Here is a 57,671-nt window from a genome sequence, read left to right as displayed (position 1 = left end):
GCGCTGCGGCGTGCGGTCGGCGACCGTGTGGTCCTGGCATGAGGCGGATTCTGGCTGTCCTGGCCACACTGGCATTCGCTCCCACCGTGCGGGCGGCCTCGGTCCAGGACCTGGTGCGGGCCTATCCCGACAGGTTGGCCGGGTTCGATGGATCGTCGCTGATCTGGCGGGACGGAACCCGGATGCCGGTCGGTGACGGGCAGCCGGACAAGTCCGAGGAAGCAGTGCTCCGCCATGGCTCGATCGAGGACCAGATGCGGGAAACCTATCCGGCGGGTACGCCGGTCGGCACCGTGCCGGTCGGTGATCCGGGACGGGTACGAAACAAGGTCTTCTTCGACAAAATGTATGGCGATTGTCACGCGGGCGAGGTGGCGCCGAAGCTGGTGCATGTGCCCTGGCTGCCGAAGACGCTGGGGAAGACGGTCAGCATCACCTCGGTGAACGGCGTCGACCGCGCGCTGGCTGCCGTGTCGCGGGACCTGGATGACCTGCCCCCCGACTTCGCCCGCTATCTCTGGCCGATCGGCGGCACATACAAGTGTCGTGGCGTCGCGGATACCGGGCAGGCCAGCATGCATGGCTGGGGCGCCGCTATCGATATCAATACAAAATATTCGGACTACTGGCTATGGCGGCGCGGCGCGGGCTATGAGAACCGCATTCCGTCTGAAATCGTCACGATCTTCGAGAGGCACGGCTTCATCTGGGGCGGCCGCTGGTCGCATTTCGATACGATGCACTTCGAATACAGGCCGGAGCTGACGGGCTATATGCCGAAGACCGAGGAATAGAACACTGGTGACGAAAAGCCTTTTCCAAAGCTTTTTCCGCGATGCGTGACCCGGGCGTGACCCGGCGGCTCGCCGGGTCACGATCCTGCCCTACTGGGCTGCCTGCGCGGCTTCCATCGCCTGGTACGGGAAGCGCTTCACCTTGGACATGTTGATGCCCTCGATCCGCAGCAGCCTTGTATCCGTCTTGCGCTCCGGCGAGTGCAGGATGCCCACGTCGTACAGATACGCATCGCCTGGCTTCATGACGTAATCGCGGATGCGCGTGCATTTGCCGGGCGAGCCCTCGGTCGGGCGGGCGATGCATTTCCAGTCGGTCATGATCGTCTCGCCCGAAGCCTGGCCATAGATCGCCCAGGACGGGCCGTGATCGTGCGGCGCGCTGCCCTTCGCGCCGACATAGCCATGCGCCAGGATGGTGAAGCCCAACTCGGGATCCTCATACAGGACCTTCCGTTCCGGCGTCCCCTCGGGGATGTTCGCGGCGACGAAATCCGGATCCGCCAGCGCCTGCTTCACCAGGTCGCGCACCCTCTCCCGGCCCGGCGTGCCCGGCTGCGCCTTCAGCGCGGCGCGGCAATCCGCGGCAAGTTTTTCCAATGTGACGGCCATGGATGGGTCCTTTCTTGATTTATGCTCATCGACGATACGGATAACAGCTCGCACGGTCGAGTGTCAGGCCGAAATGCCTGCCCAGGGCGGCGATCGCCGCCGCGTAATCGGGGTAGGGATCGGCGTTGCCGGGACCGACGATGATGCAGCCGCCGCCACCCTGGCCGCCGGGTGGCAGCATGGCGGTTACCAGCGCCGCGCCATTCTCATCCCGCAAGGTCAGGAACAGCGGCATCGCCCGCTTGATGTAGGCTTCCTTGTTGATGTCCTGCTCGATGAACGTCACCGCCGCCGAGGGCTGGAAGCTCTCCGCCGCCCGTTCCCGTTCCCGCCGGAAATGCTTTTCCACCGCGTGACGCATATCCGCGGACTCGGCCGCGGCCTCGCCCTCGCTCACCAGGCGGAACCAGGTCAGGTTGTCGGGTGCGTCGCAGACATATTCCATTGCGCGTCTCCGCCCTGGCTTGGACTGCTTTCCTGGCCAAGCCTAGTATGAAAGCAGCCGGCGGGCAAACGCCGCCGGACGGAATGAACCGGCATGTGATGAACCGGTGTGACCAAAGGCGGGGACCTGATGCAGGCGGATGGGGATTCGTTCGACTATGTGATCGTCGGCAGCGGCGCCGCCGGATCAGTATTGTGCAGGCGTCTGACCGAGGATCCGGGCACCACCGTCTGCGTCCTGGAATGCGGGCCGCCGGACCGGCATCCGTTCATCCATATCCCGGCCGGCTTCATCAAGATGCTGTTCAATCCCACCTACACCTGGCAGTTCCAGACCGAGCCGGGTGCCGGCATCGGCGGACGCCGCATTCCCACCACGCAAGGACGCACGCTGGGCGGCTCCAGCTCCATCAACGGCATGGTCTACAACCGCGGCCAGCGCGAGGACTTCGACCATTGGGCGCAGCGCGGCAATCGCGGCTGGGGCTATGTCGACATCCTGCCCTATTTCAAGCGCACGGAACGCCGGATCGGCATCGCCGACGACCGGATTCATGGCCGTCACGGCAGCTTGCCGGTTACCGACAATGACTGGATTCATCCGGTGAACGAGGCGTTCATCGCCGGTGCGCAGGAGCTGGGGATTCCGCGCTGCGCTGACTACAACAGCGGCGACGCCCAGGCGGGGGTCGGCTACTTCCAGCGGGCGATCAACCGCGGCTTCCGGCATTCGGCGGCGCGGGTCTTCCTGCACCCCGCCAAGGCCACCGGCCGGCTGGATGTGCGCACCGGCGCTCGGGCCGCGAAGATCCTGTTCGACGGCACGCGCGCGGTGGGCGTCGAATACGTCAACGACCGGGACCGCGGGAGCCGCGCCCGCGTCTTCGCCAAAAAGGAGGTCATCGTCTCCTCCGGTACCGCCAACACGGCGAAGCTGCTGCAGATCTCCGGCGTCGGCCCGGCCTGGCTGTTGCGGCAGCTTGGCGTGCCGGTCCTCGCCGACCTGCCGGTGGGGGAGAATTTCCGCGACCACTATTCCACCCGTATCGTCGCGCGCGTTAAAAATATCAAAACGATCAATGAGATGTCGCACGGCATCGGCCTGGCCGGCCAGATCGCCCGCTGGATGGCCGGCAAGCCGAACATCCTGGCCCTGTGCCCCAGCATCGTGCACTGGTTCTGGCGGACCGAGGACACGATGCGTCAGCCGGACCTGCAAGGCGTGTTCAGCCCGGCCAGCTACAAGCAGGGCTTTGTCGGCCTGCTGGACGACTATCCCGGCATGACATGCGGCGTCTGGCAGCACCGGCCGGAGAGCATCGGCCATGTGCGCGCCCGCTCGACCGACCCGTTTGAGGATCCGGTCATCCAGCCGAACTACCTGACCGACCCGATGGACCAGCGCGTGCTGGTGAAGGGCATGCGGCTGGCGCGGAGCCTGCTGCACACCAGGGCGCTGGAACGGTTCTTCGACCGCGATGAGTTGCCCGCGCGGGACGTCCGCTCCGACGACGAATGGCTGGACTACGCGCGGCGGTTCGGGTCCACCGCCTATCACCTGATCGGCACCGCGCGGATGGGGCCGGCAACCGACAAGACCGCGGTGGTGGACGATACGCTGCGTGTGCACGGGCTGCGGGGGCTGCGCGTCGTGGATGCCTCCATCATGCCGAACATGCCCTCGGCGAACACCTACAGCGCGACGATGATGATCGCCGAGAAGGCGTCCGACATGATCCGCGGCCGAGCGCCGCCGGAACCGGTGGAAGGGATCGCGGCATGAGCGCGGATACGTCCTGGCGCGCGCGCTCGCCCAGCGCCTTCACCTGCGAAAAGCACCCCGCCACCGGACGGCGCGGCATGGTGATCACCAACCACCCGCTGGCCTCGGCGGCGGGGGCCGAGATGCTGGCGGCCGGCGGCAACGCCGTCGACGCGGCGGTGGCGGCGCTGTTCGCGCTGACGGTGGTGGAGCCGATGATGGTCGGCATCCTGGGCGGCGGCATGGCGCATATCCGCCTGGCCGATGGCACCCATACCGTGATCGACGGCCAGAGCACGGCGCCCGCCGCGACCGGCCCGACGACCTACACCCCCGACCCGACCGCCCCGCCGGGCGTGATGGACACGGTCGGCCGCAGGAACGCCGTCGGTCCGACCGCTGTCGCCGTGCCCGGCAACCTGATGGGCTGGTGCGAGGCGCTGGACCGGTTCGGCACCTTCTCCCGCGCCGACGTGATGGAGCCGGCGATCCGCCATGCCTCCCGCGGGTTCCGGGTGACGCCGTATCTGCATGAATGCGTCTCCGACTGCGCCGCCGACATGGCGCGCGATGCCGCGATCGCGAAGCTCTACCTGCCCGGGGGCGCACCGATTGCGGCTGGCGCGCGCCTGGTGACCGGCGAGTACGCCGAGACGTTGCGCAGCGTCGCCCGGGACGGCCCGGCGCTGCTTTACACCGGTTCGCTCGGCCGGCTTTACGCGGATCACATGGAACGGACCGGCGGCTACATCACCCGGGCCGACCTGTCGGGCTACCGCACGGTGACGCGGGAGCCGGTGCGCGGCACCTATCGCGGGCATGAGATCGTCGGACCGCCGCCGCCGACTTCCGGCCCGCTGCATATCATCCAGATGCTGAACATTCTGGAAGGGTTCGATATCGGCGGCCTGGGATTCGGCACCGTGGAGACGGTGCACCTGCTGGCCGAGGTGCTGAAGATCGCGTTTGCCGACCGGGCCGCGGCCACGGCCGATCCTGCCTTCATAAAAGTGCCGGTGGAGGCGCTGCTGTCGAAGGATTATGCGGCGCGGCGGCGGGCCGCGATCGATCCGTCGCGCGCCCAGGCCTGGTCCGCGGAAGTGGCGCCCGAGGGCTCTGCCTATACCACCCACATCACCGTTGCCGACGCCTACGGAAACGTCGTCGCCAGCACACAGACCATCAACAGCCTGTTCGGTGCCCGCTACATGGTGCCCGGCACCGGCATGATCCCGAACAACTACATGTTCGTGTTCGATCCCCGGCCGGGCAAGGCGTCGTCGGTCCAGCCCGGCAAGCGCGTGACCTCTTCCATGGCGCCGGTCATCGTGCTGAGGGACGCCAAGCCGGTCTACGCGCTGGGCCTGCCGGGCGGGCTGCGCATCTTCCCGTCCGTGATGCAGGCACTGTCCAACCTGATCGACCACGGCATGTCGGTGCAGGAGGCGGTGGAGGCCCCGCGCGTCTGGACCCAGGGCTACGGGCTGGAACTGGAAGGCGGCATTGCGGAAGACGTGGCCGCCGGCCTGGCGGCGATGGGCCATGACGTGCTGCGCGTCGGCAATGTCGCGGGCGGCATGAGCGCGCTTCGCTTCCATCCGGATGGCACGATGGAAGGCGCGTCCTGCTGGCGGGCCGATGGCACGCCGGTGGCGCTGGGCGGCGGCCTGGCCCGCGCCGGGGTGCGGTTCCGGCCGGAGGCGGTCCGCGGGCAGCGGTAGAGCGTGATGGCGGCATCGTTTGGCGGCGGCGTCCCGTGGCGGGGCAATCCCGTGGCGGCGTCCCCCGGCGGCGTCCCCCCTGGCGGCGTCCCCCCTGGCGGCGTCCGGCGTTGTCGTGGGCGCCCGCGGTGCCTGCTCAAGCCGAACGGCGCCCCGGTCCCGTAACGATAGCCGCGCTCACGCCCTTGCGTTCAGGCCCTGGGGCGTCCCAACCGCTCGATCCCCCACCGGCCCGTACTCCGCCAGTTCCGGCCGCATCGCCTCGATCACGAAATCCACGAAGGCGTCCGGCGCATCCAGGAAGAACTCCCGATCGGAGTAGCTGCCGACCGAGGCATCCATCCCATGCGCCCGCGCCCAGGCGGCCAGCGCCTCCAGGTCCGCCCGCGGCGTCTCACTGAGGAAGGAGACCTGCGACCGCCGCTTGTCGCCATCGCGGCTGGTCGTGTCACTCAGGCTGAGTTGCAGGTCGATGGTGGCGCCGGGCTGGCGCAGCCAGATCGATCGTTCGGTCCGCCGCAATTCCACGAATCGCAGCCTGTCCTTCAGCAGGGCGACGACGGTCTCGAAGTAGCGGCGATCGACCCGGTTGGCGACGTGGTTGAACCGCATCGTCACGGCCGCGCCTCAATGCCGGATTCGCGGCGCGATGTCCCGCATGAACAGTTTCAGGGCGCGCGTGGAAAAATCCGCCGGCATCGGCCCGGTGCGGAAGCGGACGATCACGCCGCCGATCCCGGTTTTCGCCAGGCTGGTGAAATCGTCCATCATGCTGTCGGGCGATCCGCACAGCACCGGCAGGCGGCCCGATGCGTTGGCCTTCGCCACCTGCGCCTCGAACGCGGAGCTTTGGGCCGCGCGGTAAGTCTGCATCTGCTGGAAATAGGGCAGGCCGACATCCCGTGCCTCGGCGTCGGTCGGTGCCAGCACGACGGTGCGCGCCACCCAGCACTGGCTGATCGCCTCATCGATCGCGTCGTCGTGCAACCCGGCCTCGCGCGCGGCATTTCGATAGATCTGGATGTTGCGCGCCGCGCCGGGAGCGGTTGCCGCCGCCATCAGCACCGGCCGGCCCAGCCGAGCCTGCGCGGCCAGGGACGCCTCGGAGGCGACGCTGCGCAGGGTTTGCGGATACGGCTTGGTGTATGGCCGTGGCCGCAGCATCGGAATCTCGAAATTCCAGTATTTGCCGGCATGCGCGACCTTCTCCTGGGTCCAGCATTTCAGCAGGATGTCCTCGATCTCCTCGAACCGCTCCTGCGCGGTGTCGGGATCGATCTGGTAGCCAGCATATTCGTGCAGATTGACCAGGCTGCCGCGCCCCAGTCCGACGATCAGCCGTCCCTTGCTGAGATTGTCGATCAGCGCGATCTGCTCCGCCATGCGCAGCGGGTGATACAATGAGGTCTGCAGCACCGCGAAGCCGATCTTGATCCGGCTGGTCGCCATGGCCATGGCGGCGGCGAAGGTGGGCGGGTCGACATAGGCGCAATTGCCGTCAAAATGGTGCTCGACCAGGAAGACCGCGTCCATGCCCTCGGCCTCGGCCAGCCGGGCCTCCTGCACCGCTTCGTCGATGACCTGAGCGTCCGCCGACGGGTAGCGGGATTCGTGAAACAGAAAAAGGCCGACCCTCATCCAATGCTCCTGAGGCTGTGTCTACGGCATTCAATGCAAACAGGATGCCGCGCGCGATATACACTTGTATATCGCAACCCGCTTTCTGGCCATCCCGGCGGAACTTTCCGCATCCGGCCGCGCCGGCCGCCGCTGATGGTGGTGCTTGCCCTTCCGCGCCAATCCCCCGACAATCGGCCGATCAGCGGAAGGACCCGACAGCGTGGCTGCATTCAAGAGCACCGAGAAATATATCGCGACCCGCGACCTGGAAGTGGCGGTCAACGCCGCCGTGACGCTGCAGCGCCCGCTGCTGGTGAAGGGCGAACCGGGCACCGGCAAGACCGTCCTGGCGCATGAGGTCGCCGCCGCGCTGAACAAGCCGCTGATCGAGTGGCACGTGAAATCCACCACGAAGGCCCAGCAGGGCCTGTACGAATACGACGCCGTTTCCCGCCTGCGTGACGGCCAGCTTGGCGATCCCCGCGTGCACGATATCGGCAACTATATCGTTCGCGGCAAGCTGTGGGACGCGTTCGAGGCCGATGAACAGTCCGTCGTGCTGATCGATGAGGTCGACAAGGCCGATATCGAGTTCCCGAACGACCTGCTGCTGGAACTCGACCGGATGCAGTTCTTCGTCTATGAGACGCGTCAGACGGTGAAGGCTCGGCAGCGCCCGATCGTCATCATCACCTCCAACAACGAGAAGGAACTGCCGGACGCGTTCCTGCGCCGCTGCTTCTTCCACTATATCCGCTTCCCGGACCGTGAGACGATGGAGCGGATCGTCCAGGCGCACTACCCGGACATCCGCAAGGATCTCGCGCGGGAGGCGCTGAATGTCTTCTTCCAGGTGCGCGATGTGCCGGGCCTGAAGAAGAAGCCCGCGACGTCGGAATTGCTGGACTGGCTGAAGCTGCTGATGGTGGAGGACATGCCGGTCGAAGCCCTGCGCAGCAATGAGAAGCAGACGATCATTCCGCCGCTGTACGGCGCCCTGCTGAAGAATGAGCAGGATGTGCACCTGTTCGAGCGGCTGGCCTTCCTGTCCCGCCGGGGTGCCTGATGTTCGCGCATCTCGTCCTCGGCCTCCGCTCCGCCGGGCTGCCGGCCTCGATCACCGAGTGGCTCACGCTGATGGCGGCGATGAAGGAGGGCGTGGCCGGATACAGCATCGACGACTTCTACTACCTGGCGCGCGCCACGCTGGTGAAGGATGAGCGGCACCTGGACAAGTTCGACCGGGTGTTCGCCCAGTGCTTCAAAGGGATCGAGCCGCCCGAGGGCGTGAATGTCGAGGCATTGCCCGAGGAATGGCTGCGCAAGCTGGCGGAGAAGCTGCTGACGCCGGAGGAGATGGAGAAGATCCAGGCGCTGGGCGGGCTGGACGCGCTGATGCAGCGGTTGAAGGCGTTGCTGGCGGAACAGAAGGGCCGGCACCAGGGCGGATCGAAATGGATCGGCACCGCCGGCACCTCACCCTTCGGCGCCTATGGCTATAATCCGGAAGGCGTGCGCATCGGCCAGGACGAGTCCCGCCACCGCCGCGCGGTGAAGGTGTGGGACAAGCGTGAATACAAGGACCTGGACGATACCGTGGAGCTGGGCACGCGCGGCATGAAGCTGGCGTTGCGCAGGCTGCGTCGCTTCGCCCGGCAGGGTGCGGCCACGGAGCTGGATATTCACGACACGATCCAGTCCACCGCCAACAATGCCGGCCATCTTGAACTGAAGATGGTGCCGGAACGGCATAACGCGGTGAAGGTGCTGCTGCTGCTGGATGTCGGCGGGTCGATGGACGACCACATCAAGCTGACCGAAGAATTGTTTTCCGCCGCGCGCAGCGAGTTCAAGCACCTGGAATATTATTACTTCCACAATTTTGTTTACGAAAAGGTCTGGAAGAACAACCGCCGCCGGCATGAGCAGGTGATCCCGACCTGGCAGATGCTGCGCACCTACGGTCCCGACTACAAGCTGATCCTCGTCGGCGACGCCGCCATGAGCCCGTATGAGATCACCATGCAGGGCGGGTCGGTCGAGCACTACAATGACGAGGCCGGGGTGGTGTGGCTGGAACGGCTGGTCGGGCATTTCCGCCGCTCCGCCTGGCTGAACCCGACGCCGCGGCAAAGCTGGGGCCATGTTCGTTCGATCACCATGGTGAACGACCTGATGGAGGGACGGATGTATCCGCTGACCGTCCACGGCATCGACGACATGACACGGGAACTTAGCCGTTAGCGGGATTGCCGGCCGGTTCCAGCCCCGATGCGCGCAGCGCGGCCGCCGCCTTGGGCCCGGCCAGGAAACGCAGCAGCGCCGCCGCCTCCGGGCGGTCCGTCAGCAGCCCGGCCGAGAACGTGGCGACGGTCTGCACCTCCCGCGGCAGTGGCCCGATCACCTCGATCCCCGGCACGACCATCAGCTCGCTGACCTGCTGCACGGCGAGGTCCGCCTCGCCGCTGACCAGCCGTTCGGCGGTGAAGCCGGACGGGACCACCAGCGCCCTGGCGTTGACCGCGTCGGCAATGCCAAGGCGTTGCAGCAGCGCCGCGAAATACAGCCCGCTGGCGCCGATCCGCGAATACGCCACGCAACGCGCCGCCAGCAGGCTGTCCGTCAGCTCGGCGACCGACCGTATCGGCGGCCTCGGCGCGCCGGCCTTCACCGCCAGCCCGACGAAGGACAGGGCGACGTCCATACGGCTGCCAGGACGCAGGACGCCCTCCGCGATCAGCTCCTCGACGCCCTGCGCCGTCAGGATCGCGGCATCGGCGGTTTCTCCGGCCCGCAACCGCTCCAGCAGCGCCACGGTGGGCGAGAAATCGGCCTGGATCGCCGCCCCGGTCTCGGCCTCGAACCGCCGCGCCAGGTCGCGCATCGCGCCCATCACGGCCAGGGTGGATAACAGCTTGATCGCGCTCATGATGCCTCATATACGGACAGGGCCGTGCCTACCAGCCTGTCTGGCGCCGCGCCGCTGACGAGGAGTCCGCATTGACGACTGGCCCTGAGACCATTCGCCTCGCCATCGACATCGGCGGCACCTTCACCGATCTGGCGCTGGAGCAGGGCAGCAAGCGCACCACGGCAAAGGTCCTGACGACGCCGGACGCGCCGGAACGTGGCGTGATGCAAGGGCTGCACGTGATCACCCGGACGGCCGGGGTCGCGCCGGGCGACATCGCGCTGATCATCCACGGCACCACCCTGGCGACAAACGCGATCATCGAGCGCAAGGGCGCGCGCACCGCGCTGATCACGACCGAGGGTTTCCGTGACGTCATCGCGATGGGCAATGAAAGCCGTTACGATCAATACGACCTGAACATTGTGCTGCCGGAACCGTTGGTGCCGCGCCATCTGCGCCTGCCGGTGCCGGAACGGCTGGACAATACCGGCAAGGTGCTGCGTCCGCTGGATGAGGACGCGGTGCGCGCGCTGGTGCCGGTGCTGAAGAAGGAAGCGGTGGAGGCGATCGCGATCGGCCTGCTGCACGCCTTCGTCAATCCGGTGCATGAGCAGCGGATTGCCGCGATCCTGGCCGCCGAGCTGCCGGACGTGCCGATCTCCCTGTCCTCCGACGTGTCGCCCGAGATGCGGGAGTGGGAGCGGTTTTCCACCACCGTCGCCAATGCCTATGTGCAGCCGATGATGGCGCGCTATCTGCGGCGGCTGGAAGCCGATCTGCACGCGGCGGGTGCCACGGCGCCGCTGTTCCTGATGATGTCCGGCGGCGGGCTGACGACGATCGATACCGCCTGCCGCTTTCCGATCCGGCTGGTGGAAAGCGGTCCCGCGGGTGGCGCCATCTTCTCGGCTCATATCGCGCGGGAATGCAGCCTGGACACCGTGCTGTCCTTCGACATGGGCGGCACCACGGCAAAAATCTGCCTGATCGACGACTTCAAGCCGCAGACCGCCCGCACGTTCGAGGTCGCGCGTGTCGGCCGTTTCCGCAAGGGATCGGGGCTGCCGCTGCGCATTCCGGTGATCGAGATGGTGGAGATCGGGGCCGGCGGCGGCTCATTGGCGCATGTCGACACGATGGGCCGTATCGCGGTCGGCCCGGAGAGCGCCGGGGCGTTTCCTGGCCCGGCCTGCTACGGCCGCGGCGGCACGCATCCGGCGGTGACGGACGCCAACCTGGCGCTGGGGCGCTATGACCCGGCGCGCTTCGCCGGCGGCTCCATCCGGCTGGACGTGGCGGCGGCGCACCAGACGTTACGCCGGGAGGTGGGGGCGTCCCTGAACCTGACCGCCGAGATGGCGGCGCTGGGCGTGGTTGAGATGGTCGATGAGAACATGTCGAATGCCGCGCGCGTGCACGCTATCGAATCCGGGAAGACGTATGAGGGCCGCACCCTGATCGCTTTCGGCGGCGGCGGACCGGTGCATGCCTGCCGGGTGGCCGAGAAGGTCGGGATCACGCGCGTGCTGGTGCCCTCAGGCGCGGGCGTCGGCAGCGCCATCGGGTTCCTGCGCGCGCCGGTCGGCTATGAGGTCGTGCGCAGCCTGTATCAGCGGTTTTCCACCTTCGACGTGATGGCGGTGAACAACCTGCTGGACGATATGCGGCTGGAGGCCGAGGCCGCCGTCGCCAAGGGCAGCTTCGGCGCCGCCACGGTGGAAACCCGCATCGCGTATATGCGCTATGTCGGGCAAGGGCACGAAATCCCCGTTCCGCTGCCGAACCGGCCGCTGGGCGAGGAGGACATCGCCGCGATCCGCGCCGCCTATGACATTGAATACGCCCGCTTCTTCGACCGCCCGGTCCCCGGATCGGATGTCGAGATTCTCAGCTACGCGGTCGTGGTCGCCACCGCTGCGCCGGACCTGCCCGACCATCCGCGGAATGAGTCGCTGTTCACGGCGGAAGCAACGCCGGTTCGCACCCAGCAGGTTCGCGATACGGCGACGGGCGCCGTGTCGGATTGGGCCGTGTACGACCGTTCCGTCCTGGCGTCGAACGCGGTGATCGCGGGACCGGCGATCGTCGCCGAGGATGAGACCTCCACGCTGATCGGCCCCGGCTGGCGCGCGGTGGTCAACGGCCTTGGTTACCTGGAACTGACCCGGTGATCGACTCCGCCTCGGGTTCCGAATAACCCAGCTCCGCCAGCACCGCATGGGTGTGTTCGCCCAGTGCCGCGCCGCCATGACGGATCGTCGCCGGCGTGGCGGAGAAGCGGGCCGCCGGCCGCGCCTGGCGCAATCGCCCGGCATGCGGGTGGTCCGTCTCGACGATGATGCCGTTGGCGACGACCTGCGGGTTGGACAGCATCGCGGTCCTGGTCAGCACCGGCGCGCAGGGCACCCCCTCGACGGTCAGCCGCTCCAGCCATTCCTCCGCCGGACGCGTCTTCAGGACGGCCTGCGTCATGCTCAGCCGGTCATTGATGTGGCGCTGGCGCAAGGCCGGGGTGAGGAAACGCGGGTCCCGCGACCAGTCGGGCTGGTCCAGCGCACGGGTCAGCGCCTGCCATTCCTTGTCGGTCTGCACCGCGACGCTGATCGCGGTGCTCGCGGTTTCATAGATCAGGTCGATGAAGCTGGCGGCTTCCTGCTGCGGGATGTCCTCGCCGACGAAGGTCTGGCTGCCCATGTCGGAGGCCCAAAGGAACGCGATCACCGCGTCCAGCATCGACAGCCGCACATGCTGGCCGCGGCCGGTCCGTTCCCGCGCCAGCAGCGCCGCGGTGATCGCCTGCGCCGCCGAGACGGCGGTCAGCTTGTCCGGCACGATCGTCCGCACCAGGCGCGGCCGTTCCGTATCCGATCCGGCTTGGATGGTCGCGAGGCCCGAGACCGCCTGGATCAGCGGGTCGTAGACGGGCTTCCCCGCATAGGGGCCGGTCTCTCCGAAGCCGCTGATGGACACGTAGATGATCTCCGGCGCCGCCGCGCGCACCGTGTCCTCGCCCAGTCCCATCCGCTCCGCCACGCCCGGCCGGAAATTCTGGATGAACACGTCGGCGGTGGCGATCAGCCGCAGCAGCGCCTGCCTCGCCGCCGGCCGCTTCAGGTCCAGCGCGACCGACCGTTTGTTGCGGTTGTTATTGAGGAAGGAGGCCGAAAATCCCCCGCGCCGGTTGTTGGCGGCCCGGGTGTGGTCACCGCCATCGGGGTTTTCCACCTTGATCACGTCGGCGCCCTGATCGGCCAGGATCATGGTCGCATGGGGGCCGGAGATCATCGAGGTCAGGTCGACGATCCGATAGCCGTGCAGGGGACCGGGCATGGCGTTTCCTTCGGCGGTTCACGCCGCAGGATAGGGGCGCGGCGACGGCCGGCGCAAACCGGCGGTCAGAAGTGGATCGCCCGGCTGTACGCGTCCAGCACCGCCTCGTGCATCGTTTCGCTGATGGTGGGGTGCGGGAATACGGTGTGCATCAGGTCCGCCTCCGTCGTCTCCAGGGTGCGGGCGATGGTGTAGCCCTGGATCATTTCGGTGACCTCGGCACCGACCATGTGCGCACCCAGCAACTCTCCCGTCCTGGCGTCGAATACGGTTTTCACCATGCCTTCCGGCTCGCCCATGGCGATCGCCTTGCCGTTGCCGATGAAGGGGAAGCGGCCGACCTTCACCTCGTGGCCGAGCGCCCTGGCCTTCGCCTCGGTCAGTCCGACCGAGGCGATCTGCGGCCGGCAATAGGTGCAGCCGGGGATGTTGGTGATATCCAGCGGATGCACGTCATTGAGGCCAGCGATGGTCTCGACGCAGATGACGCCTTCATGGCTGGCTTTGTGCGCCAGCCAGGGCGGTCCGGCCAGGTCGCCGATCGCGTAGATGCCGGGCTCGCCGGTGCGGCAATATTCGTCGATCACCACGTGCGTGCGATCGACCTTCACGCCGGTCCCTTCCAGCCCGATGTCTTCGACGTTGCCGACGATGCCGACCGCGGAGATGACACGATCAACCGTCAGGGTCTGGCTCTTGCCGCCGGCCTCCACCGTGACGGTCACGTTGTCGCTGCCCTTCTTCACGTCCTTGATGGCCGCGCCGGTCAGGATCTTCATGCCCTGTTTCTCGAACGCCTTATGGGCGAAGGCGGAGATCTCCTCATCTTCCACCGGCAGGATGCGCGGCAGCACCTCCACCACCGTCACCTGCGCGCCCATGTTCAGGTAGAAGCTGGCGAATTCGATGCCGATCGCGCCCGATCCGACCACCAGCAGCGACTTTGGGAACGCCGGCGGGACCATTGCGTGACGGTAGCTCCAGATCACCTTGCCGTCGGCCTCCAGGCCAGGCAATTGCCGAGCGCGGGCACCGGTGGCGAGGATGATGTGGGGGGCCTTCAGGGTGGCGACCGGCTTGCCATCCTTGGTCACCGCCAGCGTCTGCGGGCCGGCCAGCCTGCCCTCGCCGTCGAGTACCGTGACCTTGTTCTTGCGCAGCAGATGCGCGACGCCGGACGACAATTGCTTGGCCACGGCGCGTGACCGTTTCACCACCTTGTCGATATCGAAACGGGATTCCACCGCGGTGAAGCCGAAATCCGGCAGATGATGCAGCAGATGATTGATCTCGCTGGTGCGCAGCAGTGCCTTTGTCGGAATGCAGCCCCAGTTGAGGCAGATGCCGCCCAGATGCTCGCGCTCCACCACCGCCGTCTTCATCCCGAGCTGGGCCGCTCGGATGGCGGCGACATAGCCGCCGGGGCCGCCGCCCAGGACGATCAGGTCGAATTGCGTGTCAGCCATGGGGTGCTCCTTCCGCGAGCGATGCCAGGGCAGGCCCGCGCAGGCGGCGGGTGTGCCACTCGGTCATCCGTGTCGCACCGAGTTTTTCATAGAAGCCGATGGCGGGCTCATTCCAGTCGAGCACGCGCCATTCGATGATGGTGTAGCCGCGTTCGACCGCCAGCCGGGCGAGGGCGCGCAGCAGGGCGAGGCCGATGCCTTTGCCGCGAAAGACGGGATCGACGAACAGGTCTTCCAGGAACAGGCCGATCTGGCCCCGGAACGTGCCGATGGTGCGGAAATACAGCGCGATCCCGACCGGCGTGCCATCGACCTCGGCCAGCAGCCCGTCGGCGACATGATCGGGATCGAACAGAAGCCGTTGGAAATCCGTTGCGGTGGCGGTGAACTCGTGCAGCAGCTTTTCGTACTCCGCCAGGCCGCGCGCCAGCCGAACGATATGCGGCAGATCGGCGGTGGTGGCGGAACGGATCAGACAGTTCATCGGTGAATCCCCGCGCGGCTCCCGGATCGGCGGATGGCGGAGCGAGGCTCCGCCACGCCCTACAGCATCAGGCTCAACGGATCTTCCAGGATCGCCTTGAATTCCTTCAGCCAGCGCGCGCCCAGGGCGCCGTCGATCACGCGGTGATCGACCGACAATGTGCAGGTCATGACCGTCGCCACCGCCAGCGCCCCGTTCTTCACCACGGGCCGTTTCGCACCCGTGGCGACGGCCAGGATGGCTGCCTGCGGCGGGTTGATGATCGCGGCGAACTCGCTGACGCCGAACATCCCCATGTTGGAGATGGAGAAGCCGCCGCCCTGGAACTCCTCGGGCTTCAGCCTGCCGGCGCGGGCGCGGGCCGCGAGGTCGCGCATTTCCCGGCTGATGGTCAGCAGGCCTTTCTGGTCCGCCTTGCGGATGATCGGCGTGATCAGGCCATCGGGGATGGCGACGGCGACGCTGATGTCGACATCGTCGTAGAAGACCATCCCATCATCGGTCCAGCTTGCATTCACCTCCGGCACGCGGCGCAAGGCGGCGGCGGTGGCCTTAATGACCACGTCGTTGATGGTGATGAAATAGGCGCCGGGCTGGTCCTTCGCCGGCGCGCGCGCGTTCAACTGTTCCTGGATCGCGATCATCGCGTCCAGCTCGATGTCCATCGAGACGTAGAAATGCGGAATGGTCGACTTCGCCTCGGCCAGCCGGCGGGCGATGACCTTCCGCATGGAGCTGTGCGGCACCAGCTTGTGCGGCGCGGTGATGGCGGGCGCCGGCCCCCTGGCGGCGGGCGCGGGTGCCAGCGCCGGAGCGGGCGCCGCGGATGGTGCCGCGGGTGGTGCCGCCCCGGGCGCGCGGGCGGCGGCACCGCCTTTCTGCGCTGCTTCCACGTCGGCGCGCACGATCCGTCCGTTCGGCCCTGTCCCCCTGATCATGCCCAGGTCGATACCCGCCTGTTTCGCCATCCGCCGCGCCAGCGGCGAGGCGAAGACCCGCTCGGAATCATGGCCATTCGCTACCGGGGTGGCCGCCGGCCCTGATGCCGGCCCTGATGCCGGCACTGACACCGGCCCTGGCGCCGGTGACGGGGCGGGAACCGGCGAAGCCGCCGCCGGCGCGGGAGACGGCGCCGCTGCGGGCGCGGGGGAAGCGGCCGGCGCGCCGGCGGGCACCGCCTCGCCGGCTTCCACCAGCACGGCGATCGGCGCATTCACCGCGACATTGGCGGTGCCGTCCGGCACCAGGATCTTCCCCAGGACGCCTTCGTCGACCGCCTCGACTTCCATCGTGGCCTTGTCGGTTTCGATCTCGGCAATGACGTCGCCTGCCTTGATCGGATCGCCTTCCTTCTTCAACCAGCGGGCCAGGGTGCCCTCGGTCATCGTCGGCGACAGCGCCGGCATCAGGATGTTCGTGGCCATGGGATGACGGTTCCCTCAGACGATCTTCTTGACGGCGTCGATAACCCATTCGGGTTGCGGCAACGCCAGCTTTTCCAGGTTCGCGGCATAGGGCAGCGGCACGTCGACACCGTGGACTCGCACCGGCGGCGCGTCCAGCCAATCGAAGGCATTCTCGATGATCTGCATCGCAACCTCGGCACCGATGCCGGCAAAGGGCCAGCCTTCCTCGACGGTGACCAGGCGGTTCGTCTTCTTGACGCTGGCGACGATGGCGGCGGTGTCCAGCGGCCGCAGGCTGCGCAGGTTGATGACCTCGGCGTCGATGCCCTCTTCCGCCAGAGCCTCGGCGGCCTTCATCGCCACGCCGACCATGATGCTGAACGCCACGATGGTGACCCGGCTGCCGGGGCGCTCGATCTTCGCCCGGCCCAGCGGCAGGACGAAATCCTCATCCGTCGGGCAGTCGAAATGCTGGCCGTAGAGGATTTCGTTCTCCAGCACGATCACCGGGTTCGGATCGCGGATCGCCGCGCGCAGCAGCCCCTTGGCATCCGCCGCCGACCAGGGCGCGACGACCTTGAGGCCGGGAACGTGCGCATACCAGCTGGCGTAGCACTGGGAGTGCTGGGCCGCGACGCGGGATGCCGCGCCGTTCGGGCCGCGGAACACGATCGGGCACCCCATCTGTCCACCGGACATGTACAGCGTCTTCGCCGCCGAGTTGATGATCTGGTCCATCGCCTGCATGGCGAAGTTGAAGGTCATGAACTCGACGATTGGCCGCAGCCCGTTCAGCGCCGCGCCGACCGCCATGCCGGTGAAGCCGTGTTCGGTGATCGGCGTGTCGATCACGCGGTTGGCGCCGAACTCCTCCAGCAGGCCCTGGGAGATCTTGTAGGCACCCTGGTACTGGGCGACTTCCTCGCCCAGCAGGAACACGTTCGGGTCGCGCCGCATTTCCAGCGCCATGGCGTCGCGCAGCGCCTCGCGCACGGTGATGGAGGCGGTCGGGCCCCAGTCTTTCTCCGGGGCGGCCTCGACCACGGCGGCCGGCGCTGCAGCCGGCCTCGCCGCGGGAGCTTCGGCGGCCGGCGCCGGCGCCGCTGCGGGGGCGGGTGCCGGGGCAGCGGCGACGCTCACATCCTCGCCGTTCGCGCCCAGCACGGCGATGGGGGTGTTCACGGCCACGCCCTCGGTGCCTTCGGGTACCAGGATCTGAGCCAGCTTGCCCTCATCGACCGCCTCGACTTCCATCGTCGCCTTGTCGGTCTCGATCTCGGCGATCACGTCGCCGGCCTTCACCTCGTCGCCGACATTCTTCAGCCACTTCGCCAGCTTGCCCTCGGTCATGGTGGGCGACAGGGCCGGCATCAAAATCTGAGTCGCCACCGCTCAACCCTCCCGGATGACGTCGGTATAGAGTTCGGCCGGCTCCGGCTCCGGGCTGCTCTGGGCGAAATCGGCGGCGTCCTGCACGATCGCCTTGATCTCATCATCCACGGCCTTGAAGGCTTTTTCCTCCATGCCCAGCGCCTCCAGCTTGTGGCGGGCGCTCTCGATGCAGTCGTGCTGGGTGCGCATCATCTGCACCTCCTCACGCGTGCGATACTTCGCAGGGTCGGACATGGAGTGGCCGCGATACCGGTAGGTCTTCACCTCCAGCAGGTACGGCCCGTTGCCGGCGCGGCAGGCCGCCACCGCTTCCTCGGCGCCGGCCTTCACCGCCAGCACGTCCATCCCGTCCACTTGCTTGCCGGTGATCCCCCAGGGCGCGCCGTTTTTCGACAGGTCATGGCTGGCCGAAGCGCGCTCCACCGACGTGCCCATGCCATATTTGTTGTTCTCGATCACGTAGACCACCGGCAGCTTCATCAGTGCCGCCAGGTTGAAGCTTTCGTAGACCTGGCCCTGGTTCGACGCGCCTTCCCCGAAAAAGGTCAGGCTGACCCGGTCATTGCCGCGATACTTGTTGCTGAACGCCAGGCCGGTGCCCAGACTCACCTGCGCGCCGACGATGCCGTGGCCGCCGAAGAAGTTCTTTTCGCGGCTGAACATGTGCATGGAGCCGCCCTTGCCGTGGGAGTAGCCGCCGGCCCGGCCGGTCAGCTCCGCCATCACGCCGCGAGCTTCCATCCCGCAGGCGAGCATATGGCCATGATCGCGGTAGGAGGTGATGATCTGGTCGCCATCCTCGACCGCCATCCGCATGCCGACGACCACGGCTTCCTGGCCGATATACAGGTGACAGAAGCCGCCGATCAGGCCCATGCCGTAGAGTTGGCCGGCCTTCTCCTCGAAGCGGCGGATCAGCAGCATGGTCTTGTAGGCTTGGAACAGCATGTCGCGGTCGACGGCCGGTTCCTTCGCCTTGCCGCGTTTGCGCGTTTCGGTCGCTACTGCCATGGCGCCACCCTTTGCGTTTGTCCCCGGTCGCCTTTTACGGCAGTCCCGGACGGATTCTCCCCACACCGTGCGCGGCCGAGGCCGTGCCCGTCCGAGAGCGAAGCATGCCGCGCTGTAGCTTGCAAGCCGCCATTCCGGCAAGCGTCGCGGTCTGAAAAAACCCTGCTTGTGCAATGCGATAGTCATATTAACCGAATTATGGTTAAATACTTGACGGAGCGAGGATCGTTGCGACACCAACCGGGCTTGGTTACGGATGTCGGCATTGTCGCGAAAGATTATTGCGATCATGGCCGTCATTCCGCAGCGACATTGCGAACCTGGCGAACGCGCCTCTGCTGCCCCCAAGTCGATCGGGAATCCCGTGGTGGCCCTCGACGGCCGGAGAGGGGCGGCCGGCAGGCGGAGAAGGCGGACGGGCGGCGGACAGGTGGCACACGCGAGCGGGCAGTACAGCGCCTGGCGTCCCGCGCGCGCCAATGCGCCGGTGTCGCCAGGCGCTGTTGCATGATCGTGAAACGCGGATCGCCTTGCCTCGGCGCGGCGCGGTCTGTACCTCGGAAGCCGCGTTTCCGCCCGGCCGGCGAGTCGGCCCCGGCGGCGTCCGTGTCCACCCAGCCCAGGGGCCGCACCCAGGATGTTTGCCGACCTGACGCTGCACGATCCCGCCGAGGTGCTGCGCCAGGTTTTCGGGTTTCCCGGCTTCCGTGGTCAGCAGGAGCCGGCGGTGCGCCACGTGATCGCCGGCGGCGATGCGCTCGTGCTGATGCCGACCGGCGGCGGCAAGAGCATCTGCTACCAGATCCCGGCCCTGGTGCGCCCCGGGACCGCGGTGATCGTATCGCCGCTGATCGCCTTGATGAACGACCAGGTCGCCGCCATGCGGCAGGTCGGTGTCAGCGCTGGCGCGCTGCACTCGGACCTGGATCCGGGGGAAGCCTATGCGGTGACCCGCGACCTGGTCGAGGCGAGGCTGGACCTGCTGTATGTGTCGCCGGAGCGCCTGCTGACCAACGGAACCGCCGACCGGCTGTCGCGTCTGCAGCTCGCGTTGGTCGCGATCGATGAGGCGCATTGCGTCTCCCAATGGGGTCATGAATTCCGGCCTGAATTCCGCGAGCTGGCGCGCCTGCCGGACATGTTTCCCGGCGTGCCGCGGATCGCCCTGACCGCCACCGCCGATGAGCGTACCCGCGCCGATATCCTGACCGCGCTGCGGATGCGGGACGCGGCTGTGTTCCTGTCCAGCTTCCACCGGCCCAACCTGCGCATCGCCGCCGAGGCCAAGGTCGGGGAATCCGCCCAGCTTCTGTCGTTCCTGCAGTCCCATGAGGGCGAGTGTGGGATCGTCTATTGCGGCAGCCGCGCCAAGACCGAGCGGGTCGCCGCCAGGCTGGTGGAGAAGGGCTATCCGGCGCTGCCGTTTCATGCCGGGCTCGACCCCGAGGTCAAGCGGGACTCGCTGCTGCGTTTCCGGTCCGGCGAGCCGCTGGTCGTGGTGGCGACCATCGCCTTCGGCATGGGGATCGACCGTCCCGACGTGCGGTTCGTCGTGCACCTGGACATGCCGGACAGTCCGGAAGCGTACTACCAGCAGATCGGACGCGCGGGACGCGACGGCGAACCGTCCGACACGCTGCTGCTGTTCGGCGGCCAGGACGTCGCCCAGGCTCGGCACTGGCTGGCCCAGTCGTCCGCCCCGGACGAACGCAAGCGGGTGATGCGCGCCAAGCTGGAGGACATGATCGCGCTGACCGAGGCGGTGACCTGCCGGACGCAGTCGCTGCTGACCTGTTTCGGGGAAGCGCTGGAGCAACCCTGCGGCCATTGCGACAATTGCGAGACCCCGCCGGTCACCGCCGATGCGACCACCGAGGCGCAGATGGCATTATCGGCCGTCTACCGGACCGATCAGATTTTCGGCGCGCTGCACGTCATCGCCGTGCTGCGCGGAGAGCGGACCGAGGCGGTTCAGCGGCATGGCCACGACAGGCTGAAAGTATTCGGTCTGGGGGAAAGCCACGGTCCGGCCTATTGGCGCGGCCTCATCCGGCAGTTGATCGCCATGCGGGCGCTGGATGTGGACACCGAGGGCCATGGCGGCCTGTTCCTGGTGGAGGATGTGGCGCGTCCGATCCTGCGTGGCGAACGGCGGGTGATCCTGCGGCAGGACGGGCCTCGGCCGCGGTCCGCCGCCCGGCCGTCGCGCGGCCGTGGCCAGCCCGCGCCGGCGGTATCCGGGCCGGTCGACGCCGAGCTGTATGAAGCGCTGCGCCTCTGGCGCCTGGCCGAGGCGAGGGGGCAGGGGATACCGCCCTATGTCATCTTCCACGACAGCGTGCTGCGCGACATCGCCGCGTTGCGGCCGGCAACGCCGGAAGAACTGGGTCAGATCAAGGGCGTCGGCGCGTCGAAGCTGGAGCGGTACGGCGCGATGGTTCTGGGCGTGCTGTCATCGCATCTCCCCGGGAAGGTCGCGGCGCGGGCGTGAGAAGGATTGCGGGCCGCCACGCGCGGCCGCCGGCCCGTCTCCGTCTTAATGGCGGTTGGCGCCAGTCCGCGACCTGGGGCCAAATGCTGCCTCAGTCTCAGCCCCCTCAGTCTCGGGTCCTGATCGGCGTCAATCGCTGACGAGAAGCGCGTTGATCAACCGCGCCCGCCCATCCCGCATCGCGCGCTGCATGTTCTGCATCTTCTGGCGGAAGAAGGTGCCGACGATGAGGTGGATACCCAGCAGCGGCGGACCCGCCGGCCCGCCGCCAGCAGCGATCCGAGCGCGCTCGGCGGCGATCTCGTCCAAGGCCGCTTCGGTGTTGTCGAGCCAGGTCAGCACCTTGAACCCCGCCGCCTCCAGCAACGACCGGGTCTCCGCCTGCGTGCGCAGGAAGCTGATTTCCGGCCGGTCCGCCCACATCACCGGATAATCCAGTGGCGCGCCGGTTCCGGCGGCGACATCCTGGATGGCCAGCCGGCCGCCGGCCCGCAGCACGCGATGCAGCTCCGCATAGAAGCGCGGGCGGTCGGCGATGTTCATCGCGACATTCTGGGTCCAGGCGCAGTCGAAGGCGCCGTCGCCGAACGGCAGGTCTAGTGCGGAACCGACTCGGAAATCCACCCGGCAGGACAGGCCCGTCCGGGCGGTCAGGTCGGTGGCGGCGGCGACGAAATCCGCGGTCAGGTCGACACCGGTGACGCGGCAGCCATAGACGGCGGCCAGATAGCGTGCCGGGCCGCCAAGTCCGGATCCCACGTCCAGGACGTGGTCCGACGCGGCGGGCGCCAGCATCGCCGCAAGCTCCTCGGTGGCGGCGCGCCGGCGGGAGTGGAATTCGTCCACCGGCGCCAGATCGTCGATCGTCAGCGCCTCGATATCCTTGCCGGCTTCGCGAAGCGCACCCAGCACCCGGTCGAGGATGCCGGCGCTGGCGTAGTGCGTGGCTACATCGTCCGTCATCGGTCCCTCCTGGCCTGGCTCTCGCACCGGGCCGCGCGCCGCCGGCGTGCCCATGCGTCGGTACAGTCCGGCTCTGTCGGCCTTCCGCAAGGAAATCAGGAGTTGCCGCCAGCGACAAGCGGCGGGCGCCGGCGACGATCGAGGTTGAAACGGCCGGCGGCGCGTGACGCATGGCATGGCCGCCCAGCCGAACCAGGAAACGCGGTGGCGGGACCGCCGGATCGTGGGCCGGGTGATCGCCCGGGTCAGGAGGATTTTAGAGCACGACAGGGTCGGGTTGGTCCTGTCATGCTCTATCAACTCTTTGATTCAAGAGTGCGATTCACGCCCTCTCACCATCGGCTTCAGGTGATCGCGGTTCAGGAAGTCCGCCACCGCGGGATTACGCTTCATAGCCGCCAGCTCCTCCTCCGTCGGCAATTGCGGGCGGTCCCGCTGGACATTCACCATGCACAGGAAGCCCATCTTCTCGCCGGCATTGGCCCGGAACTGGTGCCATGTCCAGGCCGGGATGGTCACCAGATCATGCGGCTTCACCGCACGGATTTCATCGCCCAGCAGGCACGCGCCGTGGCCGCGCAGGATCATCACGGCGTGCATGTGCTCGTGTCGCTCCAGCGTCGAATAACCGGCCGCGTCCATCTCGAAATAGCGCAGTTCGCAACCCAGGCTGTCCTCGTGGAACAGCACCTGGCGGGAGATGTCCTTGAACGGAGCCGTACCATCCTGCTTGTACGGCATATGCGCGATGCCGTCCCAACGGAAGTCCTCCAGAGCAGCGCGGAACAGCGACGGCATCTCGATATCCATGAACCCGGTCCTATGTGTAACGATGGTCCGCGACGGCGCGGACAAAGGCCTCTGCCTCGGTGGCGATATGCTCGCGCGCCAGCAGCAGGTTGCCGCCGATCAGCAACATCGTGTCCGGACCATAGAAGTCAAGAATTTCGCCGGTGCGCGCCAGTGTCATGCCGCCGGCCGGCACGGGAAGGGCAGGGCGCGGGCCGGATCCCGTGGGGCCAGATCCCGCATGACCAGGTCCCGTGTAGCCAGAGCCAACGTGGCCGGCCACCTCCTGGCCCGTCAGGCCGCACCGCGCATGGAGGGCGAGGCGGCGGCAGGTCTCGGGGCTGTAGCCGAAGCGGCCGCCGAAGCTGGGAAAGATGACCGCGTCCGCGCCGATCAACGGGAACAGCTTGCCAATCAGCAGGTCGGGCGAAATCCGCAGTCCGCCCAGGCTCGGATGGGCAAAAAAGGCCAGGTCGGGGAATTCGGCCACCAGCGCCTGGACCGATGAGACACCGGACACCATCGGCGCGACCATCACGCAGTCGATACCCTCCTCGCGCGCGAGCGCGGCCTGGGCCCGCAACTGGTCCAGATTGCCGGTCAGGCTGGGGATGTAGCGGGTCGGGTGACCCGTGGCGCGCACGCCTTGCGCGATCCCGGCCGTCACGGCACGGATGCGGTCGGCGAACCGGCTGTAATGCTGATCCGCCAGCCCGTGATCATCCTTCACGAAATCCAGCCCGCCGCGGGCGAAACGTTCCGCCAGCAGTGCCAGGTCGCCTGGCGTCAGACCCTGCGGCTTCAGCGCCGATCCGGCGAAAGCGCGCTCATGCAGATGCAGTTTGCGGCGCAGTTCCGGAATGCCATGGCGTGGTCCGCCGAAGGCCTCGCGCAGCGTCTCCGGTACCGCCACATCGTGCAGGATCACATCCTCCTGCAACGACGTATTGCCGAACAGCATGTTCATGAACTGTCCGGCATCGGTGCCGACCGTGGCCGAGGCCAAGGCGATCCGCACCGCGAAGCGGCCATGTCCCTGGTCCTGGATCGCCTCCACCTCACCGACGATATCGGCCAGGACCCTCTCGTCGGTGACCGCCTCCAGCGGCATCTCGACGCTTTGCTCGACCGCGATGCCCTTGGCGCGCGCCTCGATCGAGGCGGCGTCGGACTCGACCAGATAGGTGACGGCGAACCTCATGCGGCGGGCACCACCAGGGCATCGACGGCCGTGGCGCCGCCGGCGCCCAGGATCACCGGATTGATGTCGATCGCCTGCAGCCGGTCGCCCAGCGCCAGGGCGGCGTTCTGCAGGCCCAGCAGCAGATCGATGAGCGCCTTGCCCGCGCCCGGATGCCGCCAGCGCGGACTGGCCACCACCCGGCCGAGGCTGCTGCCGGCAATGGCCGCCTCGACCGCCGCACGGCTGGATGGGATCGGCAGCGTCACAGTGTCGCGCAGCGCCTCGGCGAAGATGCCCCCCAACCCGGCGATCAGCACGAGGCCGACCCCATCGGACCGGGAGACGCCGGCGATCGCCTCCAGCTCGCCTCGGACCAGGGTCTGCACGACCACCCGGGCGCAGCCGGTTGCCGCATAGGCCCTTGCCACGGCGTCGGCGTCGCGCAGCCCGACATGGACCAGTCCCAGGTCGCTCTTGTGCGCAACCCCTTCAGCAACGCCCTTCAGCACCACCGGGAAGCCCAGCCTGCCGGCGGCGGTCATGGCTTCGGCCGCCGAGGCGCATTCCTGGGCGGGCACGACGGTCACGCCAAACCCGTACAACAGGCGCAGGCTCTCCGGTTCGGTCAGCGGCCGCGCCGGCAGGACCGGGGGCGTGATGTCGGATGCAGCCTCCGGCGCGTCGGGATCGGGCGTCATCAGCGCACCGATGCCTTCCAGCAGGATGTCCGTATCGGTGAACAGGTCGATGCCGAGACGCCGATAGGTCTCCTGCTCCGCCGCGGGCAGGCCGCCGGGAGTCACCAGCAGCAGCGGCACGCCGGAGGCTTCCCGCGCGGCGCCCATCGCGGCACGGTAGGGATCGCCCTGCCAGGGGTTCATCGAATGCACCAGCGCCAGCCCGACCGATACGTCCGGATCGGTCAACAGGTGCCTCGGCACGTCACCCGATTTGCGCATGCCGCCGAAGATGCCCAGGTCCAGCGGATTGCCGATGCGGGAGAAGACTTTCCGGGCATCGATCGCGGCATGCGTCCTCGGTGAAAGGGTTGCCAGGCGCACGCCCAGCGCCGCGCACCGGTCCGCGATCAGCGATGCGCCGGCACCCGAGGTGGACAGCGCGCCGAGGCCGCCGGGCCGGCGGCCATACCGATCCAGCAGCGCGGCCGCGGTCATCAGCCCCTCCAGCGTCTGCACCGTGGCGACGCCGCTGGCCCGGAACAAGGCGCGATAGGCGGCATCGTCGCCAGCGAGGCGCGAGGAGTGCGCGACCGCCGCCGCCGCCCCGGCCTCCGACCCGCCGATCTTCAGCGCGACCACCGGCTTGCCCAGGCGATGGGCTTCCAGCGCCAGGCGGCGGAAGCGGGCGCCGTCGTCCAGGCTGTCGATCAGCAGCGCGATGACCCGCGTCGGCGCATGGGTCAGCGCGTATTCCATGTAGTCCAGCACCGACAGATCGGCCTCGTTGCCCGCCGAGGCGAACAGCGACAAGCCGGCGCCAAGCATCGCCAGCCGCCCCGCCATCGCATCGAACAGCGCGCCGGAATGGGAGAAGATGGAGATGCCGCCCGGCGTCTGGCGTTTCGCGTGGGATGTATTGAAGCCCACCGAGATGGGGAAATGGGCGTTGTACATGCCGTTGCAGTTCGGGCCGACGATCCGGATGCCCTCCTCGGCAGCGATACGCTGCAACTCGCGCTGGCGTTCGGCGCCGCCGGCATCCAGGCTTTCGGCATAGCCGGCGGAGCCGACGATCACCGCCTTGAGGCCGGCGCGTGCGCAGTCGCGCACGGCCTGGACCGCCGCGTCGGCGGGGATGGCGAGAAACGCGGCATCGATCGGCTCCGGCGCCGATCCGATGTCGGGCAGGCAGGGAATGCCCTCGATCTCCGTCAGCCGCCGGCTGATGCCGTAGACGCCGCCGGTGAACCCGGTCGCCCGGATGTTCGTCAGCACGATGTAGCCGTGCTTGGTGGTGTCATCCGACGCACCGATCACCGCCACGGCCCGCGGGTGGAACAGGGCATGCAGGGCATCGTGCTTGCTGGGCGGCGCGGTCATCAGAGGGAGGCTCCGGGAATACGGCCGTCATGATGTCGGGGGCTTGCCGCGCTGTCCATGTCGCGCGACGGTGCCATCGCCTGGAATCCTGGCCGCCGATCCAAGAGGAAACGATGTCCGAGACCGCCCCCATCCTGCTTAGCGAAACCCGCGGCCATATCCGCCTGCTGACCATCAACCGGCCGGAGCGGATGAACTCCTTGTCGCCGGAGATGTCGGACGCACTGATCGAGGCCTTCGTCGAGGCAGGGGCGGATCCCGAGGTGCGGGTGATCGTCCTGACCGCGGTGGGCGAACGCGCCTTCTGCGCCGGCGCCGACCTGAAGGCTCGGGCGCAGGAGGACGCGGCGGGGCGGCCCTTCCAGCCCCTGTTGTCTCGCGTGCAACGGTATCTGTTCGAAGTTGTCTATGAGACCATCAAGCCGACGATCGCCGCGCTGAACGGGCCGGCGGTGGCCGGCGGGATGGAGCTGGCACTGGCATGCGACATCCGCGTCGCGGCGGAGCATGTGACGCTGGGCCTGCCGGAAGCGAAGCGCGGCAAGGGCGCCCATTTCGCCAACGTGATGCTGCCGCGCATGGTGCCGCCGGGCATCGCGTTCGAAATGCTGTACCTGGGCGAATACATCACCGCCCAGGATGCCCGGCAGTGGGGCCTGGTGAACCGCGTGGTGCCGCGCGGAGAGGCGCTGAACGAAGCGCTGCGCATGGCGGAGGCGATGTGCGAGAACGCGCCGGTGACCCTGCGACGGATGAAGGAGACCGCGGTGCGCGCCAACGGCTTGCCGGTGCCGGCGGCGCTGCGGCTGAACGAAGGCATCAGCCCCTATACCAGCGAGGATCGGGTCGAAGGCGTGCGCGCCTATGTGGAGAAGCGGAAGCCGGTCTGGCGCGGCCGCTGATGCATGACCGCCGACATGCAGGGCAGATACAGGGGGCGTTGATACACGGTCGCGGATACGGAGGGCCGATAGACCGGGCTGATACCGGGTCGCGAGGCGGCGGGAACAGGTGCGGTGCAGCAAATTGATGTTGCATCCGGTCGCATGCGCGCGCGATAAGAGCACTACCCCAGCTTGCGGACATCCAATGAAATATATCCCTCCATTTGAGGTCCTGAAGTCTCATATGACAGTTCAGGCCGTGAACGGGGAGCTGATGGTCACCTGTTCCTATGAGACGTTTATCGAAATGATCCGGTGCGCAATTTCCGGCATCACCGTGGATGACGCATGGTATCGGACCCGCTATCCGGATATCGCCGATGCCATCGACAAGGGCCTGGTAGCCTCCAGTCAGAAGCACTTCGTCGATGACGGATATTTCGAGGGGCGGCAGCCTTTCGATATCAGGGTCGAGGAGGCGTGGTACCTGAAACAGAACCCCGGCGTAGCGGATTATGTGCGCCGCGGCCTGTTGGAATCAGGCCAGCAACATTTCGAGGAGAATGGTTACAAGGAAGGGCGGTTGCCGTTCCCGATGTAGTCCGCGCACCCAGGCGCGGTGATCGATCGTTCCGGTACTGGATGGTCTGGCACCGTTCCCCCATGCAAGGGGTTTGGCTTATTCCAGTTCCAGCCGTACCGCGACGGCGGCATTGGCGATGACGGCATTGTCGCCGCGCTCGCGGTCTATCACGTCCAGCCCGCCCTTCACGGCTTTCGCCGAGATCACGCCGTGCGGCAGGCTTTTCCGCACCGCTTCCAGATCCACTTTGTCGGGCTGCTGCACACCGATCGTCACCTCGACGAACATCTGCGTTTTGGAATCGATGTTCAGCGACCGCAGCATCGCCAGCGACGAGTGGTGCAAGGCGTCCTGCACCGCCCGCAGGGCCGCCTTGGTGTAGTCGCCGCCATGCAGATCGTTGCCGCTGCCGAGTTCCAGGATCACGCGTTTCAGAGCCATGTCTTGGGTGCTTTCGTGAATCAGGGGACGTCGAGCCAGACAACCGCCGCCGCACTGGCGATCAGGGTGGCGTTGGTGCCCTCATCGTTGGGGATTTCCAATCCGCCCTCGATGACGTCGACCGTGCCGGTGCCGTGCGGCAGAACCGCCAGCACCGCCTGCTTGTCCACCTTTTCGGGGTGCGGGACGCCGACCGTCACCTCGACCCGCATCGCGTCGGTGTCCTGGCCCAGCGCATTGGCGATCGAGAGCGCGTTGTGCCACAGCGCGTCGCGCAGGGCGCGCACGGCGGCCTTGGTCGGGTCGGCGCCACGGATATCGGTGCCCATGCCGATTTCCAGCACCATGCGTTTCAAGGGCATTGCGGGTGTTTCCTCTGTGCTCCCGCCTGACGATAGGCCGCGCCGCCGCGGCCGCCAAGACGCGGCGCCTGATGGATCTTGTCCTGATGGATCTTGTACGGATCTTGTCCAGACGGTTCCGTTACAGACGGTTCCGCTATGGATTTTGCGCAAGCATCTCGGTCAGCGCGTCGCGCATGCCGCTGCTGGGGATGCTGAACAGCCCGCCATAGGGCTGGTCGAGATCGCCGATCACGAAAATCACGCTGCTGAGTGAAAATGCGCAAAGCAGCAGCGTGATGCCGGTGATCCCGTTCAACGGCGCCATCAGGCCAAAGCAGGCGAACATGATCATCAGCCAGGAGACCAGGATCACGTAGAATGGCCGGACCAGCCCCTGGCGCGTATCGACGATGGTCTCGGTGCGCACGCTCATGACGTCACGGTAACGGGCGGCGCACATGGCCAGCATGCGCTGCTGAAACGGCCCGCTGGCCGGTAGCCGGTTGATGTCCGTGCCGATCCGGTTCATCAGTCCCGCCAGGACAGGCGATCCGCCGGTGCGCGGCATCCGGCTCGTATCGGGGTAGGCGACACCGGTCGGCGGCGGTTCGTCCGGCCAGGTGCTGGCGATGACGGCGGCCACGTAGCCGTGAAGAAGGTTACGGATATCCTGGCTCTCGGGTCCGTAATCGCGCAGGCAGACATCCAGCGCGGCAAGCTTCATGGTATAGGTCTGCCGGTCGTGCCCGGCCTGATCGAAGCTATGCTTCACGGTAGCCGTCATCAGGCCCAGAACCAGCGCAGCGAATGTGACCAGCAGGTTGATCGTCAGCTGCATCAACTCCGCCGTGTCGCGGCCGCGGTGCCGCTCGGGCAACCGCTCGCGCGCGGCGCTTGCCAGCGTCGCGCTGCCGATGAGCAGCAGGAACACGACACTTGCCGACAGCAAGCCGGTCGGATCAAAATTCACAGACTGGCGCAGCCCCCATGGATGCGTTCTGGCTGAATTTCCGAAGAGCGGCCATCTTGCCCGCGAACCGCTGACGGGAACAAGATCTGCCGCTGATCCGAACCGGTTACAGGCTGAACAATTTTCCCACCGCGGCGGGAACCACGACCGATTCTCCAAAAGCCTGCGTCAGCGCGTTGACGGCGCGCCAGCCCGTGCAATGGGCCGGGATGATCAGGTCCGGCCTGAACTCACCCAGATCGCGGATCGTGTCGGGAATCGCCGTTTCCGTGCCGCCGGACAGATGGAAGCCGCCCATGACGGCGTGCAGTTTCGTGCCGGGAAACCGGGACCGAGCCTCATGCAGCACATTGACGATGCCGGCGTGGGAGCAGGCGCTGAATACGACCAGGCCCTTGTCCTTCACGTGCACCACCAGGAACCGCTCATCCATCAGCAGCGGATCGGGCTGCCACGGCGCGTCGTCGGCCGCGCGGGCGACCTGGCCGAGCAGGCCTTTTTCATAGGAGGTGAGGCGGGGGATTTCGCCACTGATCCAGAACAGGTCGTCTAGGCAGGTGACCGGTTGGTCGGTGACCCTGGGGTCGGCGCCATACTCCCGCCATTGCGCGGGCAGCGGCACACGATCCATCGGCAGCACGCCGCCATCAGGCTGCCGGCCGCCGCGCTCCTGAAACATGCCGGGATGGAGATAAAGCGGAATGGCCCGGCCGCCGTTGCAGGCATTGATCATGCTCAGCGCGCGGGGAATCCCACCGGCATGGTCCCAATGGCCGTGTGACAGCATCGCGGCCTCGATCGCGGCGAAGTCGATCCCCAGCCGCGTGCCGTTCCGTTCGATGGCGTAATCGACCGGACCGCCATCGAACAACAGCGTGCGCGGCCCGGCCGGGCCGTGGGCGGTGATGACCAGCGAGAGGCCGTGATTGGCGCAGCACAGTGCGCCGCCGGTGGTTCGCCGCATGCCGCGCTTCTGCAGCAGCGCCCATTCGCGGGTGACGAAGACCGGCGTGGTGGACAACGCATCTGTGACGTTGTCCACCAGGACCTGGATGTCCAGCGCATCCGCCTGCTGCAGTGGCATTGGCTTTCCCGGTATTGTTTCCCCTGTCGTGGCCGGCCGGGACGAGGGCGCCGGTGGTTCCGGTCACGACACCAGTCAAATACAGGAAATCCTGCTGCGTGGGCAGGCGGAAAGGATTCGAAGCTAATTCGGCTTTTGCTCATCGGCGATCCGGCTCCGGCGCGAATCGGTCGGCGCGAACCTTCCGGCGCTTGCGTCGATCGAGACGCGCCGCCACCCTCCGGCCGTCGAAGGGAGGAACCACGCACCATGCCGCGCCTCACCACCGCCGAGGCGGTGATCGATTCATTGGTCGCCCATGGCATCGACACGCTCTATGCCCTGCCGGGCGTGCATAACGATCCGCTGTTCGATGCCGCCTTCAAGGCGCAGGACCGTATAAGGGTGCTCCACCCGCGCCATGAGCAGACGGCCGGCTACATGGCGCTGGGGGCGGCGTTGGTCACCGGCAGGCCGCAAGCCTTCGCGGTCGTGCCCGGGCCGGGCGTGCTCAACGCGGCGACGCCGGTGCTGCTGGCGCAATCAATGTGCGCGCCGGTGCTCGCGCTGGCGGGACAGATCCCATCCTTCGCCATCGATCAGGGGCACGGCCATCTGCACGAGATCCATGACCAGCCGGGCCTGCTGCGTCACATCACCAAGGGCGCCGGCCGCGTCCGCGCGCCGCAGGAGGCATTTTCGAAAGTCGCCCAGGCGATCGGCCTGGCCGTATCGGGCCGGCCCGGCGCGGTCGCGTTGGAATGCGCGATCGATGTATGGGGCCAGGCCGCTGAGGTCATCCCGGTGCCGCCGATCCGCTGGCAGCCGGCCGCGGCCGATGCCGCTGCCGTGGGGGATGCCGCGACGCTGCTGCGCCAGGCGAAGCGGCCGCTGATCGTCGTCGGCGCCGGGGCGCTGGATGCCGGTGCCGAGACGCAGGCCGTCGCGGAACTGCTGCAGGCGCCGGTGATGTCATTCCGGCGGGGCAGGGGCGTGATCCCGACGACGCATCCGCTGGCGGTGTCGATGACCGAGGGCCATGGGCTGTGGAAGACGGCCGACGCCGTGCTGGCGATCGGCACCCGCCTGTACTGGCCGCAGAGTAACTGGGGTGTCGACGACGCGATGAAGGTCATCCGCCTGGACATCGACGCGGAGGAGATCACCCGCTTCCGCCATCCTGCCTGCGCCCTGCTGGGCGATGCGGCGGCGACGCTGCGGGCACTGCTGGCAGTGCTGCGGCAAGGCGAGGCACCGTGGCAGCCCAATACCGACCTCCCCGCCATCCGCGCCATCTTCGCCGACCGCATGGCGCGGCAGGAGCCGGTGATGGCGTTCCTGCGGGCGATCAGGGCGGCTCTGCCAGCGGATGGCTTGTTCCTGGAGGACGTGACACAGGCCGGTTTCGGCGCGCGGCTCGGCTTCACCGTGCATGCGCCACGGACCTATTTCTCGCCGGGCTATCAGGACGCTCTGGGCTGGGGCTACGGCACGGCGCTGGGCGTGCAGGCGGCGGCACCGGGCCGGAAGGTGGCGCTGGCCACCGGCGACGGGGGCTTTCTGTTCCAGGCGGCGGAACTGGCGACGGCGATGCGTCATCGACTGCCGGTTGTGGCGGTGGTGTTCGATGACAGCGCATTCGGCAATGTCCGCCGCATCCAGGCGCTGCAATATGGCAACCGGCAGATCGCCAGCGATCTCGCCAATCCTGATTTCGTCGCCTTTGCCCGCAGCTTCGGGGCCACCGCGTTTCGAACGGACACACCGGATGGGCTGGAGGACGCACTGCGGCGGGCCTTCGCGCTGGATACGCCCGCGATCATTCATGTCCCGGTGGGGGAACTGCCCAGCCCGTGGGATATGATCCTGTTGCCGCGTGTGCGGGGACCGATTGGCCGGCCGGCTCTGCCTTGAATGATGCCAATGGAGGACGATGCGAGATAGGAATGATGCCGGTTGGCGTCGATGCCGGCCGTCGCGCCGTCCGTTTCCACCATGACGATGGGGCGTGCGGTGAGGCGAACGCCGCGCCGGCTGATATGAACCGGGGGTGATGATGCGTTGCTTCTGTCTCGTTCTGCTGCTGGTCGGGCTGTTCGTCGGCCAACCGGCCTTGGCTCAGCCGCAATGGCTGACCTTGCCGCCGACGCCCACGCTGCCGGAGGCCACGCGCAGCGGGCTGGCGCCGGTGAACGGCATCCAGATCTGGTACGCGGTGTTCGGCCGGGCGAAATCGGCCGCGGACGACCCCGTCATGGGCGAGCCGGTGATCCTGCTGCATGGCGGCCTGGCGAACAGCCATTACTGGGGCGAGCAGGTCCGGGCGTTACAGGACGCGTTCCAGGTCATCGTCATGGACAGCCGGGGACATGGGCGCAGCACGCGGGATGCGAAGCCGTATGGCTACGGCCTGATGGCCTCGGACGTGCTGGCGCTGATGGATTTCCTGAAGGTTCCAAAGGCAACGATCGTCGGGTGGAGCGACGGGGCGATCATTGGCCTGGACCTGGCGATGCACCACCCCGACCGGGTCAGCCGGCTGTTCGCGTTCGCCGCCAACTCCGATCCCGGCGGCGTCGCCGATATCGCCCACAGCTCGGTGTTCAACGCCTATATCACGCGGGCGCAGCAGGAATATCGCGCACTGTCCCCGACACCGGACGGCTACGCATCATTCCTTGCGCAGATCGAGAAGATGTGGGCCAGCCAGCCGCGCTGGACGGCGAGGGATCTCGCCGGCATCCATGTACCGACCTGGATCGTCGACGGCGATCATGATGAGGCGATCAAGCGCACCAACACGGAATTCATGGCGGCAAGGATTCCCGGCGCCGGTCTGCTCATCCAGCCCGAGGTCAGCCATTTCTCATTCCTGCAGGACCCGGCGCAGTTCAACGCCGACCTGCTGCACTTCCTGCGGCATGTGAAGGGGTCGTAGCGGACACGGCATGACAGGGTTCAGCCTGACCCTGTCATGCTTCAGGCTCAGGCGACCGCCGGTTCCCGGTGAACCAGGTGGGTGTAGCCGCGCTCCGCCTCCTCGGTGCACAGCCGCCGCCAGTCGGGCGCGCTGCCGCTGTAGCGGTTGATGATCCGCACCTGCTTGCCGTCGACATTGCTGTTCACGCCGGTCATCCAGGAATTCACCTCGAAGGTCATGTTGCCTTCACCCAGAGACTTGACGTGATCGGTCCATTTCTGGACGTCCTCCTCGGACGGCTCGATCCGGTCGATCTTGTTCTCCACGGCGAATTTTATCAGGTCGCTGACCCATTCGACGTTGAATTCGATCGTACGCGGAATGTTGCCCAGCGCCATGTGCGGCCCGACCAGCATCAGCATGTTCGGAAAACCCCTGGTACTCATGCCCAGATACGTCTCCGGCCCGTATTTCCAGCGGTCCTTCAGCTTCTGGCCGCCGACGCCGCGGAAATCGATACGATCGAACGCGCCGGTGATGGCATCAAAGCCGGTCGCATAGATGATCATGTCGAATTCATACTCGGCGCCGCTGGTCTTGATGCCGGTTGGCGTGATGCACGCGATCGGCGTCTCGTTGATGTCGACCAGCGTCACGTTATCCTGGTTGTAGACCTCGTAGTACTTGGTCTCCATCGGCACGCGCCGGGTACCGAACCCGTGGTTCTTCGGGATCAGCTTCTCGGCAATGACAGGATCCTTCACCCGCTGCCGGATCTTGTTGGCGACGAAGGCGCTGATCGCCGCGTTCGCCTCACGGTTGGTCAGGATGTCCTTGAAGTTGCCGACCCAGATGCCGAAGCCGGGGGAGGCGTACAGCTTCTCCCAGAACGCTTCCCGTTCTTCAGGTGTTGCGTCGAAGGTGTTGCGCGGATCGGGGGTGTGGATGAAGCAGGAGAAGGTTTCCATGCAGCGCTGGAACAGCGCGTCATAGCCGGCGCGGATCTCCTGCATCTCCTCGGGCGTGATCGGGCGGTTCAGCAGCGGGGCGCACCAGTTCGGCGTGCGCTGGAACACGGCCAGCGTCTTCGCGGTCTTGGCGACTTCCTGGATCGTCTGCACGCCGGTGGCGCCGGTGCCGATCACGGCCACACGCTTGCCTTCGAAGCTGACCGGCTCATGCGGCCAGCGGGCGGTGTGATAGGACTCGCCCTTGAAGGTGTCGACGCCCGGAATCGCCGGCATGGTCGGCGCCGACAACGGACCGACCGCGGTGATCAGGAAGTGGCTGGTGTACTGGCTGCCATCCTCCAGCGTGATCTGCCAGGTGTTCGATGCGTCCAGATAGTGCGCCGCCTTCACACGGCTGCGGAACTGGATGTCGCGGCGCAGGTCGTATTTGTCGGCGACATGGTTCAGGTAGCGCAGCGTCTCGGGCTGCGGCGCGAAATGCTCATGCCAATCCCAGGTCGCCAGCAATTCCTTGTCGAACGAGAACTGATAGGAATACGTCTCTGAATCGAAACGGGCGCCCGGGTAGCGGTTCCAGTACCAGGTGCCGCCGACATCCGTTCCCGCCTCGAACACGCGGACGGACAGACCGAGCTCGCGCAGCTTGATGAGCTGATACATGCCGGACATGCCGGCGCCGATGACGATCGCGTCGAAGTGTTGGGCCACTGTTGTTTCTCTCCTTGCTGGCCGTCCGGGTGGGAGTCCGACGGGTATTTCTGGCAGCCTGGTGGAATTTCAAAAATCCTCATAATGAGAGACTACCCGCCAGTCAAGTTGGTTGACTGAAAATTTCGCACCTTGTGCGACAAACAAAAATTTCTCAAAATCAGCCGATGGCAGCATATGATCGAGCCTTCCCGACACCAGACCCGACATCGGAAATGCCCTCGGCCGAACCGCTGGACGCGGAGCCGGTCGATGCCGCGCCGGACGGCAGTCGTCCGAGGACCGGCGGCGACACCGCGATCACTCGCGCGCTGAGCATCCTGGACCTGTTCACCCCGGATGCGCCGGTATGGACAGTGGACATGCTGGTCGACCATCTGGGCCTCGCCAGAGCCACGATCTACCGCTATGTCCGGGCGCTGTGCGATTCCGGGTTTCTCGTGCCCGTGTCAGGGGCCGGCTACGTACTGGGGCCGCGGTTCATCGAGTTCGACCGCAGTATCCGCCTGGCGGACCCGCTGCAGCACATTGTGCCGCCGGTGATGGAGGAACTGCGCCCGATCGTGAACGGGGCGCAGTTGCTGTGCGCCTTCTACGGCCTGCGCGTGCTGACCGTGCTGCAGGACCGGACCGACCCGGCCATCACCATGAGCATGGAGCGAGGGCGCCCCTTTTCGCTGTTCAGGGGATCGCCGTCGCGCGTCATCCTGGCCCATCTGCCGACATACCAGTTGCGCAACCTGGCACTGAACCACCAGGCCGAGATCGCCTCTGCCGGCCTGGGTCAGAGCTGGGCCGAATTTCGCGACGGCATGCGGGTGATCCGCAAGACCGGCTACCTGGTGGCGAGCGATATCGACAAATCGCTGGTTGGCATCTCGGCGCCGATCTTTCATGCCCCTGGTGCCGTGGCGGCGAGTCTGTGCCTGGTGCGGCGGCGGGAGATGGTGACGCCAGAGGAGGCCGGCGCGCTGGGCAAGGTCGCGATGGAGGCATGCCAGCGGATCTCCGCCGCGCTGCAGGCCTATCAGCCGGCCGAAATGGCCGCGGCGTTCCCGGTGTCGCGGGTACGGTGATGTTTAACTGGGATGTTTAACTGGCCATGTTTAACTGGCCGCCACGGCCGGAGTCGTCCGGGTCGGCACCGCATCCCGCCCGGCCGACCGCCGCGCGGAATCCCTCCGCCATGGCGGGCGCGGGCCCGCCATCCGTGCCTTCGCCGGAAAGGCACGGCTCAAGACCGGGGCTTTTGGCCGCAAGGCATGGAATACCGGGCCGCCTGCCGCGCTGACTGGCGACGCGGCCGCCTATTGCGATACTGGATAAACCCGCGCGCGTGACAGATCGACGCCGCAATTATCCCCCACGCCGGGCGACCATGCGTCCAGGGCCACCAGCACGTCGTATTCATGCGCACCCAGCCCGATCAGGACCCGGCGCATCGGGCCGGCGATCTGGCAGGCCAGCACGCGCGCCGGCCCCGGTCCCGGCCGAAGACCGATCTCATGCGGCCGCACCACCGCCACCGCCGGGCCCGGCCGGCAATCGGTGGGAATGGGCGGCATATCCGCCAACCCGTCCACAGACGCCGCACCGTCCCGGACCGTGCAGGGGAGGCTGACCGATTCACCCATGAAATCATGCACGAAGGCGCTGGCCGGTTCGGCATACAGGGTGGCCGGCGTATCGACCTGTTCGATCCGGCCGTCGCGCAGCACGGCGATGCGGTCGGCCATCTCCATCGCCTCGGCCTGGTCGTGCGTCACGAACACGCTGGTCAGCCCCATCTGGTCGTGCAGTTTGCGCAGCCAGATACGCAGGCTCTTTCGCACCTTCGCGTCCAGCGCGCCAAACGGCTCGTCCAGCAGCAGCAGGCTGGGCTCGATCGCCAGCGCCCGGGCCAGGGCGACGCGCTGGCGCTGCCCGCCCGATAGCTGGTCCGGATAGCGGTCGATCAGGTGGCCGATTTCCATCAGGTCCAGCAGGGCCTGGACGCGCCGGCGAATCTCCGCCGCCGCCGGTCGAGCCGATCGCGGACGCACATCCAGTCCGAAGGCGACATTGCGGCCGACCGACATGTGCCGGAACAGCGCGTATTGCTGGAACACGAAGCCGATCCCCCGCTCACGGGCGGGAACGTTCCGCATCGAGCGGCCGCCGATCAGCAATGCGCCGCTATCGGCGAATTCCAGCCCGGCCAGAATCCGCAGCAGGGTCGTCTTGCCGGAGCCGGAGGGGCCGAGCAAGGCAAGGAACTCGCCTGGCCGAATGCTCAAGGTGACGGCATCCAGCGCGGGCGTGCCACCGCCAAACCGCTTGCGGATGTCGCGTATCTCGACCGGCACGGCGGGTGCGCGCGGCGCGGGGCCGGTCACAGCAAGCCTCCGCCGCGCCGGTCGATCCGCCATTCCAGGATCGCCTTGAACACCAGCGTCACCAGCGCCAGCAACGCCAGCAACGCGGCGATGCAGAACGCGCCCACCCAATCATAGTCGTTGAACAAGGCTTCCACCTGCAAAGGCATCGTCATGGTCTGCCCACGGATATGGCCGGAGACGACGGCGACCGCGCCGAACTCCCCCATCGCGCGGGCGTTGCACAGCAGAACGCCATACAGCAGTCCCCAGCCGATATTCGGCAGCGTCACGCGCCAGAACATCTGCCAGAACCCGGCGCCCAGGGTGATCGCCGCCTCCTCCTCGGCGTGGCCTTGCTGTTCCATCAGCGGGATCAGCGTGCGGACCACGAACGGGAAGGTGACGAACATGGTTGCCAGGATCAGCCCGGGTACCGCGAAGATGATGCGCAGGCCGTAACGGGAAAGCAGCGGACCGAACCAGCCATTGGCGCCGAACAGCAGCACCCAGACCAGGCCGGAGATCACCGGGGAGACCGAGAATGGCAGCTCGATCAAGGTGATCAGTAGGCTGCGGCCCGGAAACCGGAAGCGGCTGACGCACCAGGCGGCGGCCAGGCCGCATACGGCGTTCAACGGCACGGACACAGCCGCAACCAGCAGGGTCAGCCGGATCGCCGCCAGCGCGTCCGGCTGCGACAGCGACTCGATCACCCCCGCCAGCCCGTCCTTCAGCGCCTGCGTCAGCACGACGGCCAATGGCAGCAGCAGCAGCGCCACCAGCAGCGCGACCGTCAGCACCGTCAGCCCCATCTGCGTCGGCCGGCTCTCCTGCGTCGCGGCGCGGCTCATCGGTTCGGGCTCATCCGGTGTTCCAGGATGTTCAGCAGCATCAGAATGCCGAACGATACCAGCAGCATGACAAGGCCGAGCGCGGCGGCGCCGGCGTAGTCGAGCTGTTCGAGACGGATGACGATCAGCAGCGGCGCGATCTCCGAGACCATCGGCATGTTGCCGGCGATGAAGATGACGGAGCCGTATTCGCCGACCCCGCGGGCCAGCGCCGCGCCGAAGCCCGTCAGCAGGCCTGGCAGCAGGGCGGGCAGCACGACGCGGCGGAGGACCTGGCCGCGGGTGGCGCCCAGCGTGGCAGCGGCCTCCTCGGCATCCGCCGGCAGGTCCATGATGATCGGCTCCAGCGTGCGAACGATGAAGGGCAGGCCGACGAAGATCATCGCCACCAGCACGCCCAGCGGCGTGTAGGCCACCTTGATGCCCAGCGGCAGCAGCAACGCGCCCAGCCAGCCCTTGGGCGCGAACAGCGCGGTCAGGGCGATGCCGGCGACGGCGGTGGGCAAGGCCAGCGGCATATCGATCAGCGAATCCGCCAGGTTGCGGCCGGGAAACCGGTAGCGGACCATCACCCAGGCGATCAGCAGGCCAAGCGGGACGTTGACCAGGGCGGCCAGGGCCGCGCCGCCAAAGCTCAGCCGCAGGGCCGCCAGCACGCGCGGTTCGGTGACCGAGGCCCAGAGTCCGGCCAGCCCCATCTCCCACGGCCGCAGCACCAGCGCGGCGAGCGGCACCAGCACGATCAATGAGAGCCAGAGCAGGGTGACGCCCAGCGCCGGCCCGAAGCCGGGCAGGGCGGACCGCCGCGTCAGCGGGATCATTTACCGGGCGTGAAGATGCGGTCGAACAGGCCGCCATCCGCGAAATACTCGGCCTGGGCGGCCGGCCAGCCGCCGAAATCCTGGATCGTCGCCATTTTGATCGCGGGATAGCGTTCCGCGTATCGGGCCAGGACCGCCGGATCGCGCGGGCGGTAGTAGTTCCTGGCGGCGATGTCCTGCGCCTCCGGCGTGTAGAGGAATTTCAGATAGGCCTCGGCCACGGCCCTGGTCCCGTGCTTGTCGACGTTCTTGTCCACCACGGAGACGGGAGGCTCCGCCAGGATGCTGATCGTCGGATACACGATGGCGTAATCATCCGACCCGAATTCGCGCAGCGCCAGCCAGGCTTCGTTCTCCCACGCCAGCAGGATATCGCCCAGGCCGCGTTGCGCAAAGCTGTTGGTGGCGCCGCGCGCGCCGGTATCCAGCACGGGAACCTGGCGGAACAGCGCGCGCAGATACGCCTCGGCGCTGGCATCGGTGGCGCCCGGCTGCCCCTTGGCCCAGGCCAGGGCCGCTAGGAAATTCCAGCGCGCGCCGCCGGATGTCTTGGGGTTGGGGGTAATGACGGCGATCCCGGGCTTGACCAGGTCGCCCCAGTCCTTGATCCCCTTCGGATTGCCCTTGCGGACCAGGAACACGATGGTGGACGTCGTGGGCGACGCATTGTCCGGCAGCCGCGCCTGCCAGTTCTCGGCGACCAGGCCGCGCTTCGCCAGGGCATCGATGTCGGCGGCCAGCGCCAGCGTCACCACATCCGCTTCCAGCCCGTCCAGGACCGCGCGGGTCTGCGCGCCGGAGCCGCCATGCGACTGGTTGATGGTGACCTTGTCGCCGGTCTGCTTCTGATAGGCCGGCACGAAGGCGCGGTTGATCGCGCGATAGAGTTCGCGCGTCGGATCGTAGGATACGTTCAGCAACGTGTAATCCGCGGCATGCGCGGGCCGTCCCGCCAGGGCCGCGGGAGCGGCCGCGAAGGCCACGAGAGTGGAGCGCCGCGTCAGGAGAGACCTGTGCATGCCGAACCTCGCAATCATCTGGCAATCATTGTGCCAGTTCCCCGCCGCGCCAGGATGATGGCGGCAGCCGAACAAAATTCGCGTTCCGACGCGGACCGCGACTGCTCCCGGCTTGCGCCGATACAAGCTACGTTACAAGCTCTACCCAGAACCGAGTTCGGCACACATAGCCGGAAATGAAGGGAACGTCATGTCTCTTTCGCGTCGCACCATCCTGCGGGCGTCGGCCGCCACGCTCGCCCTGCCCGCCATCGCCCGCCACGGCTTCGCCGAGGAACCGATTCGCGTCGGCTGGCTGGCCACGTTCACCGGCCCGCTATCCTCGCCGACCATCGGCTTCGATCGCGGCGTACAATGGGCGGTAGCGCAGATCAACGGCGCCGGCGGCGTGAACGGGCGCATGATCGAGGTCATTTCGCGTGATACCCAGGGTGACCCGACCAAGGCGGTCAACGCCACGCAGGACGTGATCAGCCGCCAGAAGGTGCATGCGATCTTCGGGCCGGTGAACTCGGGCGAATTGCTGGCGACGACGCCGATCATGGCGCGCGCCAGGATGCCCAGCCTGGTGGCCGGCGTGGTGAACAGCCTGATCGATCCGGTGAAATTCCCCAACGCCTTCCGCGTCACCCCATCCAACATCCAGTGGGATGGTGCCGTTCGCAACTATTGCGTCAACATCCTGAAGGCGAAGAAGGTCGCCGTCCTCGCCGATGCCACCGGCTATGGCACCTCGGCGCATGACGACTCGGTTGCCGGCTTCAAGAAGGCGGGGATCGACGTCGCCTACGACGGCGTCATCGACCCGTCGCAGCCCGATGTCACGCCGGATCTTCTGCGTGCCAAGAATGCCGGAGCCCAGGTACTGGTCTCCTGGACCGTTTCGGCCGGCATGGCCGCCCGCATGATGAACGCTCGGGCGGCACTGAACTGGGACGTGCCGATCGTCGGCCACCCGGCGCTGGGCACCGGGGAGATCGGCAAGCTGGTGTCGAAGCCGGAATACTGGGACAAGGTCTACCAGGTCGGCTATCGCAACTGCAGCTACGGCCCGGACGGCAAGCTGCCGCCGGCGAACCAGCAATTCGTCGACAGCGTCCGCGGCAAGATGCCGCTGGCCGACACGTCGCTATGGTGGATCTGTTCCGGCGTCGATGCGATCCGGCTGATTGCGGAGGCGGTGCAAAAGACCGGCTCCTCGGACAGTGGCAAGATCATCGGCTACTGGAACACGCTGCAGATGTGGCCGGGGCTGTATGGGCACTATTCGTTCACGCCGCAGGAGCATAACGGCTTCCTGGACAGCGACGTGGTGATGTCGAAGGCGAACAGCCAGCGCGATGGCGCCTTCGATCTGGCGCCCGGCTATTCGTAAGTGCTGCCCGCGATCCTGGCGGCCGGCCTTGCGGTCGGCGGCGTCTATGCGCTGATCGGCGTCACCTACAACATCATGTTCGCCGCCTCGCGGGTCATGAGCTTCACCGCCGGGCAGCTGGGCATGTTGGGCGGGGTGTTCGGCGCCCTGTTCATCAACCATATGGGCCTGCCCATGCCGGTCGGCTTCGCCGCCACGCTGGTCGCCTGCGGCGTGATCGGCATCGCGACGGAAATCATTGCGGTACGGCCGGTGCTGAAAGCGCTGGACCAGCATCTGTATGTGTTGTCCACGCTGGGCTTCGCGCTGATGATCCAGACTTTCACCGCGATCGAGTGGAGCACGGAGCCACAGCCGTTTCCGCGCCTGTTCAGCATCGGCGATGGCGGGCCGTTGGACGAGAAGTTCTGGCTGCCTCTGGTGGCTTGTGTGGCCACTCTCGTCGGGCTGGAATTGCTGTATCGGCACACCCTGGTCGGGCGCGCCTTCCTGGCCATCGCCGAGGATAATTTCGCCGCCCGCGCCATCGGGCTGCCGGAACGCAACCTGCGGATCGCCAGCTTCGCGCTGGCCGGCGCGGTGGGCGGGTTGGCCGGCTTCGCCGGTGGGGAGCTGCTGCTGGCCTTCTTCGCCAACGGCCCGATGTTGAACTTCCTGGGATTCGTGCCGGTGGCGCTGGGCGGGTTGGGCAATAATCGTGGCGCGGTGATCGGCGGCCTGGCGCTGGGCGTGTTCCAGCAGGCGGCGAATTTCCTGGTCGGCGGCGTCTTCGCGTCGGTGGCCGTCTTCGCGGTGTTCATCATCGTGCTGCTGGCCGCGCCGCAGGGCCTGTTCGGCGCCGCCGCCGCCAGACGGGTCTGACCGATGCGCGCCTTGTTGCCGTATCTGGTGATCTTCGCCGCCGCCCTGGCGCTGCCGCTGGTCGCCAATGACTACTGGGCCGTGATCGGCGCCCGAGCGGCCGTGTACTGGGTGCTGGTGGCGGGGCTGAATCTGGTGGTGGGCTATGGCGGCCAGCTGGCCATCGGCTGGGTCGCGCTGCTCACCCTGGGCTCCTACACGGCGGCGGTGCTGTGCCAGCGCTTCGATCTGAACCCGTTTCTGGCCTATGCCGCCGGTGGCGGGCTGGGTGCGCTGGCCGGGGTCGTCGTGGGCCTGCCGGCACTGCGGTTGCGGACCTTCTATTTCGCCATGACCACGCTGGGCTTCGCCACGATCGTGACCCAGGTGGCGCTGGCCTGGCAGAGCGTCACCGGCGGCGGCATCGGCCTGCCTGGTCCGGCATTGAGCCCGCCCTTCGATGCGCCCTGGGGTTTCTACCTGCTGTGCCTCGGCTTCGCCGCCGTCGTCACCTGGATGACGGCGAATATCGGCGCCGGCCGCTATGGCCGCTCCCTGGTCGCCATGCGCGATGCCGAGGTGGCGGCGGAATCGGTCGGCATCGGCAAGGCGCGGCTGCTGATCATCGTCTTCCTGTTTTCCGGCTTCACCGCCGGCGTGGCGGGCGGCCTGTTCGCCACGCTGCAGTCCTACATCACGCCGGAGGCGTTCAGCTTCGACCTCTCCGTCACCTTCTTCATCGCCATCCTGGTCGGCGGCCGAGGATCCATCCTGGGGCCGCTGATCGGCAACGTCCTGCTGACCCTGCTGCCCGAGGTGGCGGCGCCGCTGGTGGCGTGGTCGACCTTTCTGTACGCCGCGCTGCTGCTGGTGATCGTCCTGCTGATTCCCGGCGGTATCGCCTCGTTGCTGGATTTTCGAAATCGCAAGCCGCTGGACAGCACGCGCACGATCGTGCCGCGGCCGGAACTGCTGGCGTCATTGCTGGCCGATCCCCCGATTGGCAAGCCGATCGCGCTGCGCAACGTCGTACTGGCGTTCGGCGGCGTGCGGGCGATCGATGGACTGGACCTGATGGTGCAGCCGGGCAAGGTGCATGGCCTGATCGGGCCCAATGGATCGGGCAAGACCACCACCCTGAACGTCATCTCCGGCTATTATGTGCCCCAGGAGGGGGAGGTCTACCTGGGCGACCGCTCCCTGCCGCATGGCGCGCCGCAGTCTCGCGCGGCTCTCGGGATCGCCCGTACCTTCCAGACACCGCGGATCATCGGTGAAGCGTCGGTGCTGCAGAACGTCATGATCGGCGCCTCGGTCGACGGGCGCGCCAGCTTCATGGAGACGGCGCTGACCCTGCCGCGTCATCGTGCGGATGAACAGCGGCTCACCGCCCGCGCCATGGATGCGCTGCGCGTTGTCGGGCTGGATGCGCTGGCGGCGGTACGGGCGGATCGGCTGCAGCACAGCGAGCTGCGGTTCATGGAAATCGCCCGCGCGCTGGCCGGGCGGCCGACCTTCCTGCTGTTGGATGAACCCGCCGCCGGCCTGTCCGCGGATGAAATCATGCGCCTCGGCGCCTTGACGAAGGCTGTCGCGGAGGCAGGGACGGGCGTGCTGCTGGTCGAGCATCATGCCGACCTGATCTTCGATATCTGCGACGAGGTCACGGTGCTGAACCTGGGCCGCGAGCTGGCGGCGGGCACGCCGGCGGAGATCCGGTCGCACAAGGAGGTCGTGAGTGCCTATCTCGGCGCCTGAACCGCTGCTGTCGGTGGCCGGCCTGTCCGCCGGATATGGCAAGATCACCGTGCTGCACGATGTCAGCCTGACCATCCGGCCGGGGGAGATCGTCGCGTTGCTGGGACCGAACGGAGCCGGCAAGACCACGTTGCTATGCGCCGTGTCGGGACTGCTGCCATGGACCGGAACAGTGCATTTCGGCGGGGCGGACCTGGCGGGGTTGTCGCCGCGGGAGACGGCGCGGCGCGGGCTGGTTCACGTGGTGGAAGGGCATCGTGTGTTCACCCAACTTTCCGTGGCCGACAACCTGCTGCTGGCCGGCTACGACGTGCCGCGCGGCGAACGGGCCGCGCGGGTGGATGAGGCCCTGTCGCATTTCCCCGAAATCGCGGCGAAGCGGGCGGACAAGGCCGGCGCGCTGTCCGGCGGGCAGCAGCAGATGCTGGCGGTGGCGCAGGGATTGGTGCGCCGGCCCAGGCTGCTGATGCTGGATGAGCCTTCGGCCGGCCTGTCGCCGGTGCTGGTCGACCGGGTGCTGGCGGTGGCCGCCGCGCTGCGGGCGAACGGCACGGCCGTGCTGCTGGTGGAGCAACTGATCGAGAAGGCGCTGCGTCTGGCGGACCGTGTCTACGCGCTGGCGCAGGGACGGATCGTGCTGGAGGCCGCGACATCCGAGGATGATCTGCCGCATCGGCTGGAACGGGCCTATTTCGGCCATGACGTGCCAACGGCGCTGCACGGCTGACACCGGGGAGCGTTGCGCGGCCGCCTGACGGGCGGTGTCAAGCGGCGTCGATGCCGATCCGTCCGGCCGTTCCCGCGCGTCGGCGGACTCAGGCCACCGCCTCAGCGGCCGGGGCGGCCGGTCTGGCGATGGCTATCGGTCTCATCGGCCCGCACCATGGTCATCAACGCCAGAGGCAAGGCGAGGCCGACCGCGATCGCCGCCATGGCCAACGCGCTGCCGACGGTCAGCGCGATCGTTTCCGCCAGCAGATGCGGGCTGGCGCCATCGCCAGCCTGGACGATCCCGATCGCGCCGATCACCGCTCGGAAGGCAAAGGAGCCGGGCACCATGGCCACCACGCCGGGGAAGGCAAAGGCTGCCGGCGGGACTCGGAAGCGCCAGGCCAGGGCCAGCGCCAGCACGCCGGCGCCAGCCGACCCGATCAGGGTCGCCGGTGCCAGCGCGGCGCCGACCATCATCGCCTGGGTCCGCAGCGCGTGGCTGACCGCGCCGCACAGCACCGCCGCCCAGATCAGGCGCGGCGGCACATTGAACAGCAACGCGAAGCCGACCGCCGCGATGCCGGCGAACAGCGCGTCCTGCCATAGCGGCAGCAGCGTCAACGCTCCGCCGATCGGTACCGGCACGCGGGTAATGATCGTGACGCAGAACAACCCGGTCGCAATCGCCAGCACCGTCAGCAGGGCGGCGGTCAGCCGAGCGACCCCCAGGCTCATGTGATTGCGGGCGCAGTCCCAGACGCCGTTGATCAGCGGTACGCCCGGCACCAGGATCATGCTGGGCGCGATGACGCATAGGGCGGCCGTGGCCGTCGCGGTCAGATCGGCGCCGATCGCGCCCACCAGACCGCCGATCAGCGCGGCGAGGAATGCTATCAGGAACGGGTTCACCGCGTGCCCGACCAGCATCAGCCGCAGCAGCGTACCGACCGTCCCGGCCACACCGGCGGTGGCGCACGCCGCCGGATCGCCCCCGAACAGGCGTGCCAGGCAGGCAGCCGTGACGCCCATGGCAAGCGCAATCAGCAGGCGCGGGTAGGGGGCGGGTTCCGCCGCGTCCAGTTGCCGGGTCGCCTCCTCCACGCCGATCCGGGATGCCACCAGGTCGGCAACGACCCGGTCGATCGCCTCCACCGCACGCATGTTGACGCCAAAGCCGGGAAGGTGGCGGCCGGCCTTGGTGCGGAACCGCTCATCAGACACCGCACCGGACATAAGGGTCAGCAGGAGTGCTTCGTAAGTCACCAGCAGGTGTGCCTCGTACCCCAGCGACCGGGCCACACGATCGATCGTGGTGGCGACCTGCTCCGTTTCGGCGCCGTCCCCCAGCAGCCGGCGACCGATCGTCAGCAGCAGATGTGCCCCGGCCTCGATCTCGGGGTCCATCCCGGCCCGGGGTGGCGCGCTGATGGGGGGTGGCGCGTTGATGGGGGGCGGCACGGCACGGGCGGGATGGTTCACGCCATTCGACTTTCAGCGCGGACGATGCGGTCAGCCAGGATAGGTCGGCTTATAGGCGCTGGCCCTGATATGGGCGCCGATATCGGCCGGCCGCGGCACCCGTGCCAGATCGTGTTCGAAGATGTAGGTGGCGATGCGGGTGGCGACGTTCAGCGAGGCATCCAGGATGCGGCTCTGCGGCGGATAAATCAGGCCGGAGGCCAGGCTGTCTTCCGTAACCTGCTCCGCCACCGCCTTGGCGGCGACGATGAACATCTCCTCGGTCACGCGGGTCGCCTCGGTCGCGTAGATCGCCATGCCCATGGCGGGGAAGATGTAGACATTGTTGCCCTGGCCGGGGATGAAGGTCCTGCCGCTATAGTCCACCGGCGGGAATGGGCTGCCGCTGGCGAAGATCGCGCGCCCCTCGCTCCAGCGATACGCTTCCTCGGCGGTGCATTCCGAGCGCGAGGTGGGGTTGGAGTACGGAAAGATGATCGGCCGGTCGTTGATCGCGGCCATGGCCTCGATGACCTGCTGATTGAACAGTTTGGGCACCGTGCTGACGCCGATGATGCCGGTGGGACGCAGCGCCTTCACGGCGTCGGCGAAGACGCTGATCGGCGCGTGATCCTGCGCGAATGGTTTCTGGAAGTCCGCGAGATCGGTGCGCGACGTCACCATCAGCCCGTTGATGTCGAACAGAGCGTTGCGCTTGCGGGCGGCGTTGAGATCCATGCCCCCGGCGGCCCCTTCCGCGGACCCGTCGGCGGCCATGGCGCGGCTGATCAGTTCGGCGATGCCGGTGGCGGCCGACCCGCCGCCCAGGAACAGGAAGCGCTGGTCCGTCAGCTTCTGGCCGGAGATGCGCAGCGCGCCATAGATGCCGGCCAAGGCAACGGCGGCGGTGCCCTGGATGTCGTCATTATAGGTGCAGATACGGTCGCGATAGCGTTCCAGGATCGGCACGGCATTGATATTGGCAAAATCCTCCCACTGGATGCAGCATTTCGGGAAACGTGCGGTTATCGCCTGGACGAATTCCTCGATGAACGCATCGTAGTCCGCGCCGCGCACCCGTTCGTGCCGCAGGCCGAGATAGAGCGGATCCGCCAGCAGCGCGTGATTGTTGGTGCCGACGTCCAGGGTGATCGGCAGGCAGTATTGCGGCGGCACGCCGGCGCAGGCGGTGTAGAGCGACAGCTTGCCGATCGGAATGCCCATGCCGCCAATGCCCAGGTCGCCCAGGCCCAGGATGCGTTCCCCATCAGTGACCACGGTGAAGCGGACATCGGTCTCCGGCCAGTTCGCCAGCAGGTCCTTGATCCGCCCCTTCGCCGAAATCGGCAGGTACAATCCCTTTGGCGCGCGGAAGAAATGATCGAATTTCTGGCAGGCCTCGCCGACCGTCGGGGTGTAGACCAGCGGCATGTAGGTGGCCGGATCGGACATCACCACGGCATAGAATAGCGTCTGGTTGCGCGCCTGCAGGTCCGACAGCAGCAGGTATTTCTGCAAATCGTTATCCAGCGCCTGCAATTCCAGATGAGTGCGCGCGACCTGGTGTTCCAGGGTGCTGACGGTGACCGGCAGCAGGCCTTCCAGCCCGTGTTCCCGCCGCTCCTCGGCGCTGAACGCCGTGCCCTTGTTGTTGCGGGGATCGTGCAGCAACCGATAACCGCCGGCGTTGTTCGTCTCGGGCATGGGATACTCCGGTCTATTCCGTTCCCCCGCAGGGGCGCCTTGTTCCGTCGCCCCGAAGGGGTGCTTCATTCCGTCGCCCCGAAAGGGGGCTTCATTCGGTCACCCCGAAGGGGTGCTTCATTCCGTCACCCCGAAGGGGTGCTTCATTCCGTCGCCACGAAGGGATGCACCATCTTGGCAGGGTCGACGATGCGGTCGAACTCCGCTTCATCCACGAAGCCCAGCGCCAGTGCCGCCTGTTTGAGAGTCATGTCGTGGTCCAGCGCGTGATGGGCGATCTGGGACGCCTTGTCGTAGCCGATCACCGGCGACAAGGCTGTCACCAGCATCAGCGAACGGTCGACATATTCCTTGATCTTGCGGGTATTTGGTTCGGTTCCTTCCACCAGATAGCGGCGGAAATTCACGCAGCCATCAGTCATGATCGCGATCGACTGGATGATATTGTGGATCATCAAGGGCTTGTAGACGTTCATCTCCAGATAGCCGCCGGCGCCGCCGAAGCCCACCGCGACATCGTTCGCCATGACCTGGACGGCGATCATCGTCAATGCCTCGGCCTGAGTCGGGTTGACCTTGCCGGGCATGATGGAGGAGCCGGGTTCGTTCGCGGGGATCAGCAGCTCGGCGAAGCCGGCACGCGGGCCGCAGGATAGCAGGCGGATGTCGTTGGCGATCTTGTACAGAGACACTGCCAGCGTGCGGAACGTTCCGGACAATTGCACGAGGGCGTCATGCGCGCCCTGGGCGGCAAACTTGTTGGGCGCGCTGACGAAGGGCAGGCCGGAGAAGCGGGCGATCTCGGCGGTGGCGGCCTCGGCGAAGCCGGGGGCGGCGTTGATGCCGGTGCCGACCGCCGTGCCACCCAGCGCCAGCCGGTAGACGTGCTTCACCGCGTCCCCCAACCGCTCCAGATCCTCGGTCAGCATCTCGGCATAGCCCGACCACTCCTGGCCCAGGGTCAGCGGCGTCGCATCCTGCATATGGGTGCGGCCGATCTTCACGATCCCATCCCAGGCCTTTGCCTTAGCGGCGATGGCGTCGCGCAGCTCCGTCACCGCCGGCATCAGCCGCTGCACGGTGTTCATCGCGGCGGCGATGTTCATGGCCGAGGGGAATGTGTCGTTCGAGGACTGCGACATGTTCACATGGTCGTTCGGATGCACCGGCGTCTTGCTGCCCAGCGCGGTGCCGGCCAGCTGGCAGCACCGGTTCGAAATGACCTCGTTCACGTTCATATTGAACTGCGTACCGCTGCCGGTCATCCAGACGTGCAGCGGAAACATGTCATGGTGCTGGCCGGCCAGGACCTCGTCGCAGGTCTTCACCACTAGCGCGCACGCCTTGTCGTCCAGCCGGCCCGCCGCATGATTGGCGACGGCGGCGGAGCGTTTCAGGATCGCATAGGCCGTGATCATCTCGCGCGGGATCAGATCGTGGCCGATGCTGAAATGCTCCAGTGAGCGCTGGGTCTGCGCGCCCCACAGCCGGTCGGCCGGGACCTGGACGGGGCCCAAACTGTCAGTCTCGGTGCGCATCGCCGTCATGGACGTTCCTTTCGGTGAGCTGGATACGGATGAGCTGAAACCCGTTTACCGGGACCCTGGATTACCGGAAGAGGTTGGTGCGCGCGAGTTCCACGATCTCACTGCCGCGGCCATTGAGGATGGCCTTGGCCAGGTACAGGCTGAATCCCTTGACCTGTTCCAGCGTGGTCGCGGGCGGCATCGCCAGCTCCAGCCGGTTGGTGACCACATCGACCAGTGCCGGACCGTCATGGTTCAGCGCCTCGGCAAGCGCGCCTGGCAGATCGCCGGGATCCTCCACGCGGCGTCCGAAGATGCCGGCCGCTTGCGCCACCTGGGCGAAATCCGGGTTCAGCAGGTCGGTGCCGAATTCCAGATAGCCGCCCGCCTTCATCTCCATCTCGACGAAGCCCAACGCACCGTTGTTGATCACGACCACCTTCACCGGCAGTTTCGCCTGCCGCAGGGTCAGCATGTCGCCCATCAGCATGGCGAAGCCGCCATCGCCTGACAGTGAAACCACCTGCCGCGTTGGATCGACGGCCTGGGCGCCCATTGCCTGGGGCAGCGCGTTGGCCATGGACCCATGCCAGAAGGAGCCGATCAGGCGGCGCCGTCCGTTCATGGTCAGATAGCGGGCGGCCCAAACGGTTGGCGTGCCGACATCGCAGGTGAAGACGGCATCGTCCGCCGCGAGCCGGTCCAGCACACGGGCGACATATTGCGGATGGATCGGCGGTTTGCCGGGCGTTCCGGCGGCGAGATCGTCCAGCCCCTTCCGAGCATTGCGGTAATGCGCGAGGGCCTTGTCCAGGAAGCTCCGGTCGCCGCGTTCCTGAAGTTTCGGCAGCAGTGCCTCTATCGTCGCGCGCACATCGCCCACCACGCCCAGATCGACCGGTGCGCGCCGCCCGATCACCTCGGGCCGCAGGTCCACCTGCGCGATGCGCGCCCCGGCCGGATAGAACTGGCGATAGGGAAAATCCGACCCCAGGATCAGCACCGTCTCGGCGTCCATCAGGGCATGATAGCCGGAGGAGAAGCCGATCAGCCCGGTCATGCCGACATCGAACGGATTGTCGTATTCGACATGTTCCTTGCCGCGCAGGGCGTGCACGATCGGGGCCTTCAACCGGTCCGCGAGGGCCACCACCTGGTCATGCGCCCCGGCGCAGCCGCCGCCGCACAGCAGCGTCGTGCAGCCGCCCCGGTTCAGCAGTGCCGCCAGCGCATCCAGGTCCGCCGGGTTGGGCATCACCACCGGCGGGGCCGGTTTCAGCCAGGCTGGGGACGGTGCCCGGATCGTCTCCAGCGCCACGTCCCCCGGCAGGACCACGACGGCGACGCCGCGCCTGCCGATCGCGGTGCGGATCGCCGTCTCCAGGCCGCGCACGATCTGGGCCGGCGTCGCGATCGGGCTGATATAGTGGCTGCACTCGGCGAACAGCGCACGCGGATCGGTTTCCTGGAAGTAACCGCTGCCGATTTCCGAAGACGGAATATGCGCCGCGATCGCCAGCACGGGGACACGGTTGCGGTGGCAATCATACAACCCGTTGATCAGGTGCAGGTTGCCCGGACCGCAACTGCCGGCACAGACGGCCAGCTCGCCGGTCAGCGCCGCCTCGGCGCCGGCGGCGAAGGCGGCGGCTTCCTCGTGCCGGGTGTGAATCCAGTCGATCGTGCCGCGCCGGCGCAGCGAGTCCGTCAACCCGTTCAGCGAATCCCCGACGACACCCCAGATCCGCCGGACGCCGGCCTGTTCCAGCATCGTCGCCACCAGGTCCGCAATGGTTTGCGTTGCCATCGGCTACTCCTGCCTTACCGGCAAAGACGGTTGTGCAATCCGGCGCCGGCGCGGAACGGCACACGCATGCCGTGCCCATCGGCCACGTTTTGCACCTGGGATATTGCCGCTCAATAGGTGGGTTAAATCCGCGATGCCAGCACAATCGGCGCCACCATCCGGGATGGCCGGCCAAACGGGCCCTTCCGATGCCGAGCAATTCCTTGATTTGGCGTGACAATTCGCCTCGGGCACGCCGGGTTCCGGGTTGTCGCGCCGGCGTGGCAAATTGTATCGGCGGGGCATCGGACCGGCGATTGGCCGGAAATGCCGACCGGGCCCGAACCGGTCTGCGTCGGACGCCTGGCCGGCGACGCGAGAGGCGTCAGGCCTTGCCGACGTTCCAGAACACCGGCACCGGTCCTTTCAGCAGCCCGCTCAGGCTCTTGTACCAGGCGGTTGGCGGGAAATACTGTCCCAGAGGAACGAAGGGCGCGAAGCTGAGCACTTCCTGCTGCAACTCCGTGGCCAGCCTCCTCTGCTCCGCCGGATCGGAGCTGTCGATCCAGGCGGTGTGCAACGCCTCGATCTTCGGATTGTCCGGCCAGCCGAACCAGGCCTTGGCGCCGTTGCCGCGCGCGGCGGGGATGGCCAGCGGGTTGAGGTAGTCCACCGCCGGGAAGGAAGCGGGGAACATCGACCAGCCGCCTTTGTCGATCGGTTCCCGGCTGGCGCGGCGCTGCACCACCGTGCCCCAGTCCATCGACTGGTCGTCGACAGTGATGCCGATGCGCTTCATCGTCGCCGCCAGCACCTGGGCCATGGCGTTGTAGAACGGCTGGTCGGTCGGATGCAGCAGGACCAGCTTTTCTCCATTATAGCCGGCGGTCTTCAGCATCGCCTTGATCTCGTCGACCGGTTTCTTGCCGCCCAGCCGATCCATGCCGGCGGTGTTGGCGCTTTCCGATCCCGGCAGGAACAGGCCGACCGGCGCATGGTAGCCGGAGCTGTCATCGCCCATCACCGCCTGCATCACCTCCACCGGGTCGACCGCGGCGAGGATAGCCTGGCGCACACCGATATTGGCGGTCGGACCTTGCAGCGCGTTGAAGCGTGCCACCGGATACAGTCCGTACAGGTCCAGCCGGTCGACGACCACGTTCTTGTTGGCGCGCAGCATCGGCAGCAGGTCGGGCAGTGGTGATTCGACCCACTCCACTTCCCCCTGCTGCAGTGCGTTCGCCGCGGTCGAGGCATCCGGCACGATGCGCCATTCCACCCGGTCCACCAGCACCCGCTTGCCGCCGGCGGTGAAATCCGCCGGCTCCGGCCGCGGCACATAACCGTCCGCCTTCGTAAACACCGCGCGGCTGCCCGAGACGTATTCCGACGGCTCGAACTTGAACGGGCCGCTGCCGATCACCTGTGGGATCTGCTTGTAGGGATCGGTCGCCGCGATGGCGGCCGGCATGATCACCGGCGGGCTGGGCTGGGTGCGTGCCAGGGCGAAGGGCAGGATGGAGAACGGCTTGTTCAGGCGAAACACCAGTGTCCGGTCATCCGGCGCGTCCAGGGCATCGAGCCGGGCGCCAAGAATCTGGCCGACGGAGTCGCGCTTCATCCATCGCTGCAAGGAGGCCACGCAGTCGCGGGCCAGCACTTTTTCACCATCATGGAAGGTCAAGCCGTCGCGGAGCTTGATGGTCCATCGCTTGCCGTCATCCTCGCTGACATGGCCTTCCGCCATCTGCGGATGCGGGTTCAGCCCGGCGTCGACGCCATACAGCGTGTCGAACACCAGGAAGGCGAAGTTCCGGGTCACCGTCGCCGTCGTCCAGATCGGGTCCAGACTGGTCAGGTTGGCCTGCGGCACGAAGACCAATGTCTTCGATGGCTGAGCCACCGCCGGCCGCGCGAGCGGTGCGAAAGCGGCCGGCGACAGGGCGGCCATGGTCAGCAGGCTGCGACGTTTCATTCTTCCCGGTCCCTTTGCGTAGGCGGCCGACTTGCGCGCGGCTGGCCGCGGCGACGTCCCGCGGGACGTCCATCGGCAGCACATCCGCGTCGCATGAGGCAAAAGCAGGGAGAGCCTGCCGTGATCAGAACGACCGCCGAATGGACACGTGCTGTAGCGGCTTTCCCGGCCCCTCACTCACTGGTGCGGGCGCGGGGCGGGGATGCGCTGTATGCATGGCAGATACCCTCGCGCGCCTTATCATAACGTGGCTTATGATGACGGATGCGGGCTAGAATTATGCTTCATCCTTCAAAGTTGCCTCACCCCTCATCGTCGCTTCACCCCTCATTGTCGGGACGACCTGTTGGACGAATTCCAGCGCGACCTGTTGTTTCTGCTGCATGACGTGGCACGGTCGCTGCGCGTCGAGGCCGACAAGCGTGCGCGCCAGCACCAGATGACGCGGGCGCAGTGGGGCATCCTGATCTGGCTGCGCCGGCAGCCCGGTATCTCGCAGAAGGAACTGGCCGAATTGCTGGAAGTGGAGCCGATCAGCGTCGCACGGCTGATCGACAGGCTGGAGGCGCGGGGGATGGTCGAACGCCGGCCCGATCCGCGGGACCGGCGCATCTGGCGCCTGCATCTGCTGGAGCCCGCCTGGGCGACGTTGGACGACATTTTCAAACAGCGGGCGGAACTGGCCCGTATCCTGACGGACGGGATCGACATGCGCGCGCTGGACACCATGACTGAGACATTGCTGCGTATGAAAGCCAACTTGAACCAGGAAGCGCAGGCCACGCGACGGGGTGGCGACGCCGACGAAACAGCCGCTCGGGAGGCTGTCTGATGTCTCAGGCAGCGGTCGACGAGGCCCCAAGGGTCGCGGCCGAATCGCCGCGTGTCGGCGACAGGGTCCACGCTCCGCCGACACGGCGGCGGATCGGACGCGGCGCCGTGCGTCCGATCCTGATGCTGGGCGGCATTCTGGCCGTCATCATCGGATCGGCATTCTACTGGATCACCGGTGGGCGCTACGTCTCGGTGGACGATGCCTACGTGAAGGCCGCCAAGGAATCGATCGCCACCGACGTGTCGGGCATCGTGATGGAGGTGCCGGTTCGCGAAGGCCAGCACGTCAAGCAGGGCGAGGTATTGCTGCGGCTGGATCCCAAGCCGTTCAAGATCGCCCTGGCCGGCGCCATCGCCGCGCGCGACGGGCTGTTGTCGACGCTCGACGCCGAGAAGCTGGACTACCAGCGCATGCTGAGCGAGGTGAAGGTCAAGGAGGCCGAGGTTGAATCCGACCAGGCCAATTTCGACCGCTACGCCAGCCTGGTGAAAAGCGGCGGTGTCACCCGGCAGGAATACGATAATGCCCGATACCGCCTGATGGCGAACAAGCGGGCGCTGGAATCGCTGCGTGTCGCCGCCGCTGTCGCATTGACCAAGCTGGGCGGCGACCCGAACGTCGATTCCCATACGCAGAACGATTACCTGCAGGCGGTGGCGAAGGTCGATGAGTTGCAGCGCCAGCTTGACCATTCCGTGATCTACGCACCGTTCTCCGGCATCGTGACCCAGGTGGATTCGGTGCAGCCCGGCATGTATCTGGGCGCATCGACCGCGGCGTTCGGACTGGTCTCCGATGAGCGGGTCTGGGTCGAGGCCAACCCGAAGGAGACCGAGCTGACCCATGTGAAGCCGGGCGACAAGGTGGAGATCACGGTGGATACCTATCCGGGCCATGTCTGGAACGGTCGGGTGGAATCGATCTCCCCGGTCAGCGGATCGGAATTCTCGGTGCTGCCGGCGCAGAACACGTCGGGGAACTGGGTGAAGGTCGTGCAGCGCATTCCAGTGCGGATCAAGGTCGACCGGAAGGCCGGGGAGCCGGCCCTGCGCTCCGGCATGAGCGTGGTCGCCGAAATCGATACGGGACATAAGCGCACCTGGCGCGATCTGTTCTGAGCCGAGACTGCGGCACCCGGCGACGACAACAGACGACGACAAGAAGACCGCGGGAAACGTCCGGATGCGCAATGGTCAGCCCGTGAGGCACTGTAACGCATGGCCGTAGCCCAACCGGAACCGGTTCCATACCGGATGATCATCACGCTCTGCACCGTCGGCGCGACGCTGATGCAGGCGCTGGACCAGACGATCGCCAATGTCGCGCTGCCCTACATGCAGGGCAGCCTGTCGGCGACCTATGACGAGATCACCTGGGTCCTCACCTCCTACATCACCGCCGCGGCGATCATGACCGCGCCGGTGGGTTGGCTGGCCGCGCGGTTCGGCCGGAAATACCTGTTCATCACGTGCCTGATCGGGTTCACCATCACATCGATGATGTGCGGCGCGGCGCAGTCGCTGAATCAGATGGTGATCTTCCGCATCCTGCAGGGCGTGTTCGGCGCCGCCCTGGTGCCGCTGTCGCAGGCGACGATGATGGATATCTACCCGGCCGAGAGGCGCGGCCAGGCGATGGCCATCTGGGGCGTCGGGGTCATGATCGGCCCGATCCTGGGCCCCACGCTGGGCGGTTACCTGACTGAAATGTACAACTGGCGGTGGGTGTTCTACATCAATCTGCCATTCGGCATCCTGGCTACCACTGGCCTGGTGTTCTGCATGCCGCGGTCGCATCCGAATTTCTTGATGAAGTTCGACTGGATCGGGTTTGGCGTGCTGTCGCTGGGCATCGGCGGCCTGCAGATGATGCTGGATCGCGGCCAGGACCAGGACTGGTTCAGCGCCACCGAGATCATCACCGAGGCGGTATTGGGCGGCCTGGGCATCTACCTGTTCATCGTGCATATGATGACGTCGAGGCGGCCGTTCATTCCGCCGGTGCTGTTCGCCGACCGCAACTTCGTGTCCGGCATCGCGATGATGTTCGCGGTCGGAACGATCCTGGTCTCCAGCTCGTCATTGATGGCGCCGTGGCTGCAGAACATGGCGAACTACCCGGTGGAGTCGGCCGGCCTGATCATGGCTCCGCGGGGCATCGGGACCATGGCCGCCATGCTGACCTGCGGACGGCTGAGCCAGAAGATCGATCCCCGCAAGATCATGGCCGTCGGGCTGCTGGCGCTGATCTGGTCGATGTGGGAACAGACGCACTGGACGCCGGATGTCGCGCAGTGGCGGATCATGATGACCATCATCATCCAGGGCGCGGGCCTGGGGTCGGTGTTCCTGCCGCTGCAGGTCATGGCCTTCGCCACGCTGGCCCCGCAATACCGGACCGACGGTGCCTCATTGTTCAGCCTGTTCCGCAACATCGGCGCCGCGGTGGGCGTGTCGGTGACCTCCTTCATGCTGGCGCATAATACGCAGGTCCTGCATGAGGAAATCGGCGCCCATGTCACGCCCTTCAACCGCGCGCTGCAGCGGGGTGATCAGGCCAGCCACCTATGGGACCCGTTTTCATCGCACGGAGCCGCGGCGCTGGACCATGTGGTGAACCAGCAGGCACAGATCGTCGCCTATATCGACGATTACCACATGATGATCTTCACGACGCTGCCAGCCTTGATCCTGCTGCTGCTGATGCGCCGCCCGCGCGGCGCGGTGACGCCGCCGGCGGACGCCCACGCCGCGATGGACTGATCGCCGCGGTCGCGCGCTACAAACGTCGTGCCGGCATGGTGGACGCGCATAGCACGATGCTGGTGGAGAAGACGGCAACCGTCAGGAACACGCCGCGGAACGCGTTCCCGACATCGGTCCGCACCGCGGCCTGATGTGCCGGGTCCAGCCCGTTCAACACGTCCGGCCCCTCTCGAACCATCTGCGCGAACAGGTCGGCCGTATCCGGATACAGGGTCGCGAGGAGACCGAACAGCACCGCTCCGGCCGCCGCGGCGCCGAAGGCAGAGCCCAGCGCGCGTGCCAGTTGCACCGATCCTGCCGCGGCGCCCAGCTGGCCGATGCTGCTGACAGTCTGCACGGTGATCTGCGCGGTAATCATCGCCGACCCCTGGCAGAGGCCGCCGATCGCCAGCACCCAGGCCAATTCCGCCCGGCTCAGCCACGGCGCGACGAGAGCCAGGAAGATCAGCGACAGGCCGGTGATGCTCAGGCCCACCGCCGGAAAGATCGCGGTGCGGCCGGTGCGGGAAATCAGCCAGCCCGTCACCACGGAGCCGGAGCTGACCGCGCCGGACAGCGGGATCA

50 protein-coding genes (2 of these 50 running past the window's edge) are annotated in these 57,671 nt (G+C 67.0%); 20 read left to right on the top strand and 30 right to left on the bottom strand.

Annotated elements, in window-relative coordinates; all coding sequences use genetic code 11:
* Positions 1 to 42 carry the 3' end of a serine hydrolase domain-containing protein gene (locus VHC04_RS17925; protein WP_325683802.1) on the top strand. The gene continues 945 nt to the left of window position 1, outside the view, so the window shows 42 of its 987 coding nt (coding positions 946–987); the start codon falls outside the window, past its left edge; the stop codon is at positions 40 to 42.
* The gene (locus VHC04_RS17920; protein WP_325683800.1) at positions 39 to 794 is read left to right on the top strand and encodes a M15 family metallopeptidase; all 756 of its coding nucleotides are present in this window, start codon (positions 39 to 41) and stop codon (positions 792 to 794) included. The genes VHC04_RS17925 and VHC04_RS17920 overlap by 4 nt, the downstream gene beginning before the upstream one ends.
* Positions 795 to 884: 90 nt before the next feature.
* On the opposite strand, the gene VHC04_RS17915 is transcribed toward VHC04_RS17920, so the two are convergent.
* Positions 885 to 1,406, bottom strand: a complete 522-nt coding sequence (locus tag VHC04_RS17915; RefSeq protein WP_325683799.1) for a hypothetical protein — start codon at positions 1,404 to 1,406, stop codon at positions 885 to 887.
* Positions 1,407 to 1,431: 25 nt separating this feature from the next.
* Entirely contained in the window at positions 1,432 to 1,851 is a 420-nt protein-coding gene (locus tag VHC04_RS17910; protein ID WP_325683797.1) for a hypothetical protein, read from the bottom strand.
* Positions 1,852 to 1,959: 108 nt separating this feature from the next.
* Between VHC04_RS17910 and VHC04_RS17905 the strand changes: the two genes are divergently transcribed.
* Both VHC04_RS17905 and ggt read left to right on the top strand, forming a co-directional pair.
* On the top strand, positions 1,960 to 3,633 hold the full coding sequence (locus VHC04_RS17905) for a GMC family oxidoreductase (RefSeq protein WP_325683795.1): 1,674 nt from the start codon (positions 1,960 to 1,962) through the stop codon (positions 3,631 to 3,633).
* Positions 3,630 to 5,333, top strand: coding sequence for a gamma-glutamyltransferase (gene ggt, locus VHC04_RS17900; protein WP_325683791.1), 1,704 nt, complete (start codon positions 3,630 to 3,632; stop codon positions 5,331 to 5,333). Before VHC04_RS17905 ends, ggt begins: the two co-directional genes overlap by 4 nt.
* 177 nt (positions 5,334 to 5,510) lie before the next feature.
* On the opposite strand, the gene VHC04_RS17895 is transcribed toward ggt, so the two are convergent.
* The gene (locus tag VHC04_RS17895) at positions 5,511 to 5,951 is read right to left on the bottom strand and encodes a hypothetical protein (RefSeq protein ID WP_325683789.1); all 441 of its coding nucleotides are present in this window, start codon (positions 5,949 to 5,951) and stop codon (positions 5,511 to 5,513) included.
* A 9-nt stretch (positions 5,952 to 5,960) separates the two neighbouring features.
* Positions 5,961 to 6,971 (bottom strand): LLM class flavin-dependent oxidoreductase, encoded by a 1,011-nt coding sequence (locus VHC04_RS17890; RefSeq protein WP_325683787.1) that lies wholly within the window; start codon positions 6,969 to 6,971, stop codon positions 5,961 to 5,963.
* A gap of 202 nt (positions 6,972 to 7,173) precedes the next feature.
* Here VHC04_RS17890 and VHC04_RS17885 point away from each other — a divergent pair, with 202 nt between their 5' ends.
* Entirely contained in the window at positions 7,174 to 8,019 is an 846-nt protein-coding gene (locus tag VHC04_RS17885) for an AAA family ATPase (protein ID WP_325683785.1), read from the top strand.
* Positions 8,019 to 9,197 carry a vWA domain-containing protein gene (locus VHC04_RS17880; RefSeq protein ID WP_325683783.1) on the top strand — a complete coding sequence of 393 codons (1,179 nt, stop codon included), beginning with the start codon at positions 8,019 to 8,021 and terminating at the stop codon, positions 9,195 to 9,197. The genes VHC04_RS17885 and VHC04_RS17880 overlap by 1 nt, the downstream gene beginning before the upstream one ends.
* Here VHC04_RS17880 and VHC04_RS17875 read toward each other — a convergent pair.
* Positions 9,187 to 9,882 carry a substrate-binding domain-containing protein gene (locus VHC04_RS17875; RefSeq protein WP_325683782.1) on the bottom strand — a complete coding sequence of 232 codons (696 nt, stop codon included), beginning with the start codon at positions 9,880 to 9,882 and terminating at the stop codon, positions 9,187 to 9,189. The genes VHC04_RS17880 and VHC04_RS17875 overlap by 11 nt on opposite strands.
* A 71-nt stretch (positions 9,883 to 9,953) precedes the next feature.
* Between VHC04_RS17875 and VHC04_RS17870 the strand changes: the two genes are divergently transcribed.
* On the top strand, positions 9,954 to 12,038 hold the full coding sequence (locus VHC04_RS17870) for a hydantoinase/oxoprolinase family protein (RefSeq protein WP_325683780.1): 2,085 nt from the start codon (positions 9,954 to 9,956) through the stop codon (positions 12,036 to 12,038).
* Here the strand turns inward: VHC04_RS17870 and VHC04_RS17865 are convergent.
* From VHC04_RS17865 to pdhA, 6 genes are all read right to left on the bottom strand, one after another.
* Entirely contained in the window at positions 12,004 to 13,197 is a 1,194-nt protein-coding gene (locus VHC04_RS17865) for a CaiB/BaiF CoA transferase family protein (protein WP_325683778.1), read from the bottom strand. The two genes, VHC04_RS17870 and VHC04_RS17865, sit on opposite strands and share 35 nt — an antisense overlap.
* A 65-nt stretch (positions 13,198 to 13,262) precedes the next feature.
* The gene (lpdA, locus tag VHC04_RS17860) at positions 13,263 to 14,663 is read right to left on the bottom strand and encodes a dihydrolipoyl dehydrogenase (protein ID WP_325683776.1); all 1,401 of its coding nucleotides are present in this window, start codon (positions 14,661 to 14,663) and stop codon (positions 13,263 to 13,265) included.
* A complete protein-coding gene (locus VHC04_RS17855; protein ID WP_325683774.1) occupies positions 14,656 to 15,147 on the bottom strand; it encodes a GNAT family N-acetyltransferase in 492 nt (163 codons plus the stop codon). The genes lpdA and VHC04_RS17855 overlap by 8 nt, the downstream gene beginning before the upstream one ends.
* Before the next feature lie 59 nt (positions 15,148 to 15,206).
* Positions 15,207 to 16,571: a pyruvate dehydrogenase complex dihydrolipoamide acetyltransferase gene (locus tag VHC04_RS17850; protein WP_325683772.1), complete on the bottom strand. Its 1,365-nt coding sequence runs from the start codon at positions 16,569 to 16,571 to the stop codon at positions 15,207 to 15,209.
* A 15-nt stretch (positions 16,572 to 16,586) separates the two neighbouring features.
* Positions 16,587 to 17,942 carry a pyruvate dehydrogenase complex E1 component subunit beta gene (locus tag VHC04_RS17845; protein WP_325683770.1) on the bottom strand — a complete coding sequence of 452 codons (1,356 nt, stop codon included), beginning with the start codon at positions 17,940 to 17,942 and terminating at the stop codon, positions 16,587 to 16,589.
* 3 nt (positions 17,943 to 17,945) lie between these two features.
* Positions 17,946 to 18,956 carry a pyruvate dehydrogenase (acetyl-transferring) E1 component subunit alpha gene (gene pdhA, locus VHC04_RS17840; RefSeq protein ID WP_325683768.1) on the bottom strand — a complete coding sequence of 337 codons (1,011 nt, stop codon included), beginning with the start codon at positions 18,954 to 18,956 and terminating at the stop codon, positions 17,946 to 17,948.
* Between the two features lie 637 nt (positions 18,957 to 19,593).
* Here pdhA and recQ point away from each other — a divergent pair.
* The gene (gene recQ, locus VHC04_RS17835; RefSeq protein ID WP_325683765.1) at positions 19,594 to 21,447 is read left to right on the top strand and encodes a DNA helicase RecQ; all 1,854 of its coding nucleotides are present in this window, start codon (positions 19,594 to 19,596) and stop codon (positions 21,445 to 21,447) included.
* 129 nt (positions 21,448 to 21,576) lie between these two features.
* On the opposite strand, the gene VHC04_RS17830 is transcribed toward recQ, so the two are convergent.
* From VHC04_RS17830 to VHC04_RS17815, 4 genes are all read right to left on the bottom strand, one after another.
* Entirely contained in the window at positions 21,577 to 22,410 is an 834-nt protein-coding gene (locus VHC04_RS17830; RefSeq protein WP_325683763.1) for an SAM-dependent methyltransferase, read from the bottom strand.
* Positions 22,411 to 22,719: 309 nt separating this feature from the next.
* On the bottom strand, positions 22,720 to 23,220 hold the full coding sequence (locus VHC04_RS17825; protein ID WP_325683761.1) for a cupin domain-containing protein: 501 nt from the start codon (positions 23,218 to 23,220) through the stop codon (positions 22,720 to 22,722).
* A 10-nt stretch (positions 23,221 to 23,230) separates the two neighbouring features.
* Positions 23,231 to 24,400, bottom strand: coding sequence for a RuBisCO large subunit C-terminal-like domain-containing protein (locus VHC04_RS17820; protein ID WP_325683759.1), 1,170 nt, complete (start codon positions 24,398 to 24,400; stop codon positions 23,231 to 23,233).
* Entirely contained in the window at positions 24,397 to 26,442 is a 2,046-nt protein-coding gene (locus tag VHC04_RS17815; RefSeq protein WP_325683757.1) for an acetate--CoA ligase family protein, read from the bottom strand. The genes VHC04_RS17820 and VHC04_RS17815 overlap by 4 nt, the downstream gene beginning before the upstream one ends.
* 113 nt (positions 26,443 to 26,555) lie before the next feature.
* Between VHC04_RS17815 and VHC04_RS17810 the strand changes: the two genes are divergently transcribed.
* Both VHC04_RS17810 and VHC04_RS17805 read left to right on the top strand, forming a co-directional pair.
* Complete coding sequence (locus VHC04_RS17810) at positions 26,556 to 27,344, top strand: enoyl-CoA hydratase/isomerase family protein (RefSeq protein WP_325683755.1); 789 nt, start codon at positions 26,556 to 26,558, stop codon at positions 27,342 to 27,344.
* Positions 27,345 to 27,570: 226 nt separating this feature from the next.
* Positions 27,571 to 27,927 (top strand): hypothetical protein, encoded by a 357-nt coding sequence (locus VHC04_RS17805; protein ID WP_325683753.1) that lies wholly within the window; start codon positions 27,571 to 27,573, stop codon positions 27,925 to 27,927.
* A 78-nt stretch (positions 27,928 to 28,005) separates the two neighbouring features.
* Here the strand turns inward: VHC04_RS17805 and VHC04_RS17800 are convergent, their stop codons facing one another.
* The 4 genes from VHC04_RS17800 to VHC04_RS17785 form a co-directional block, all read right to left on the bottom strand.
* On the bottom strand, positions 28,006 to 28,350 hold the full coding sequence (locus tag VHC04_RS17800) for a Lin0512 family protein (RefSeq protein ID WP_325683751.1): 345 nt from the start codon (positions 28,348 to 28,350) through the stop codon (positions 28,006 to 28,008).
* 20 nt (positions 28,351 to 28,370) lie between these two features.
* Positions 28,371 to 28,712 (bottom strand): Lin0512 family protein, encoded by a 342-nt coding sequence (locus VHC04_RS17795; protein WP_325683749.1) that lies wholly within the window; start codon positions 28,710 to 28,712, stop codon positions 28,371 to 28,373.
* 136 nt (positions 28,713 to 28,848) lie between these two features.
* On the bottom strand, positions 28,849 to 29,625 hold the full coding sequence (locus VHC04_RS17790; RefSeq protein WP_325683747.1) for a hypothetical protein: 777 nt from the start codon (positions 29,623 to 29,625) through the stop codon (positions 28,849 to 28,851).
* A gap of 145 nt (positions 29,626 to 29,770) precedes the next feature.
* The gene (locus tag VHC04_RS17785; protein ID WP_325683745.1) at positions 29,771 to 30,748 is read right to left on the bottom strand and encodes an MBL fold metallo-hydrolase; all 978 of its coding nucleotides are present in this window, start codon (positions 30,746 to 30,748) and stop codon (positions 29,771 to 29,773) included.
* Between the two features lie 249 nt (positions 30,749 to 30,997).
* Between VHC04_RS17785 and VHC04_RS17780 the strand changes: the two genes are divergently transcribed.
* Positions 30,998 to 32,641, top strand: a complete 1,644-nt coding sequence (locus VHC04_RS17780; protein ID WP_325683743.1) for a thiamine pyrophosphate-dependent enzyme — start codon at positions 30,998 to 31,000, stop codon at positions 32,639 to 32,641.
* A 139-nt stretch (positions 32,642 to 32,780) separates the two neighbouring features.
* Positions 32,781 to 33,665, top strand: a complete 885-nt coding sequence (locus tag VHC04_RS17775; protein WP_325683741.1) for an alpha/beta fold hydrolase — start codon at positions 32,781 to 32,783, stop codon at positions 33,663 to 33,665.
* A gap of 47 nt (positions 33,666 to 33,712) precedes the next feature.
* Here the strand turns inward: VHC04_RS17775 and VHC04_RS17770 are convergent, their stop codons facing one another.
* Positions 33,713 to 35,326, bottom strand: a complete 1,614-nt coding sequence (locus VHC04_RS17770) for a flavin-containing monooxygenase (protein WP_325683739.1) — start codon at positions 35,324 to 35,326, stop codon at positions 33,713 to 33,715.
* 167 nt (positions 35,327 to 35,493) lie between these two features.
* Between VHC04_RS17770 and VHC04_RS17765 the strand changes: the two genes are divergently transcribed.
* Entirely contained in the window at positions 35,494 to 36,402 is a 909-nt protein-coding gene (locus tag VHC04_RS17765) for an IclR family transcriptional regulator (protein ID WP_325683737.1), read from the top strand.
* Between the two features lie 231 nt (positions 36,403 to 36,633).
* Here the strand turns inward: VHC04_RS17765 and VHC04_RS17760 are convergent, their stop codons facing one another.
* The 4 genes from VHC04_RS17760 to VHC04_RS17745 are packed head-to-tail and all read right to left on the bottom strand — an operon-like array spanning position 36,634 to position 40,374.
* Complete coding sequence (locus tag VHC04_RS17760) at positions 36,634 to 37,701, bottom strand: sulfate/molybdate ABC transporter ATP-binding protein (RefSeq protein ID WP_325683735.1); 1,068 nt, start codon at positions 37,699 to 37,701, stop codon at positions 36,634 to 36,636.
* On the bottom strand, positions 37,698 to 38,534 hold the full coding sequence (gene cysW / locus VHC04_RS17755) for a sulfate ABC transporter permease subunit CysW (RefSeq protein WP_325683733.1): 837 nt from the start codon (positions 38,532 to 38,534) through the stop codon (positions 37,698 to 37,700). Before cysW ends, VHC04_RS17760 begins: the two co-directional genes overlap by 4 nt.
* The gene (gene cysT / locus VHC04_RS17750) at positions 38,531 to 39,355 is read right to left on the bottom strand and encodes a sulfate ABC transporter permease subunit CysT (protein WP_325683731.1); all 825 of its coding nucleotides are present in this window, start codon (positions 39,353 to 39,355) and stop codon (positions 38,531 to 38,533) included. The genes cysW and cysT overlap by 4 nt, the downstream gene beginning before the upstream one ends.
* A complete protein-coding gene (locus VHC04_RS17745) occupies positions 39,352 to 40,374 on the bottom strand; it encodes a sulfate ABC transporter substrate-binding protein (RefSeq protein WP_325683729.1) in 1,023 nt (340 codons plus the stop codon). The genes cysT and VHC04_RS17745 overlap by 4 nt, the downstream gene beginning before the upstream one ends.
* Positions 40,375 to 40,564: 190 nt before the next feature.
* Between VHC04_RS17745 and VHC04_RS17740 the strand changes: the two genes are divergently transcribed.
* From VHC04_RS17740 to VHC04_RS17725, 4 genes are read left to right on the top strand one after another with little or no spacing between them, the layout of a single operon-like run.
* Complete coding sequence (locus VHC04_RS17740; RefSeq protein WP_325683727.1) at positions 40,565 to 41,749, top strand: ABC transporter substrate-binding protein; 1,185 nt, start codon at positions 40,565 to 40,567, stop codon at positions 41,747 to 41,749.
* Positions 41,750 to 42,610 carry a branched-chain amino acid ABC transporter permease gene (locus VHC04_RS17735; RefSeq protein WP_325683725.1) on the top strand — a complete coding sequence of 287 codons (861 nt, stop codon included), beginning with the start codon at positions 41,750 to 41,752 and terminating at the stop codon, positions 42,608 to 42,610. It abuts the gene before it with no gap.
* Between the two features lie 3 nt (positions 42,611 to 42,613).
* Entirely contained in the window at positions 42,614 to 44,347 is a 1,734-nt protein-coding gene (locus VHC04_RS17730; RefSeq protein WP_325683723.1) for a branched-chain amino acid ABC transporter ATP-binding protein/permease, read from the top strand.
* The gene (locus tag VHC04_RS17725) at positions 44,328 to 45,074 is read left to right on the top strand and encodes an ABC transporter ATP-binding protein (RefSeq protein WP_325683721.1); all 747 of its coding nucleotides are present in this window, start codon (positions 44,328 to 44,330) and stop codon (positions 45,072 to 45,074) included. The genes VHC04_RS17730 and VHC04_RS17725 overlap by 20 nt, the downstream gene beginning before the upstream one ends.
* Before the next feature lie 101 nt (positions 45,075 to 45,175).
* Here VHC04_RS17725 and VHC04_RS17720 read toward each other — a convergent pair whose 3' ends face one another.
* The 5 genes from VHC04_RS17720 to VHC04_RS17700 form a co-directional block, all read right to left on the bottom strand.
* A complete protein-coding gene (locus tag VHC04_RS17720; RefSeq protein WP_325683719.1) occupies positions 45,176 to 46,537 on the bottom strand; it encodes a threonine/serine ThrE exporter family protein in 1,362 nt (453 codons plus the stop codon).
* Positions 46,538 to 46,567: 30 nt separating this feature from the next.
* The gene (locus VHC04_RS17715) at positions 46,568 to 48,220 is read right to left on the bottom strand and encodes an NAD-dependent malic enzyme (RefSeq protein WP_325683717.1); all 1,653 of its coding nucleotides are present in this window, start codon (positions 48,218 to 48,220) and stop codon (positions 46,568 to 46,570) included.
* A 143-nt stretch (positions 48,221 to 48,363) separates the two neighbouring features.
* On the bottom strand, positions 48,364 to 49,767 hold the full coding sequence (fumC, locus tag VHC04_RS17710) for a class II fumarate hydratase (RefSeq protein ID WP_325683715.1): 1,404 nt from the start codon (positions 49,765 to 49,767) through the stop codon (positions 48,364 to 48,366).
* 61 nt (positions 49,768 to 49,828) lie between these two features.
* On the bottom strand, positions 49,829 to 51,553 hold the full coding sequence (poxB, locus tag VHC04_RS17705; protein ID WP_325683713.1) for a ubiquinone-dependent pyruvate dehydrogenase: 1,725 nt from the start codon (positions 51,551 to 51,553) through the stop codon (positions 49,829 to 49,831).
* A 364-nt stretch (positions 51,554 to 51,917) separates the two neighbouring features.
* On the bottom strand, positions 51,918 to 53,507 hold the full coding sequence (locus VHC04_RS17700) for an ABC transporter substrate-binding protein (protein ID WP_325683711.1): 1,590 nt from the start codon (positions 53,505 to 53,507) through the stop codon (positions 51,918 to 51,920).
* Positions 53,508 to 53,853: 346 nt separating this feature from the next.
* Here VHC04_RS17700 and VHC04_RS17695 point away from each other — a divergent pair, with 346 nt between their 5' ends.
* The 3 genes from VHC04_RS17695 to VHC04_RS17685 all read left to right on the top strand — a co-directional run bounded on the left by VHC04_RS17695 (position 53,854) and on the right by VHC04_RS17685 (position 57,104).
* Positions 53,854 to 54,339 (top strand): MarR family winged helix-turn-helix transcriptional regulator, encoded by a 486-nt coding sequence (locus VHC04_RS17695; protein WP_325683709.1) that lies wholly within the window; start codon positions 53,854 to 53,856, stop codon positions 54,337 to 54,339.
* Positions 54,339 to 55,460 (top strand): HlyD family secretion protein, encoded by a 1,122-nt coding sequence (locus VHC04_RS17690; RefSeq protein ID WP_325683707.1) that lies wholly within the window; start codon positions 54,339 to 54,341, stop codon positions 55,458 to 55,460. Before VHC04_RS17695 ends, VHC04_RS17690 begins: the two co-directional genes overlap by 1 nt.
* 99 nt (positions 55,461 to 55,559) lie before the next feature.
* On the top strand, positions 55,560 to 57,104 hold the full coding sequence (locus VHC04_RS17685; protein WP_325683705.1) for a DHA2 family efflux MFS transporter permease subunit: 1,545 nt from the start codon (positions 55,560 to 55,562) through the stop codon (positions 57,102 to 57,104).
* A 16-nt stretch (positions 57,105 to 57,120) separates the two neighbouring features.
* On the opposite strand, the gene VHC04_RS17680 is transcribed toward VHC04_RS17685, so the two are convergent.
* Positions 57,121 to 57,671, bottom strand: the 3' portion of a protein-coding gene (locus VHC04_RS17680) for an MFS transporter (protein WP_325683703.1). Its footprint extends 946 nt past the window's final position; the window shows 551 of its 1,497 coding nt (coding positions 947–1,497); its start codon lies beyond the right edge, outside the window; it ends in the stop codon at positions 57,121 to 57,123.

The sequence above is a fragment of the Rhodopila sp. genome, from assembly GCF_035548095.1.
Lineage (GTDB): Bacteria > Pseudomonadota > Alphaproteobacteria > Acetobacterales > Acetobacteraceae > Rhodopila.
The sequence above is the reverse complement of the archived record's forward strand: the minus strand, read 5'-3'. Positions and strand labels throughout refer to the sequence as shown.

Coding starts and splice junctions, on each gene's coding strand:
- VHC04_RS17920 (WP_325683800.1), top strand. CDS start 39: ATGAGGCGGATTCTGGCTGTCCTGGCCACACTGGCATTCGCTCCCACC.
- VHC04_RS17915 (WP_325683799.1), bottom strand. CDS start 1,406: ATGGCCGTCACATTGGAAAAACTTGCCGCGGATTGCCGCGCCGCGCTG.
- VHC04_RS17910 (WP_325683797.1), bottom strand. CDS start 1,851: ATGGAATATGTCTGCGACGCACCCGACAACCTGACCTGGTTCCGCCTG.
- ggt (WP_325683791.1), top strand. CDS start 3,630: ATGAGCGCGGATACGTCCTGGCGCGCGCGCTCGCCCAGCGCCTTCACC.
- VHC04_RS17890 (WP_325683787.1), bottom strand. CDS start 6,971: ATGAGGGTCGGCCTTTTTCTGTTTCACGAATCCCGCTACCCGTCGGCG.
- VHC04_RS17880 (WP_325683783.1), top strand. CDS start 8,019: ATGTTCGCGCATCTCGTCCTCGGCCTCCGCTCCGCCGGGCTGCCGGCC.
- VHC04_RS17875 (WP_325683782.1), bottom strand. CDS start 9,882: ATGAGCGCGATCAAGCTGTTATCCACCCTGGCCGTGATGGGCGCGATG.
- VHC04_RS17865 (WP_325683778.1), bottom strand. CDS start 13,197: ATGCCCGGTCCCCTGCACGGCTATCGGATCGTCGACCTGACCTCGATG.
- lpdA (WP_325683776.1), bottom strand. CDS start 14,663: ATGGCTGACACGCAATTCGACCTGATCGTCCTGGGCGGCGGCCCCGGC.
- VHC04_RS17855 (WP_325683774.1), bottom strand. CDS start 15,147: ATGAACTGTCTGATCCGTTCCGCCACCACCGCCGATCTGCCGCATATC.
- VHC04_RS17850 (WP_325683772.1), bottom strand. CDS start 16,571: ATGGCCACGAACATCCTGATGCCGGCGCTGTCGCCGACGATGACCGAG.
- pdhA (WP_325683768.1), bottom strand. CDS start 18,956: ATGGCAGTAGCGACCGAAACGCGCAAACGCGGCAAGGCGAAGGAACCG.
- recQ (WP_325683765.1), top strand. CDS start 19,594: ATGTTTGCCGACCTGACGCTGCACGATCCCGCCGAGGTGCTGCGCCAG.
- VHC04_RS17830 (WP_325683763.1), bottom strand. CDS start 22,410: ATGACGGACGATGTAGCCACGCACTACGCCAGCGCCGGCATCCTCGAC.
- VHC04_RS17825 (WP_325683761.1), bottom strand. CDS start 23,220: ATGGATATCGAGATGCCGTCGCTGTTCCGCGCTGCTCTGGAGGACTTC.
- VHC04_RS17820 (WP_325683759.1), bottom strand. CDS start 24,400: ATGAGGTTCGCCGTCACCTATCTGGTCGAGTCCGACGCCGCCTCGATC.
- VHC04_RS17815 (WP_325683757.1), bottom strand. CDS start 26,442: ATGACCGCGCCGCCCAGCAAGCACGATGCCCTGCATGCCCTGTTCCAC.
- VHC04_RS17810 (WP_325683755.1), top strand. CDS start 26,556: ATGTCCGAGACCGCCCCCATCCTGCTTAGCGAAACCCGCGGCCATATC.
- VHC04_RS17805 (WP_325683753.1), top strand. CDS start 27,571: ATGACAGTTCAGGCCGTGAACGGGGAGCTGATGGTCACCTGTTCCTAT.
- VHC04_RS17800 (WP_325683751.1), bottom strand. CDS start 28,350: ATGGCTCTGAAACGCGTGATCCTGGAACTCGGCAGCGGCAACGATCTG.
- VHC04_RS17795 (WP_325683749.1), bottom strand. CDS start 28,712: ATGCCCTTGAAACGCATGGTGCTGGAAATCGGCATGGGCACCGATATC.
- VHC04_RS17785 (WP_325683745.1), bottom strand. CDS start 30,748: ATGCCACTGCAGCAGGCGGATGCGCTGGACATCCAGGTCCTGGTGGAC.
- VHC04_RS17780 (WP_325683743.1), top strand. CDS start 30,998: ATGCCGCGCCTCACCACCGCCGAGGCGGTGATCGATTCATTGGTCGCC.
- VHC04_RS17775 (WP_325683741.1), top strand. CDS start 32,781: ATGATGCGTTGCTTCTGTCTCGTTCTGCTGCTGGTCGGGCTGTTCGTC.
- VHC04_RS17765 (WP_325683737.1), top strand. CDS start 35,494: ATGGCAGCATATGATCGAGCCTTCCCGACACCAGACCCGACATCGGAA.
- cysW (WP_325683733.1), bottom strand. CDS start 38,534: ATGAGCCGCGCCGCGACGCAGGAGAGCCGGCCGACGCAGATGGGGCTG.
- cysT (WP_325683731.1), bottom strand. CDS start 39,355: ATGATCCCGCTGACGCGGCGGTCCGCCCTGCCCGGCTTCGGGCCGGCG.
- VHC04_RS17745 (WP_325683729.1), bottom strand. CDS start 40,374: ATGCACAGGTCTCTCCTGACGCGGCGCTCCACTCTCGTGGCCTTCGCG.
- VHC04_RS17740 (WP_325683727.1), top strand. CDS start 40,565: ATGTCTCTTTCGCGTCGCACCATCCTGCGGGCGTCGGCCGCCACGCTC.
- VHC04_RS17730 (WP_325683723.1), top strand. CDS start 42,614: ATGCGCGCCTTGTTGCCGTATCTGGTGATCTTCGCCGCCGCCCTGGCG.
- VHC04_RS17715 (WP_325683717.1), bottom strand. CDS start 48,220: ATGCCCGAGACGAACAACGCCGGCGGTTATCGGTTGCTGCACGATCCC.
- fumC (WP_325683715.1), bottom strand. CDS start 49,767: ATGACGGCGATGCGCACCGAGACTGACAGTTTGGGCCCCGTCCAGGTC.
- poxB (WP_325683713.1), bottom strand. CDS start 51,553: ATGGCAACGCAAACCATTGCGGACCTGGTGGCGACGATGCTGGAACAG.
- VHC04_RS17700 (WP_325683711.1), bottom strand. CDS start 53,507: ATGAAACGTCGCAGCCTGCTGACCATGGCCGCCCTGTCGCCGGCCGCT.
- VHC04_RS17690 (WP_325683707.1), top strand. CDS start 54,339: ATGTCTCAGGCAGCGGTCGACGAGGCCCCAAGGGTCGCGGCCGAATCG.
- VHC04_RS17685 (WP_325683705.1), top strand. CDS start 55,560: ATGGCCGTAGCCCAACCGGAACCGGTTCCATACCGGATGATCATCACG.